The 57,671-nt window shown below is 53.0% G+C and carries 53 protein-coding genes and 1 pseudogene (1 of these 54 cut by a window edge); 18 read left to right on the forward strand and 36 right to left on the reverse strand.

The window, feature by feature from the left end; translation table 11 throughout:
- The 11 genes and pseudogenes from CKX93_RS04655 to dnaA all read right to left on the reverse strand — a co-directional run.
- A partial coding sequence (locus tag CKX93_RS04655) for a BMC domain-containing protein (protein ID WP_240076666.1) occupies positions 1–144 on the reverse strand: 144 nt, incomplete at its 3' end.
- 54 nt (positions 145–198) lie between these two features.
- Positions 199–441, reverse strand: a pseudogene (locus CKX93_RS04660) (carboxysome peptide B); the annotation flags it as partial.
- Entirely contained in the window at positions 441–698 is a 258-nt protein-coding gene (locus CKX93_RS04665) for an alpha-carboxysome shell vertex protein CsoS4 (RefSeq protein WP_076755527.1), read from the reverse strand. The gene CKX93_RS04665 and the pseudogene CKX93_RS04660, both read right to left, overlap by 1 nt.
- A 26-nt stretch (positions 699–724) precedes the next feature.
- On the reverse strand, positions 725–2,245 hold the full coding sequence (locus CKX93_RS04670) for a carboxysome shell carbonic anhydrase (protein WP_076755934.1): 1,521 nt from the start codon (positions 2,243–2,245) through the stop codon (positions 725–727).
- A gap of 13 nt (positions 2,246–2,258) precedes the next feature.
- Complete coding sequence (locus CKX93_RS04675; RefSeq protein ID WP_076755528.1) at positions 2,259–4,226, reverse strand: alpha-carboxysome scaffolding protein CsoS2; 1,968 nt, start codon at positions 4,224–4,226, stop codon at positions 2,259–2,261.
- 62 nt (positions 4,227–4,288) lie between these two features.
- On the reverse strand, positions 4,289–4,612 hold the full coding sequence (locus CKX93_RS04680) for a ribulose bisphosphate carboxylase small subunit (protein WP_076755529.1): 324 nt from the start codon (positions 4,610–4,612) through the stop codon (positions 4,289–4,291).
- A 20-nt stretch (positions 4,613–4,632) separates the two neighbouring features.
- Positions 4,633–6,054 (reverse strand): form I ribulose bisphosphate carboxylase large subunit, encoded by a 1,422-nt coding sequence (locus CKX93_RS04685; protein ID WP_076755530.1) that lies wholly within the window; start codon positions 6,052–6,054, stop codon positions 4,633–4,635.
- 211 nt (positions 6,055–6,265) lie between these two features.
- Positions 6,266–8,689 (reverse strand): DNA topoisomerase (ATP-hydrolyzing) subunit B, encoded by a 2,424-nt coding sequence (gyrB, locus tag CKX93_RS04690; protein WP_076755531.1) that lies wholly within the window; start codon positions 8,687–8,689, stop codon positions 6,266–6,268.
- A gap of 78 nt (positions 8,690–8,767) precedes the next feature.
- Entirely contained in the window at positions 8,768–9,862 is a 1,095-nt protein-coding gene (gene recF / locus CKX93_RS04695) for a DNA replication/repair protein RecF (protein WP_076755532.1), read from the reverse strand.
- Positions 9,863–9,865: 3 nt separating this feature from the next.
- Positions 9,866–10,966, reverse strand: coding sequence for a DNA polymerase III subunit beta (gene dnaN, locus CKX93_RS04700; RefSeq protein ID WP_076755533.1), 1,101 nt, complete (start codon positions 10,964–10,966; stop codon positions 9,866–9,868).
- A gap of 45 nt (positions 10,967–11,011) precedes the next feature.
- Positions 11,012–12,355 (reverse strand): chromosomal replication initiator protein DnaA, encoded by a 1,344-nt coding sequence (gene dnaA / locus CKX93_RS04705; RefSeq protein WP_076755534.1) that lies wholly within the window; start codon positions 12,353–12,355, stop codon positions 11,012–11,014.
- A 204-nt stretch (positions 12,356–12,559) separates the two neighbouring features.
- On the opposite strand from dnaA, the gene rpmH reads away from it, so the two are divergent.
- Genes rpmH through mnmE form a run of 5 tightly spaced genes read left to right on the forward strand, consistent with a single transcriptional unit; the run spans position 12,560 to position 16,352 of the window.
- A complete protein-coding gene (rpmH, locus tag CKX93_RS04710; protein ID WP_076755535.1) occupies positions 12,560–12,694 on the forward strand; it encodes a 50S ribosomal protein L34 in 135 nt (44 codons plus the stop codon).
- Positions 12,633–13,076, forward strand: a complete 444-nt coding sequence (gene rnpA, locus CKX93_RS09570; RefSeq protein WP_420828599.1) for a ribonuclease P protein component — start codon at positions 12,633–12,635, stop codon at positions 13,074–13,076. The genes rpmH and rnpA overlap by 62 nt, the downstream gene beginning before the upstream one ends.
- Entirely contained in the window at positions 13,052–13,291 is a 240-nt protein-coding gene (yidD, locus tag CKX93_RS04715) for a membrane protein insertion efficiency factor YidD (protein WP_076755537.1), read from the forward strand. Before rnpA ends, yidD begins: the two co-directional genes overlap by 25 nt.
- 6 nt (positions 13,292–13,297) lie before the next feature.
- On the forward strand, positions 13,298–15,007 hold the full coding sequence (gene yidC, locus CKX93_RS04720; RefSeq protein WP_076755538.1) for a membrane protein insertase YidC: 1,710 nt from the start codon (positions 13,298–13,300) through the stop codon (positions 15,005–15,007).
- Positions 14,973–16,352: a tRNA uridine-5-carboxymethylaminomethyl(34) synthesis GTPase MnmE gene (gene mnmE, locus CKX93_RS04725; RefSeq protein ID WP_338065997.1), complete on the forward strand. Its 1,380-nt coding sequence runs from the start codon at positions 14,973–14,975 to the stop codon at positions 16,350–16,352. Before yidC ends, mnmE begins: the two co-directional genes overlap by 35 nt.
- A gap of 212 nt (positions 16,353–16,564) precedes the next feature.
- Here mnmE and CKX93_RS04730 read toward each other — a convergent pair whose 3' ends face one another.
- The 16 genes from CKX93_RS04730 to dprA form a co-directional block, all read right to left on the reverse strand.
- Positions 16,565–17,326 carry a sulfite exporter TauE/SafE family protein gene (locus CKX93_RS04730; protein ID WP_076755540.1) on the reverse strand — a complete coding sequence of 254 codons (762 nt, stop codon included), beginning with the start codon at positions 17,324–17,326 and terminating at the stop codon, positions 16,565–16,567.
- Between the two features lie 24 nt (positions 17,327–17,350).
- Positions 17,351–18,796 (reverse strand): DUF294 nucleotidyltransferase-like domain-containing protein, encoded by a 1,446-nt coding sequence (locus CKX93_RS04735; protein WP_076755541.1) that lies wholly within the window; start codon positions 18,794–18,796, stop codon positions 17,351–17,353.
- Positions 18,793–19,770, reverse strand: a complete 978-nt coding sequence (locus CKX93_RS04740; protein WP_076755542.1) for a M14 family metallopeptidase — start codon at positions 19,768–19,770, stop codon at positions 18,793–18,795. Before CKX93_RS04740 ends, CKX93_RS04735 begins: the two co-directional genes overlap by 4 nt.
- Positions 19,767–20,159: a DUF3775 domain-containing protein gene (locus tag CKX93_RS04745; RefSeq protein ID WP_076755543.1), complete on the reverse strand. Its 393-nt coding sequence runs from the start codon at positions 20,157–20,159 to the stop codon at positions 19,767–19,769. The genes CKX93_RS04740 and CKX93_RS04745 overlap by 4 nt, the downstream gene beginning before the upstream one ends.
- A 24-nt stretch (positions 20,160–20,183) precedes the next feature.
- Positions 20,184–20,492, reverse strand: coding sequence for a thioredoxin family protein (locus CKX93_RS04750; RefSeq protein WP_159435527.1), 309 nt, complete (start codon positions 20,490–20,492; stop codon positions 20,184–20,186).
- Positions 20,493–20,645: 153 nt separating this feature from the next.
- The gene (tcuB, locus tag CKX93_RS04755) at positions 20,646–21,704 is read right to left on the reverse strand and encodes a tricarballylate utilization 4Fe-4S protein TcuB (RefSeq protein WP_076755545.1); all 1,059 of its coding nucleotides are present in this window, start codon (positions 21,702–21,704) and stop codon (positions 20,646–20,648) included.
- Positions 21,705–21,707: 3 nt separating this feature from the next.
- Entirely contained in the window at positions 21,708–23,078 is a 1,371-nt protein-coding gene (gene tcuA / locus CKX93_RS04760; RefSeq protein WP_076755546.1) for an FAD-dependent tricarballylate dehydrogenase TcuA, read from the reverse strand.
- Complete coding sequence (locus CKX93_RS04765) at positions 23,075–24,625, reverse strand: cobyric acid synthase (protein ID WP_076755547.1); 1,551 nt, start codon at positions 24,623–24,625, stop codon at positions 23,075–23,077. The genes tcuA and CKX93_RS04765 overlap by 4 nt, the downstream gene beginning before the upstream one ends.
- A 13-nt stretch (positions 24,626–24,638) precedes the next feature.
- Positions 24,639–26,135: a cobyric acid synthase gene (locus CKX93_RS04770; RefSeq protein WP_084178687.1), complete on the reverse strand. Its 1,497-nt coding sequence runs from the start codon at positions 26,133–26,135 to the stop codon at positions 24,639–24,641.
- A gap of 161 nt (positions 26,136–26,296) precedes the next feature.
- On the reverse strand, positions 26,297–27,967 hold the full coding sequence (gene bchE, locus CKX93_RS04775; protein ID WP_076755936.1) for a magnesium-protoporphyrin IX monomethyl ester anaerobic oxidative cyclase: 1,671 nt from the start codon (positions 27,965–27,967) through the stop codon (positions 26,297–26,299).
- A gap of 173 nt (positions 27,968–28,140) precedes the next feature.
- Positions 28,141–28,494 (reverse strand): cysteine-rich small domain-containing protein, encoded by a 354-nt coding sequence (locus tag CKX93_RS04780; protein ID WP_076755937.1) that lies wholly within the window; start codon positions 28,492–28,494, stop codon positions 28,141–28,143.
- A 31-nt stretch (positions 28,495–28,525) separates the two neighbouring features.
- The gene (hemF, locus tag CKX93_RS04785; RefSeq protein WP_076755548.1) at positions 28,526–29,449 is read right to left on the reverse strand and encodes an oxygen-dependent coproporphyrinogen oxidase; all 924 of its coding nucleotides are present in this window, start codon (positions 29,447–29,449) and stop codon (positions 28,526–28,528) included.
- Positions 29,446–30,006 carry an L-threonylcarbamoyladenylate synthase type 1 TsaC gene (gene tsaC / locus CKX93_RS04790; protein WP_076755938.1) on the reverse strand — a complete coding sequence of 187 codons (561 nt, stop codon included), beginning with the start codon at positions 30,004–30,006 and terminating at the stop codon, positions 29,446–29,448. Before tsaC ends, hemF begins: the two co-directional genes overlap by 4 nt.
- Positions 30,007–30,016: 10 nt before the next feature.
- A complete protein-coding gene (locus CKX93_RS04795; protein WP_076755549.1) occupies positions 30,017–32,374 on the reverse strand; it encodes a DNA topoisomerase I in 2,358 nt (785 codons plus the stop codon).
- Between the two features lie 31 nt (positions 32,375–32,405).
- Positions 32,406–32,879, reverse strand: a complete 474-nt coding sequence (locus tag CKX93_RS04800; protein WP_076755550.1) for a Smg family protein — start codon at positions 32,877–32,879, stop codon at positions 32,406–32,408.
- Between the two features lie 2 nt (positions 32,880–32,881).
- On the reverse strand, positions 32,882–34,009 hold the full coding sequence (gene dprA / locus CKX93_RS04805; protein WP_076755939.1) for a DNA-processing protein DprA: 1,128 nt from the start codon (positions 34,007–34,009) through the stop codon (positions 32,882–32,884).
- A 113-nt stretch (positions 34,010–34,122) separates the two neighbouring features.
- Here dprA and def point away from each other — a divergent pair, with 113 nt between their 5' ends.
- The 9 genes from def to CKX93_RS04850 are packed head-to-tail and all read left to right on the forward strand — an operon-like array spanning position 34,123 to position 43,698.
- Positions 34,123–34,683, forward strand: a complete 561-nt coding sequence (def, locus tag CKX93_RS04810; protein WP_076755551.1) for a peptide deformylase — start codon at positions 34,123–34,125, stop codon at positions 34,681–34,683.
- The gene (gene fmt, locus CKX93_RS04815; RefSeq protein ID WP_076755552.1) at positions 34,683–35,621 is read left to right on the forward strand and encodes a methionyl-tRNA formyltransferase; all 939 of its coding nucleotides are present in this window, start codon (positions 34,683–34,685) and stop codon (positions 35,619–35,621) included. Before def ends, fmt begins: the two co-directional genes overlap by 1 nt.
- Positions 35,618–36,916, forward strand: a complete 1,299-nt coding sequence (rsmB, locus tag CKX93_RS04820) for a 16S rRNA (cytosine(967)-C(5))-methyltransferase RsmB (RefSeq protein WP_076755553.1) — start codon at positions 35,618–35,620, stop codon at positions 36,914–36,916. The genes fmt and rsmB overlap by 4 nt, the downstream gene beginning before the upstream one ends.
- Positions 36,913–37,497 (forward strand): DUF4390 domain-containing protein, encoded by a 585-nt coding sequence (locus tag CKX93_RS04825; RefSeq protein WP_234982813.1) that lies wholly within the window; start codon positions 36,913–36,915, stop codon positions 37,495–37,497. Before rsmB ends, CKX93_RS04825 begins: the two co-directional genes overlap by 4 nt.
- The gene (locus CKX93_RS04830; RefSeq protein WP_076755555.1) at positions 37,482–39,686 is read left to right on the forward strand and encodes an ATP-binding protein; all 2,205 of its coding nucleotides are present in this window, start codon (positions 37,482–37,484) and stop codon (positions 39,684–39,686) included. Before CKX93_RS04825 ends, CKX93_RS04830 begins: the two co-directional genes overlap by 16 nt.
- Positions 39,683–41,056 carry a sigma-54-dependent transcriptional regulator gene (locus CKX93_RS04835; protein ID WP_076755556.1) on the forward strand — a complete coding sequence of 458 codons (1,374 nt, stop codon included), beginning with the start codon at positions 39,683–39,685 and terminating at the stop codon, positions 41,054–41,056. The genes CKX93_RS04830 and CKX93_RS04835 overlap by 4 nt, the downstream gene beginning before the upstream one ends.
- A gap of 3 nt (positions 41,057–41,059) precedes the next feature.
- Positions 41,060–42,433, forward strand: coding sequence for a Trk system potassium transporter TrkA (trkA, locus tag CKX93_RS04840; RefSeq protein ID WP_076755557.1), 1,374 nt, complete (start codon positions 41,060–41,062; stop codon positions 42,431–42,433).
- A 13-nt stretch (positions 42,434–42,446) separates the two neighbouring features.
- Positions 42,447–42,788, forward strand: a complete 342-nt coding sequence (locus CKX93_RS04845) for a tetratricopeptide repeat protein (protein ID WP_076755558.1) — start codon at positions 42,447–42,449, stop codon at positions 42,786–42,788.
- Positions 42,781–43,698: an LpxL/LpxP family acyltransferase gene (locus tag CKX93_RS04850; RefSeq protein ID WP_076755559.1), complete on the forward strand. Its 918-nt coding sequence runs from the start codon at positions 42,781–42,783 to the stop codon at positions 43,696–43,698. The genes CKX93_RS04845 and CKX93_RS04850 overlap by 8 nt, the downstream gene beginning before the upstream one ends.
- Positions 43,699–43,707: 9 nt before the next feature.
- Here the strand turns inward: CKX93_RS04850 and nadA are convergent, their stop codons facing one another.
- A complete protein-coding gene (nadA, locus tag CKX93_RS04855) occupies positions 43,708–44,787 on the reverse strand; it encodes a quinolinate synthase NadA (protein ID WP_076755560.1) in 1,080 nt (359 codons plus the stop codon).
- An 89-nt stretch (positions 44,788–44,876) separates the two neighbouring features.
- Here nadA and CKX93_RS04860 point away from each other — a divergent pair, with 89 nt between their 5' ends.
- On the forward strand, positions 44,877–45,401 hold the full coding sequence (locus tag CKX93_RS04860; RefSeq protein ID WP_076755561.1) for a protein disulfide oxidoreductase: 525 nt from the start codon (positions 44,877–44,879) through the stop codon (positions 45,399–45,401).
- 11 nt (positions 45,402–45,412) lie between these two features.
- Positions 45,413–47,224, forward strand: a complete 1,812-nt coding sequence (locus tag CKX93_RS04865; protein ID WP_076755562.1) for an AMP-dependent synthetase/ligase — start codon at positions 45,413–45,415, stop codon at positions 47,222–47,224.
- A gap of 12 nt (positions 47,225–47,236) precedes the next feature.
- On the opposite strand, the gene CKX93_RS04870 is transcribed toward CKX93_RS04865, so the two are convergent.
- Genes CKX93_RS04870 through CKX93_RS04880 form a run of 3 tightly spaced genes read right to left on the reverse strand, consistent with a single transcriptional unit; the run spans position 47,237 to position 50,988 of the window.
- Positions 47,237–47,854: a hypothetical protein gene (locus tag CKX93_RS04870; RefSeq protein ID WP_076755563.1), complete on the reverse strand. Its 618-nt coding sequence runs from the start codon at positions 47,852–47,854 to the stop codon at positions 47,237–47,239.
- A gap of 60 nt (positions 47,855–47,914) precedes the next feature.
- The gene (locus tag CKX93_RS04875) at positions 47,915–48,301 is read right to left on the reverse strand and encodes a hypothetical protein (RefSeq protein ID WP_076755564.1); all 387 of its coding nucleotides are present in this window, start codon (positions 48,299–48,301) and stop codon (positions 47,915–47,917) included.
- Between the two features lie 5 nt (positions 48,302–48,306).
- Entirely contained in the window at positions 48,307–50,988 is a 2,682-nt protein-coding gene (locus CKX93_RS04880) for a bifunctional acetate--CoA ligase family protein/GNAT family N-acetyltransferase (protein WP_076755565.1), read from the reverse strand.
- Positions 50,989–51,101: 113 nt separating this feature from the next.
- On the opposite strand from CKX93_RS04880, the gene CKX93_RS04885 reads away from it, so the two are divergent.
- A complete protein-coding gene (locus tag CKX93_RS04885) occupies positions 51,102–52,031 on the forward strand; it encodes a histone deacetylase family protein (RefSeq protein WP_143339928.1) in 930 nt (309 codons plus the stop codon).
- A 35-nt stretch (positions 52,032–52,066) separates the two neighbouring features.
- On the opposite strand, the gene CKX93_RS04890 is transcribed toward CKX93_RS04885, so the two are convergent.
- The 3 genes from CKX93_RS04890 to CKX93_RS04900 form a co-directional block, all read right to left on the reverse strand.
- Positions 52,067–52,624: a thioredoxin family protein gene (locus CKX93_RS04890; protein ID WP_076755566.1), complete on the reverse strand. Its 558-nt coding sequence runs from the start codon at positions 52,622–52,624 to the stop codon at positions 52,067–52,069.
- Positions 52,625–52,638: 14 nt separating this feature from the next.
- Positions 52,639–53,529 (reverse strand): phosphoribulokinase, encoded by an 891-nt coding sequence (locus CKX93_RS04895; protein WP_076755567.1) that lies wholly within the window; start codon positions 53,527–53,529, stop codon positions 52,639–52,641.
- An 86-nt stretch (positions 53,530–53,615) separates the two neighbouring features.
- Positions 53,616–55,457 carry an SLC13 family permease gene (locus tag CKX93_RS04900; RefSeq protein WP_076755568.1) on the reverse strand — a complete coding sequence of 614 codons (1,842 nt, stop codon included), beginning with the start codon at positions 55,455–55,457 and terminating at the stop codon, positions 53,616–53,618.
- 116 nt (positions 55,458–55,573) lie between these two features.
- Here CKX93_RS04900 and CKX93_RS04905 point away from each other — a divergent pair, with 116 nt between their 5' ends.
- Positions 55,574–56,428, forward strand: coding sequence for a universal stress protein (locus CKX93_RS04905; protein ID WP_076755569.1), 855 nt, complete (start codon positions 55,574–55,576; stop codon positions 56,426–56,428).
- Here CKX93_RS04905 and trmB read toward each other — a convergent pair.
- Positions 56,421–57,095 (reverse strand): tRNA (guanosine(46)-N7)-methyltransferase TrmB, encoded by a 675-nt coding sequence (gene trmB / locus CKX93_RS04910; protein ID WP_076755570.1) that lies wholly within the window; start codon positions 57,093–57,095, stop codon positions 56,421–56,423. The two genes, CKX93_RS04905 and trmB, sit on opposite strands and share 8 nt — an antisense overlap.
- On the reverse strand, positions 57,092–57,671 hold the 3' portion of the coding sequence (locus CKX93_RS04915) for a thiazole synthase (protein WP_076755571.1). 206 nt of this gene lie beyond the right edge of the window; the window shows 580 of its 786 coding nt (coding positions 207–786); its start codon lies beyond the right edge, outside the window; its stop codon occupies positions 57,092–57,094. Before CKX93_RS04915 ends, trmB begins: the two co-directional genes overlap by 4 nt.

A 57,671-nucleotide genomic window follows, 5' to 3' on the forward strand; every position in this document is an offset into this window, starting at 1 on the left:
AACCGTCACATAACCACCACCCACAAACTGGCGACCAATCAGACGAACCTCAGCAGCCTTGGTCATCGCATCGGCGGCTTCAATCGCCGGTACCAGACCGCGGGTTTCAATCATGCCAAGGGCAATACCCATACGCTCAGCCATTTCACTTCTCCTCACTAAAAGACAACAACAGTTAAAACGCTCAAGTGATCAGTTCTCTTCCCATTGATCGATAATTCCGCAAATGGTCAGATCCGTGATCGTTTTCTTATCCGGCATCGCCATGCGAGCCGCTGAACCACTGGTGGTGAACACCCACTTGCCCACAGGCGCGCCCACCGGATCGGTGGCTACAAACACGCCACCGCGTTGATTTTCCAGAACACGCAAAGAAGTGTGGCGAAATCCGGGAGCCCGCCGGGTGCACACCAATTCGTCTGTGACGCGCATGATGTCCATCAGCTGTTTTCCACACTCCAGTGGTCGATAATCCCAACAATGGTTAGATCTGATGGAAACTCTTTGCTACCTGCGGCCTCACGTGCAGCAGACGAACCCACACAAATCACCCAGTCCCCGGGAATACAGCCAACGGCATCCACCGCAACACTACGAGCACCACCTTCTTTTTCCTGTACCACCAACAAAGGACGCCGACCGAAGCCATCGAGGCGATTGGTTGAGACCAAAGTTTTTTCAACGCGCATGATCTTCATGGTGTTCTCTCGCTCTCATCCAAGCCTTAGTGCACCGTGCACTCAGACTCAACATCCTCAACAAAACAGCCCCGCTCGCTGCCATGCACATCACTGATGGCCATTTGGCAAAACAGCTGATGGTTATTCTGCAAATGGGCATAACGGCTAGCCAAAGCGTTTTTGACCCGCTGACATCTCTGTATGGCACGCTCACGCGCTCCAGGCACCCGCGAGGAGTAATGAAAATGAATGAGTACCGGCACACCGAGGCCATGCTGAATATTCAGGCCGGTGAAAATCCGGATACCCACATCCATATCATTAGCGCCTTCCTCTACCGTATCTAAATGCGCAAAATAGAATTTGTTACGCAGTTGCAGCTCGGTCATTGCCTCGCCCACGCAAATGAAACGCTCGTTATGGCCGATAACCTGGTAACGTCCCTCGTGATGCTGGATCACGTATTCGATTTGCGAAAGGTTGGCTTCGAGTAGATGAATAACGAATTCTCGCATTCCAGCGACCATCTCACCTTCACCGCGGCCCCAGCCATCCATATGTTGTGTCTGATCGACCGTTGATGCGATATGTTGCCGAGCCGTGGCGCTATCCATGTTAAGGGTGTCGCGATAAAGCTGGCTGCTATCAACGAAGCGGTGCACATTAAGATGGCCCTGGGCATCCGGCAAGTGCACGCGAATAGCATCAATATCCGTATCCACACCAATCAGCAAGCAATCCGGAGCCGCGCCAAAACCGTAGATGTTGTCGATCGCTGAACGCAATTCTTTTAGGCGATCCAGTGCTGCTTCTGTGGCTTGATGATCGTTGCTTCCGTGAGCAGCACAACCTTGGTGCCCCGGGTTTGATGTACTGAAATGGTAGACGGCTATTTTTAAGTAATTGCCCTCAGCACTACCTGGCGCTAAACCATCACTCAGGCGCAATAACTCGCGATGAGTCCAGTCGGCGATATCGCTCTCAATGTCGAATAAAGCGCCGGCGTAAGCTTTGACGGTGACGGCGCTATTGGGAGCCATGCGAAAAATAAAGGGCACCAGTCCCTGCAAACGCCCATCGGCACAGGGGCTGATGTCAACCGTATGAAAGCCACAGCCGCGGATGAAATCAGGATCTAGTAACGAACGTTCACGCAATGCCTGCTGATCGGACTCAGCGTTCTCCACACAGGCATGGAAACTTTGGAATGTGCAGTAGGCATGAAGTGCGCGCAGATCCAGCCCGGCGATCCAAGCATCTTCCAACAGATGATCAGGCAGGGCATATCCTAGCTGCATAGACGCCAATTGCTGGGCTTTTGCGACAAAGTCTGACTGGTGACGCATGCTCGATAAGACCTTCAGTGTCTCCAAAATTCGGGTGAAACGTTCTCTAACCCGCTGTTCATACTCATACAACCGTTGATTCAATTCCCGGTCTACCAGCGCATGTGCGCACTGCTGTCCCGGACCTGCCACGCAAGCTGGGTTGGGGGGCAAAGCGACATTTGCTGCCGACACCACCCCCGCCCTAAGCATCGCTGCTTGGCGTTTGCGCGTATTCACCAACCGTCCTCACTCAGCCGCGTGCACCACCCGAGAGGGTGACGAGCGGACCATCATGACAACTGCCGGAACTACCTGTGATTCGGCTAGTAGGAGCTGGTGGCAGTTCCACCGTCTCCCGAAAACGTCGCGCATTTGCGCCCTCACCACGCGGCTGGCCGCGCATGGAAGGGTTGCGTACTTGACTGGAGTGACCCTCGGTGCCCGTAATTCGGCCGGAGCCATCCCAAGCATCGCCAGTCACGCGAACGCCTGCTTGGCTACCTTCACCGGTCAGACGCTGGCCGGCACTGGCCGGTACCTGTGCTTGCCCCTGGTGGGTAGAACCGCCGTCGGCATGGCGAAACTCTGGAGTACCAGTAATCAGTCCAGCGGCCTTGTTAATGGGCCCCGTAATCCGCTCGCTATTGTAGGCGGTACCAGTTACCCCGGAAGTCGCAGATTGACCGGTACGAGCCGGAGTTTGCACACTGAAATCACTCGGTGCCGGTGGGCGCGAAGGTTGATCCCACTGCTGAGATTTCGCCAAAAACTGGCTGTCCGTCGCACATTGAGCCGCCATATTATCAGCCCCCAAATAAGGGGTCCCGCTCACTGGCTCACAGGCACCTCGATCATCACCCGTCATAGCGGCACCACCAGCACCTGGCCGGTCACCGGTGACCGCTGTGGCACTAACCAAACCGTGAGACGGCAGGCAAGCCTCCTGAGCGGAAACCTCAGGCGCTTGGCAGAATTGACCAAACTGCTGTCGCCCCACGTAAGGAGTACCGCTGATCGGCGCACAACCACCAGACTCATCGCCAGTCACATGAGACCCTCGGCCCATGGGTGTGCCGGTAATAGACTGCCCTTTAAAAGTGTGATCACTGCTCACTTTTTGCACAGCCTTATCCGCCACAGGTGTCGCGCACACATCTTTTAGTTGGGCGCCACTCACGTAATCAGTGCCCGTGACTGCAGTGCAAGATCCCTGATCTGTGCCCGTGATCTTCGAACTACGAGCTAGATCTGAGCCGGTCACGGTGCGCCCCCCTTGAGTGGGGATAGACCGAACCTTTGGGGCGTTGCTGTCACATGGTGCAGCATCATTCACTCGCAGATACTCGGTACCCGTAACCTGTCGACAACTGCCCGATTCATCACCTGTCACTCGCTTACTGCGACCGACTTGAGTGCCAGTGACCCGCTTAGGGTCAGAATTTCTTTCCGCAGCAGCTGCCCTCGCTTCAGAGCCACTCGGGAGGTACTCGGTTCCCGTGACGCCGGACCGCATAGCTGATTCATCGCCGGTGATTTTTGACGTGCGTGCCAACTCGGTCCCGGTGACACGCGCCTCACGCATGGAACTTACCGAGGCCTTCTTGACTTGGGTGACCGCCTCGGAAGGAGCCGCTGCCGTTTCCGCACCTGGCTTTTCCGCTTTGGGCCGTTGGCGGCCACAAGGGCGCGATGAGCTCGTTTGATGAGTCTTGCCCTGAACTGAACGCTGCTTACGCTGCTGCATCGCCACACGACGGCCATCGCTCACAGGAACAGTGGCTGACGTGACTGAGTTGGCAGCAGGCGGTGGTTGACCAGCTGGGTCGGTGGTTACCTCGTGCTTGACGTTTACAAGACTGCGCTGGGGTTGGGCCGGCGCAGCCAAAGTCGATTTTTTGCCGTTTTTAGACAGCGCCTCGCGGCGCGCCTTGGCTAGCGCTCGGCCGCGCAGTTTGCTTGTGTCCGGTGTGTAACTATTGCCGGTCGAACCACTGGGTGCAGCAGTCACAGCACTACTAGGCTTTGCCTGCACCGAGCTGTGGGTTGCAGCAGCAGCTTTGGCTTTGACTCTTGCCGCAGTAGCGGAGCCAGGAGTGCGGCCTGCAGACGTTTTCTGCACAGCCGTTTTGCCGTGCAAAGCCATCGCCTTACGACGCTTTTGCGCCAGCTCTCGCCCAGATAGGGTAGCGCTCGCGTAGCTGTTGTCAGTTTGTGACATCACACACCTCAAACGGTTAATGGGTGGATTCGGCCCCGCTGGCGGGGCCGAACGGCCGTCGCTTATCGATACACCACAAAGGTCAAACCCTGGCTCTGGGCGTAATTGTCATAGGCGACGAAACGCACCAAATGCGAGGGGAACTCGCGATGGCAGGCTTCCAACTCAGCGAGCACCGCATCAACGGACTGTTCGCCAAAGAAGGGCAGCTTCCACATGTACCAATAATTGGACATCGCCTTTTCTTTCTCGCTGTGCTCAACGGAAGGATTCCACCCCTGATTGATGCAATAAGCGATCTGCTGACGGATCTGCTCTGCACTCATCGGCGGCAGGTAGGAGAATGTCTCGTATTTGGTCGACGACTTATAAACTTGAACGGCCATGACAATATTCCTCTGTGGTTTTAGCGGTTCTGGATATCGAGTTTGTCGACGGTGTCGAATTCAAACTTGATTTCTTTCCAGGTATCCATCGCAATTTTGAGTTCTGGGCTGTGCTGCGCGGCGGCGGTGAGGATCTCCTTACCTTCGCGTTCCACTTGTCGCCCTTCGTTGCGGGCCTGGACACAGGCTTCCAGAGCCACACGGTTGGCTGCGGCACCTGCCGCATTGCCCCAAGGGTGACCCAAGGTACCGCCACCAAACTGCAGAACAGAGTCGTCACCAAAAATCGCAACCAACGCCGGCATGTGCCACACGTGGATGCCACCTGAGGCCACGGCAAACGCGCCCGGCATGGAACCCCAGTCCTGATCGAAGAACAAACCACGTGAGCGATCCTCTGGGATAAATGATTCACGCAGCAGGTCAATCCAACCCAAAGTGGAGGCGCGGTCACCTTCGAGCTTACCCACCACAGTGCCTGTATGCAGATGGTCGCCGCCCGACAGACGCAGGATCTTGGTCAACACACGGAAGTGAATACCATGATGCGGATTACGATCGATTACCGCATGCATAGCGCGGTGAATATGCAACAACATGCCATTGTCACGGCACCAGTTAGCCAGGCCAGTATTGGCACAGAATCCACCGGTAATGTAATCGTGCATGATGATTGGTGCGCCGATCTCTTTGGCGTACTCGGCACGCTTGTACATTTCTTCTGGAGTTGGTGCAGTCACATTGAGGTAATGTCCCTTGCGCTCACCAGTCTCTGCTTCGGACTTCAGAATGGCTTCCATCACAAAGTCAAAACGCTGGCGCCAACGCATGAACGGTTGTGAGTTGACGTTTTCATCGTCCTTGGTGAAGTCCAGACCACCGCGCAGGCATTCGTAGACGGCGCGGCCATAGTTTTTGGCGGACAGCCCCAATTTAGGCTTAATGGTACAACCCAGTAAGGGGCGACCATACTTATTCAACACGTCGCGCTCGACCTGAATCCCCAGCGGCGGGCCGCCACAAGTTTTCACATAGGCAATCGGGAAGCGAACGTCTTCGAGACGCAAAGCGCGAACGGCCTTGAAACCAAACACGTTGCCCACCAGCGAAGTGAAGACATTGACTACAGAACCTTCTTCAAACAGATCGATGGGGTAGGCGATAAAGGCATAAAAGCAGGTGTCGTCACCGGGAACATCTTCGATCTTGTAAGCGCGGCCTTTGTAATAGTCCATGTCCGTAAGCAAATCGGTCCATACGGTGGTCCAGGTGCCAGTGGAGGATTCGGCAGCAACAGCAGCAGCAGCTTCTTCACGATCAACGCCGGGCTGCGGGGTGATTTTAAAGACCGCCAGCAAATCGGTGTCTAAGGGCACGTAATCCGGCATCCAATAGGTTTCGCGGTAATCTTTTACGCCCGCGTCATATTTCTTGACCGCCATTGCTGTCTCCTGCGTGTTATGAAAATTTTTGAGTAAGGCTGATTCTCCAGATTAAGAACTCAGCCAACAAATGACCAATAGATTGTTTAGATATAGTTGATTGAGGTCAGTCTATACTTGGATTGTCGGTCAATCACTTAAGCCAATACCCCCTAATACTACTTGGATACTTGTCAAAGCAGACGGGTCATTTTAAGTTATTGATTTATAATCAAATATCGAGATTTGATGCGGTTAATGCGTTACTCTCAATAAAATCCCGCCGCGGTTCGACCTGGTCACCCATCAGGGTGGTAAAAACCTCATCTGCGCGGATGGCATCCTCGACTTGCACCTGCAATAGGCGCCTTGTCTCAGGATTCATCGTGGTATCCCATAACTGATCGGGATTCATCTCACCTAAACCTTTATAACGTTGAACCGATAGCCCTCGACGCGCCTCGGCCAACAACCAACTCATAACATCTTGAAAATTGGCCACGGGATGCTTGCGCTCCCCGCGTTGGATGTAGGCACCCACATCAATCAGGCCATGCAGGCGCTCGGCTAATTCGCGAAGTAAGCGGAATTCGGAAGATTCAAAGAACTCCGCACCATAGTCATCCCGCTGTTCAGCGCCATGCATTAAGCGCACCACCTGAGCCCGATAGCCACCCATATCATCGGTGGCCAGATCCATTTGATAACGCGTAGCCCCTGCCAATTCACTCTGCAAATCCTGCAAGATTCCATCAAACCAGGCTTGGAACTGCGACCGGTCAGCCCGCGCCACATCACTTAACGGCGGCGCAAAAATCATCCGCTCCAATAAGCGACGATCATGACGTCGCGCCAGGCGATCAACGGCGGCCATAACCGTGTTATAACGCCTCACGAGTTCCTCTAGCGCCGCCCCGCTTACCGGAGGGGCGTCGGGATTTACCACCAACTGCGCATCATCCAGAGCACTGGAGATCAACAAGTTATTCATCTCTGTTTCATCTTTTACATAAGATTCTTGCTTTCCTCGCTTGATTTTGTAGAGGGGCGGCTGTCCGATATAAATATGGCCCCGCTCGACCAGCTCTGACATTTGTCTATAAAAGAAGGTCAGCAGCAAGGTACGGATGTGAGAGCCATCTACATCCGCATCGGTCATGATAATAATCCGGTGATATCTCAGCTTATCAGGATCGAATTCATCCTTCCCGATCCCGCAACCCAGTGCCGTAATTAGGGTGCCAACCTCGGCGGAAGACAACATTTTATCGAAACGGGCTTTTTCCACATTGAGAATCTTGCCCTTCAACGGCAAGATAGCTTGCGTGCGACGATCGCGACCCTGTTTGGCTGAGCCGCCCGCAGAATCACCTTCGACAATAAATAACTCTGACAGGGCTGGGTCTTTTTCTTGGCAGTCTGCTAACTTACCGGGCAAACCGGCTACATCTAGGGCGCCCTTGCGACGCGTCATCTCACGCGCTTTGCGCGCTGCCTCACGAGCTCGAGCAGCGTCAGTGATTTTACCCGTGATTATTTTTGCCTCTGATGGGTTTTCTAAGAGAAACACCTGCATAGCGTCGGCCAACACCGACTCCACGACCGCCTTAACTTCAGAAGAAACCAATTTCTCTTTGGTTTGCGAAGAGAATTTCGGATCAGGAACTTTCACCGATAGGACTGCAGTCAGGCCTTCTCGTGCGTCATCGCCAGTGGGCGACACCTTATTCTTTTTAAGAATCCCTTCGGATTCCATATATTGATTCAGCGTCCTGGTTAGAGCAGCGCGGAAACCTGCCAAATGGGTTCCACCATCACGCTGAGGAATATTATTGGTGTAACAGTAGATGTTCTCCTGGTATGAGTCATTCCACTGCAGAGCGACCTCAACACCCATATCATCGCGCTGTACGTCGACATAAATCACCTGCCCGTGAAGCGGGGTCTTATTACGGTTTAAATGTTCGACGAACGCCCTAATCCCACCCTCATATTCGAATACATCACTTTTGCCACCATCGCGCTCATCCTCCAGCTCAATTCGTACACCAGAATTCAGAAACGACAACTCACGCAGACGTCTAGACAAAATGTCATAGTGGAACTGTGTGTCGGAGAAAATCTCCATACTGGGCTTAAAATGAATCAAAGTGCCGGTTTTCTGAGTCTCGCCAACAGCTTTTAACGCCGCATCGGGTACGCCCATATGATAGGTTTGCCGGTAGGTTTTTCCCCCACGATAAATGGTCAGTTCCAAAAGCTCGGACAGAGCATTGACCACGGAGACGCCCACACCATGCAGGCCACCTGAAACCTTATATGAATTGTCGTCGAATTTTCCGCCGGCGTGCAGAACCGTCATGATGACTTCAGCAGCTGAACGACCTTCTTCTGGATGGATATCAACGGGGATTCCGCGCCCATCGTCGGAGACACTGACAGACCCATCCGCATGAATTTTGACCGAGATAGCTTTGCAATGCCCGGCGAGCGCCTCGTCAATGGAATTGTCGACGACTTCGAAAACCATGTGGTGCAAACCCGTGCCGTCGTCCGTATCACCGATATACATACCCGGTCTTTTACGAACCGCATCCAAGCCCTTAAGCACTTTAATGCTGGATGAGTCGTATGCTTTACTCGGCTGGTCAGTCATGCGTTAGGGCCTCTAAAACGAAACGTGCATTATACCACCAACAGCGGTCACACCTGGTTTCACGTGGAACAATTAGGCCTATGCATCAGCAGAGGCATTCGCCACTAAACCCCCATGTTCCACGTGGAACAACGCAAACTCCTTCCAACAGCCAAGGTCACTAGGGTCAATATCGATGGCGGTCACGAACACCTGGGTTTGCATTTGTGCCAGCAGCTGGCCGATGGCTTGTCGTCTCTGAGCATCTAACTCTGAAGGCAGATCGTCGATAAGAACCATTGCACGTTGCCCACTGGCTCGAAAAAGGGCAGCAACCTGTATCAATCGAAGGCCCAAAACCACCGATTTTTGCTGCCCCCTCGAGGCGTGTGTACTAACCCCAATACCCGATTTCTTGAACGCTATGTCCGCCCTATGGGGCCCTAGGAGGGTGTGGCCAACCTCACGCTCACGATCACGGCCTTGCTCGAATAAAGCCGACAACTCCTCACCATCCCTCCAACCTCGTCGGTAGGACCATTCCAAATCACGCACCTCGGGGAGAACATGCTTAATCTCCTCTAGCTCAGGGAGCAAGCTAGTGAGGTAGTTACCGCGAGCCTCATCAATTTGTTTAGCGAGCCGTTCAAGCTCGATCTCCCACGGTCTCAAAAGTGTATTGGCCAGACCGTGACGCAGGCCGTCATTGCGTTGTGAAAGCACCCGACGATAATCACGCAACAATTCCGCATAGCCGTCTTGGGTGTGAAATAGCCCCCAGTCAACAAAGGCTCTGCGCTCGGATGGGCCACCAGTGAGCATCGAATGGCTATCTGGATGAATCATTTGCACCGGCATAAGCCGCGCAAGGTCGGACTGGGTATGAACGGACCTACCCGCAATTCGGGCCCTGGTACGCGATGGTCCCTTGGAGATACCCACCGTGGTCTCGCTTGAGGTTCCCGGTGTGTTAAGCAACCCCGCAACCATGACCTCTTTTTGCCCTTCACGAACGACCGTATCGACACGAGCACTGCGAAAAGAACGACCGGTTGCCAAGAGTGAAATGGCCTCTAGCAAGCTCGTCTTCCCGCTGGCATTGGGGCCGACGATAAGATTTAGCCCGCTCACAGGCATCATTCGAATGCGGCTTATGATCCGCAAATTAAAGATATCGAGGCGCGTCAGCCCCATAGATCAGAGGCGAATAGGCATAACCACATACAATGCATGTGTGAGTGTGCCATCTCGAACCAACACCGAGGAACCTGAGTCGCGTAAGCGTATGGCCAAATCTTCGCCTTCCAAGTGTGCAACAACATCCATCAGATAATTAACGTTAAAGCCAATCTCCAGATGCGGCCCTTCATAAACCACAGCAAGTTCCTCTTCAGCCTCTTCTTGCTCAGGATTATGCGCCTGTAACTTCAGCAGGTTAGGCGACAACTCCATGCGCACGCCACGATATTTTTCATTCGAAAGAATCGCCGTCCGGCTCAAAGCTTGACGCAAGCCTTCACGACTCACCTGCAACAGTGAACCATCATCACTAGGCACGACGCGCTTGTAATCAGGGAATCGGCCATCAATGAGTTTCGAGGTGTAACGCAGACCAGAAAAACTACAACGAATATGAGTGCCGCCCACCTCAACGGAGACAAGTTCATCGCTGTGCTCGAGCAACCTCGCCAGCTCCATCACACCTTTACGCGGCACGATCACCTGACGAGACTCTTCAGCCCCTGTCACCGCAGCGATTTCACATAAAGACAGGCGGTGACCATCGGTAGCCACGCTGCGCACTACATTGGGCTCCATCTCCACCATCAATCCATTAAGGTAATACCGCACGTCCTGTTGTGCCATAGCAAAGGAGGTACGTTCAATCAACTCCAATAACTCACGCTGTTGCACACTGAAGGCTTGCTCACTCTGCATATCATCAAGGCTAGGGAAATCCTCAACGGGTAAGGTACTCAGGGTAAACTTCGAACGCCCAGAGGACACGACAAACCGCTCTCCGTCTTTGCGCAATTCGATCAAAGCTCCGTCGGGCAGTGCACGACAAATGTCCAGCAATTTTCGCGCCGGTACCGTCACCTGACCAGGAACCTCAACGGCATGCTGTATTTCAGCAACCAGCTCTATTTCTAGATCGGTAGCGACAAGCCGCAACTCACCCAGCTCAGCCCGCAACAACACATTACTCAGAATCTGCATTGTCTGACGCTTTTCAACCGCACCAATGACTTGCTGTAGCGGCTTTAGAAGGACTTCGCGCTCGATGCTGATTTTCATAAAACCGGCTCCCAATACTTTTTATATATATTTTTCAATAGGTTATCAACTTGTTAAGCTGCGCATCAGATTAACAAAATCTTCATTAATTCGGGCATCAGACTCCCTGAGCTCTTGGACTTTTCGGCACCCATGAAGCACGGTTGTATGGTCACGCCCACCGAAAGCTTTGCCAATTTCAGGCAGACTGTGGTTGGTTAATTCCTTCGACAAAGCCATGGCCAACTGTCGCGGCCGAGTGATAGAGCGACTACGTCGATTGGAGTGTAGGTCAGAAACGCGGATTTTATAGTACTCAGCCACGGTTTTCTGAATATTGTCGATAGTAACGAGCTTATCCTGCAGCGCCAGTAAATCACGCAAAGCGTCTTTGGCAAAATCCAGCGTCACTGGTTTACCCATAAAATGAGCGTTTGCCATGACTCGCCGTAACGCCCCTTCGAGCTCGCGAATGTTTGAGCGAATCCGTTTGGCGATGAAAAAAGCCACTTCACTGGGTAAGTCCATCCCAGCTTCCTCGGCTTTACGCTGCAAAATCGCCACGCGTGTCTCAAGCTCAGCTGGCTCAATAGCCACCGTCAGCCCCCAACCAAACCGCGATTTCAGCCGATCATCAAGGCCATCAACTTCCTTAGGATAACGATCACAGGTCAAAATGATTTGCTGCTGACCTTCAAGTAATGCGTTAAAGGTATGAAAAAACTCCTCCTGCGAACGTTCCTTACCGGCGAAAAATTGGATGTCATCGATTAATAATGCATCTAAGGATCGATAGTAGTTCTTGAACTCCTCAATCGAGTTGTGTTGCAAAGCCCGAATCATATCGGCAACAAACCGCTCAGAATGCAAGTAAGCAACTCGGGCAGCCGGTCGATCAGCAATTATGGTGTTGCCGATGGCATGCATTAGATGAGTTTTTCCCAGCCCTGTGCCGCCGTAGAGAAATAGGGGGTTGTAGGCTTTACCCACATTCGAGGCCACCTGAAGGCTGGCAGCCTTGGCTAACTGATTGGATTTGCCTTCAACAAAATTGTTAAAGCTGAAATTGGGATTAAGATTGTTGGTGAACTGCGGCAGTCCAGCAGCTGGTCGTACTTCACTCGGGGTATTCACCGCTGTCTCGACACCACTCAAACTGCTAACAGCAGCATGACTACCAATCTCTAGTTGAACCTGCTTCCCAGCGCCAAGCACAGTGATAACCTGTTGAATACGCTCAAGAAAACGATCACGCACTGAGTCAAGGACGAAACGATTGGGCGCCAGCAGCCTGAGTCTGTTGCCCTCTTCAACGGCCTGCAATGGACGAATCCACGTATTGAGCTCTTGATCAGAGAGCTCACCTTCAAGCTGCAATAGCGTTTCCTTCCAAAGCACACTAACCACCAGCAGTTATAATCTGCGTAAAACGGCAAAGGGATCACTGATCATACTCTCGCCTCGAACGACTTATCCACAACTTTTTTCTTGATTTCATCGCTCGTGAAACCGCTATTACATTGACATCGGCGTCGATCACGGGTACTTTTGCCGGCCCTGAACAATGGAGACCGCTGTATCACTGGCGGCGCCTATCAACATCGGTCACGTGACATGAAAAGAACGTATCAGCCCAGCAATCTGCATCGCAAGCGCACCCATGGCTTCCGCGCCCGCATGGCCACTCGTGGCGGACGCAAGGTCCTCGCTGCCCGTCGCGCCAAAGGTCGAGTTCGTCTCTGCCCCTAAATCATTGGCTCTCGAGGAATCCAAACGGTTCCCCAGATGTCGACGACTTAACCGAGCCGAAGACTACCGCGCCGTCTTTGCTCATGGGCGTAGGTTGCGTGAAGGGCCCTTCACTCTTTTGTGGTGGTCCAATAACCAACAATTCGCCCGACTCGGGCTTGCTGTTTCCAAGCGACATTTGCGCTTCGCTCACGATCGGAACCGAATCAAACGACTGATACGTGAATCTTTTCGTCAACACCAAAATGCGCTTTGTGGAATCGATGTGGTGGTATTGTGTCAGGCGAACATTCACAGATATCCACCACCCGCTTTGCATCAAGCATTAACAGAGGCTTGGAATAGGCTGACCGAGAAATGCGCCGAGTCCTCATCTTCCTGATCAAATCTTATCGCTACGTACTTAGTCCGTTCATCGGTCAACATTGCCGTTTTGAACCCACTTGTTCGTGTTATGGCATTGAAGCTGTCGAGCGTCATGGCGCTTTGTATGGCTCCTGGCTAACCATCAAGCGCATCGCCCGTTGTCACCCTTGGTGTGAAGGGGGATACGATCCCGTTCCAGAAACTACTTCGCAGCGCCAGAAATCCAGGTAAAACCACATGGAAAACCTCCGCCCCATTCTCTATCTTTCCTTGGTCTTTTTGCTCTTCCTGATTTGGCAGGCTTGGCGCGTTGATTATGGGCCAGAACCCCTGGTTCAAGCCCAAGAGGCGGCAGCACAACTCGGACAAGATATTGCCGAACTGCGTGAAGATGTACCTGATTCTCCAGCCGCAGAGGCGAGGCGGGTTCCCACCGAGACACAAACCGTCACTGGGGTCTCCCGCGGAGTCGTTCGTGTGGTCACCGATACATTTGATTTGCTCATCGATACCCGCGGTGGTGACCTGATCCAAGTAGATCTACCTTCGTACCCCGTCAGCTTAAAAACCCCGGACCAAGCCACACGCATCCTGGACGAGCGTCGTCGTTCCTATGTAGCACAATCCGGTTTGGTTCATGATCGTATTACAGATGTTGATACTGAGGATCGCGCCCCTTCACATCATGCTGTGTTCACTGCACAGGCATCGGAATACCGTCTCGCAGAAGGACAAGATGAACTTCGCGTGCCTTTGGTCTGGGAGAGCGATGAAGGTATTCGTGTCACTAAAACGTACACGTTCCGCCGTGGTGACTTTCTGATCGGCTTAGAACATCTTGTTGAAAACAACAGCAATCAAGACTGGATTGGGCGCCAATATCGCCAGCTCCGACATGGACCCACACCTCCTCGAGATTCTTGGTTCCTGTATACCTTTACTGGGGCAGCCTACTTTGACGACAAATATGTCAAAGAATCACTTGAGGGTATCGGTAACAGCATCAGCCAACGGGAGATCATAAATGGCTGGATTGCGATTATTGAGCATTACTTCCTCAGCAGTTGGATCCCTTTTGAGGGGGAAAACAACCTGCTTTATGCGCGCGAGTTATCTGCTCAGGGTCAACCACACCATATCATCGGCCTGCGCTCTGAGGCGATGGTAGTTCCTGCTGGAAATTCGGGCGTGCTGGAATCCAGATTGTGGATTGGTCCCAAGCTGCAGCAACCTCTCTCGGAAATCACCCGCGGGCTCGAATTGACGGTTGATTATGGGATTTTTACCTTTTTAGCCAAACCTTTGTTCTGGCTGCTTCGGGTTATTCATGACTTTGTGGGCAACTGGGGTTGGGCGATCATCGTTCTCACCTTACTGATTAAGCTAGCCTTCTTCCATTTATCCGCCACCAGTTATCGCTCCATGGCGAAAATGCGCGCGGCGCAACCAAAAATGATGGCACTAAAGGAACGCTTTGGAGACGACAAACAGCGTATGAATCAAGCGCTAATGGAGCTATATAAGAAAGAAAAAATTAACCCGCTTGGTGGATGTTTGCCGATTTTAGTGCAAATCCCCGTGTTTATTGCTCTTTACTGGGTGTTGCTGGAAAGCGTTGAATTGCGGCAGGCTCCGTGGATTTTCTGGTTACAGGATCTATCGGTTCGTGATCCCTTCTTTGTGCTGCCACTGCTGATGGGCGCCAGTATGATTGTGCAGTTCAAATTAAATCCTGCTCCCATCGACCCCATACAGGCGAAGATCATGATGGCTTTGCCGGTTGTCTTCACGGTCTTCTTCGCCTTCTTCCCAGCTGGCCTGGTGCTCTATTGGTTAACCAATAATATTCTCTCGATTGCGCAGCAGTACTACATCACGCGCAAAATCGAGGACTCTATGCCCAAACCAGGCAGTGGCAAGAAAGCCAAATCTAGCGCCTCTGATTGAGCGATTGATTAATCGAGATACGATTGTAGCGATTGCCACCCCACCCGGACGCGGTGGGGTTGGCATTATCCGAGTATCTGGACCCCATGTGGGCCACGTTGCCATTACTGTCTTGGGTAAACTGCCAACTCCTCGAATGGCCCTGCTGTCCCATTTTTGGGATCTTCAGGGGGAGACTATTGATATTGGCCTAAGCCTGTTTTTCCCCGGACCCAACTCCTATACGGGTGAAGATGTCCTGGAGTTTCAGACTCACGGCAGCCCAATCATTCTTGACCAATTACTCAAAAGTGTTTTGGATTGTGGCTGTCGGTTAGCCCGTCCCGGGGAATTCACCGAACGAGCATTTCTTAATAGTCGTCTGGATCTAACCCAAGCAGAGGCGGTGGCTGATCTTATTGATGCTGGCTCTGTGGCGGCGGCAAAAAGCGCCTTACGATCGCTGACGGGCGCTTTTGCCGAGCGTATTGAACAGTTACTTGAGCAACTCATTGGTATTCGCACACATCTTGAGGCGAGTATGGATTTTGCGGATGAGGCTCTGGAGCTGAGCTCACAGGCGCAGCTAATTCGTCAATTTGCAACGCTTCGTGAGCACATTGACCTCACTGTGCAAAGAGCCCAACAAGGAGTACAACTCAAAGAAGGCGCCAGACTCGTGATCGCCGGACAACCCAACGCCGGAAAATCGAGCTTATTGAACTGCCTTACCGATTCACAAACGGCCATTGTTACCGATGTAGCGGGCACCACCAGAGACATCTTGTCTCAACCATTGAGCCTAGATGGACTGCCATTGCACTTAATCGATACGGCGGGACTTCGAGAATCAACAGATCCCGTGGAATCTGAGGGTATTCGCCGTGCTTGGCAGGCTATTGCACAGGCTGATGCGGTTTTGCTGGTGATTGATTTAACCAAAGGTGAACAATCTGAAGATCAAAAAATCCGATCCAGATTACCGACCGACGTCCCTGTTATCACTGTTATGAATAAATGTGATCAGATAAGTCCACAAAAGAATACATCGACTGATCCATACTTGGTCTATGTCTCCGCTTTAACTGGAGAGGGCATTGACACGCTTCGTACACGACTTAAGGACTTGCTGCACTACTCGGGTGAGGATGCTGTGTTCATTGCTCGTAGACGTCATCTGGACGCGCTGAAGCGCGCAGCTCATCATGTTGAAAAGGCGCAACAGTTAACACAAGACAATGCTGGCCTGGAATTGGCCGCTGAAGAATGCCGTCAGGCACAATTGGCTTTTGATGAAATTACTGGCCGTTTTACTACGGAAGATTTATTGGGCCGAATTTTTTCCGATTTTTGTATTGGTAAGTGATGTTCTTATTCTTTTTTTAAATTGTTTTAATGGTAGTAATAAGCATCGGATTTTTTTCGGGACAACTCAAAAAAATCCATTAAAAATAAAGCGTTAAAGTCATAAAAGGCTGTTAATTGAGTGGGTGTAAGCTATGCAAAGCCTGTGGATCAAATGTGCATAACCCCGCCAAGCCGTTTTATCCACAGCTTGTACCCAGCTTGTTCCAGCACTTATGTGATGACCGCGTAGGCAAATTGGGAGACGAGTAAGGCAGATAAAAGCCACAGGAGTAAGCGCAGCATTTTTCGGTATTGTGAGGCATCGAAATGCTGGCGTAGTCGCATACCCACCGACAATCCGCCCATGGCCACAATAGCCAAAGGTATGGACCAGAAAATTAAGTCAGTGGTGAGGTATCCCAGGGCGGCAAAGGTGATGATCTGTGTGCTTTTACCAGCTAAAAAACACAAATTGATGGCTTGTACTAGAACCAAAGGTTTCACCCCAAGTTCAAGAAAATAAATCATCAATGGGGGGGCACCCACATTCACGGTTCCACCCAATAGCCCACCACCCAAGCCAATCATGATGCCGCTTTGATGGCGTTTTTTGCTTAGAATTGATAAGTCGAGACGAGATAAACGATCGGAAACCAAATAGAAAACAATAGAGGCTGCTAGCAGTAAGCGAAAAGGATTGGGATCTAAGACGATCAATAACACGGTGCCAATGGCTGATCCTAGCGTCATGACGGCGGCGATATACCAATACTGTTTAATCGTCTGCCAACAGCCCCCGCCGTGCATTAAGCTCCAAAGATTAACCAGAACATTCGGCGCTAATGTCAGTAATATCGCTGTTTTGACGTCGAACATTAGAGCCAAAAGCGGCGTTGCCACCATGGGAAATCCCAAACCAAAGGCGCCATGTATGAGTGCCGCTCCTATGCATACCAATAACGCTAAGAGAAGGACTTCTGGACCCAGGCTCATGATTACGAGATCAAAGAGTGGGGATTAGCGCAACAGATTGAGATTGAAATGACCACTCATAAAGCGTTGGAAGCGTGCGACATCTTCAAGCGCAATCAATAACCGCCCCTGTTCCATTTGTGACAGTTCAGCAAAGTCCACGTTGTTCCCGGGAGATTCAGATTTTTCAATAGCTCTAACTTGCGCTCTTAAGCGCATTTGTACTAAGAAATCAAAAGTTTCGCCGAGGTTTTGCGCTTGATCTTTGGCCAGAACCCCCATTTCAAGAAGATGTTTTATCCGTTGATGCGTCCCACCCTCTAGCGCTTTCGCCTCAATGGCTAAGGCTTTAATGCCATCAGTGATGGCAAAAATTCCGGCTTTTTTTAAATCAATCTGCCCTGGAGGTGCCCCTTGTGTGCCTGTTTTTATTTTTCCGCGCCAATTGAGTGGTGGTGGGAAGCGCACCATGTTTTCAGTCATGCGCATCAAAAACAGTTTGTTTTCACTGACACGGCGATAAATATGGGCTTTGAGTGAGTGTTCCCACTCAGTGGAACCATACAAAGTGCGTATATCGGCAAACATGCTGGCGTTGGGGATATTTTCGGGACTAGGGGTTGTTAGCCAGCGATCCAATTCGCGTTTCCATTGCGCCACCGTGCGTCGCCATGGTTCATTACTGGCCATGATGCCGCCAGGGCAGGCTGGTATACCGATACTGGTGAGGTCATCAATCAATGCTTGAGCAAACTTTTCAACAGAAGCTGTCTGATGGGCATCATAGACATCGGGCAAGATGATGGCATTGTCCTGATCTGTTGAGAGGGTTTGTTCGCCGCGTCCCTCACTACCCATGACCACAAAACTGAATTCACCACCAATATCGGGGAAGCGATCTTGAACCAGTAAAGCCAGAAGGCGAAGGATAATTTGGTCATTGAGATTGGCTATTAGTTTCGATAAATCGCGGATTGATGTTGCCGTGCCGCTGAGATGCACGACCAAATCTTGAATGCGTTCGTGCAGGTCTTTAAGCGTTTCCAGATCGGCCGCGTTTTCAATATCACGCACCAATTGATGGGGTGAGTGACTCTGCATACGCAGAATATCGGTGTCAGTCACAATACCAATCAGGTTACCGCCACCATTGACCACCACCAGACGATGAATATTCAGACTCGACATCCGGTAGAGTGCTTCATAGAGAACGTCGTCTTCGCCAATGGTGGTGAGCGGACTGTTCATGATGTCGCGAACACGAAAACTCGAGGTTTCACGCCCTGAAGGCACAACCTTATTACGTAGATCTCGGTCGGTAATAATCCCAATGGGCCTATCTTCGTGGTCACATACGACGACGCTAGAAATATTGCGCTCTCGCATGATCTCGACGACGCTGACCAGATTATCGTCGGGGAGGCAGGTCACGACTTTTGACTGATAAATGTCCCTGACTGGGCGGAAATAGGGCACGTCACCATTGGTCATGTTCCACACCTCGCTCGATCACTATGGGTCGCCAAATAAAACCATTCATTACCCGGCATGGCATTGGGATTGGGGAACACAATAAAACCGTTCATGGGTGCGGTCACTAAACTATCGTCATGGCGTCGCCCGATCACGTCACCTGTTACCAAAGAATCGAAGCTCCGCCATTCTTGGACGAACTGATCCCCTTCATGGTCTCGATCGATGACATCTATCAGTCTCAAAATTTCGATATTTGCAGTGATTTCCGGCTTGGGTAAGGCCAATAAATTTAAATGCGAGAGTGTTCTACAGATGGCTTCATAGGCGATCTCAGGGGCTTTAGGATCGTCATGTTGGCCACACTCTAGGGTTAGCGCATAGCCCCCATGGGACCGCATGTACTCGGTGGTCCCTACGCCATATCCTGGGTCCGTGGACAGCATTTGTGCACGTAAGCTGGCATTGGGGTTAGCTGTGCGTCGGGCTACACCGCGGGCATAAGTCTCAAGCCAGCCCTCAAGCATGCGCTCTACCCCTAGACGACTTGCCCAGTCCTGTTCTTTATCAGCAAAAGAAAAAGCTTCCAACTCGCCACTATTGTTGCGCGGCCCAAGCATCACAAAGGGCTTGCCCGGCGTATGAAACGAGTGCAAGTCCAACAGCACATCATGGTCTTCAAGCAGCGGAGCTAATTGATTGCACAGCTTATCTTCGTAATCCTGTGGTGCATCATGGCGGCGAAAATTACGATTGAGATTACGCTCACCCATGCGCGAGCGCTTATCCCAGGCCAGGGGGTTGGTAATCGGAATGAGTGTTAATTGGCCTTTTTGTAGTTTTAATTCACCCTGATCTAAAGCTGACATGAGTCGATAAATCGCCTGAGTTCCGCAGGGCTCGTTACCATGCACTGCCCCAAGCACGATGACTTTTGGCCCCTCAGCTGAAGCGTTGTAGCAAACGCTGCGAAAAAGCGAGGAATTATTCATTCATCCTCATCACAGCTATAGCCCATCATCGCTAAACCCTCGTTCAGGTAATCAGCACCCAAGGGGGTAGCCAGTAGGTAGTCGGCAGTGCGAGGAGTCCAATTAGAAAGCGCGTCTTCCAACGCCAAATCCCATTCATCCTCGGAATAATCGCCTCTTCCGAGCCACATCAGGGAAACAAGCTCTGCTTGTATCTGTGGCTCAAGTTCTTCTACCGCATCCTTTAATTCGAGATAAAGCACATTATCTGAGTGCTCTTGCAGGGCCTCATCCACCCAGCCTTCATTTTGTGGATCGGGCTCATCCGGCAACATCACATCTTCTTGGGCATGAAATTGACGGGCATGTCGCACAAACCAGCAAACAAGATTTGGATTAATTTGTAGCATGATACTTTCCTCACCGGATGTTGCTTAATGCGTCACGAAACCGCGCACTGTGTCTTCATCCTTGGCCCCCATCATGACTTGCTTGATCAGTCCTTTTTCGACACGAATCAGTGTCGGTGTGCCCATAACGCGAAATTTTTTAGCCATCTCTGGTTGTTGTCCTACATCGATGAACAACACGTTGTCTTGCTCGGACTGTAGGGATTCTAGAGTGGTCGATATCTGCTGACACATACTGCAGCGAGGGCTGAAAAAGTAGAGGATGAATTTTGCTTGAGGGTCTTGCTGAGCACTGAGTAGCGCTGCAAAATCTGGGGCAGGGCGGCCTTGCATACCCTTGCTTCGATAGAGAAAAGCGAATTGGCCCAGTAGAAACAAGGCAATTAAAATCGCGATAAGCCAGCCCGTAGTTCCCATTAGTGTAAAGCCTTGATCTCTTGGGTGCCGCGCCCCGATAGCGTGATTCTTATATTAGCACGCAAGCTTTCAGTCTGATTTGCTTTCCCCGTCCTCAATGAGAATTTTCGAGCGACGTTGATTTGTCACAAGTTTCTGCACTTTGGCGTCCACAAGGGCAAGAAAGCGATAACCACCATGGGTGAATTTGCTCAGAGGCATGAGTACAAAAAAAGCCAATACACAGCCCAGATGCAATGCCACCAAGATGGGCCCGGCATTGCTTTGCAGTAATAGCTTTGCAGCCAATCCGGTGACGGCGAGCAACCCCAAGAGTGTGAGTAGCAGATATCCCTGTGCTGCAGGAGCACTGGCTTTCAGTGCTATCCGCTCTTGAGTTTTGTGATACGCCAGCAGGAGAACACCCAGCAGGAGTACGAAGCCAAATAAAACGGCGAGGATATCGGGTAACAAAGGATGAATCGGGGCAAAGATCACGCTTATGGGGGTGGCTAAAATGCTCAAGAAAAAACCATAGAAAACGGCGTGATGCGCTAAGCGGCGGTGATCGGGGTGCTGGCTTTGTTGACAACCGCCACCACCGCCATCCAAATGGCGTAAAACTAGAGTATCGATTAGAGCGTCTCGCCAGGCTTGACCAGAGCGAGCATCAACGGTGGTGGCCCGCGTTTCTCGCCAAAACTGCAGCCAGGACATCGACATGCTGAAGATAGCCCACAATAAGCCGAGTGCAAGTAATGTGGGGGTCCACACTGACGGTGCCTGTATTCCCATTAGCAATAGAGGGATCAGGCCAATGATGAGCAGCCATACTGCACCCCAAAGTGGCTTCGTTATGAGCTGATCAGCAAAGCCTTTTGGCCAAGCGAATTGTTCGTAGCTGTTAACACGCGTGCGCGCCAAAGTTGCGGGCACGTCTATAGCAAAGGGGTGGGGCGGTGCGTACTGACACGCCGACCAGCAGGCACCACAGTTGTGGCAGAGGTTGGCCAAATGCACCAAGTCCTCGAGGCGCAGTTCGGAGCGTTGCTGTGCCGAGGGAAATACCGGACAAAGTCCCGTACAAAACCCGCATACATTGCAGAGTTTGAAGACGCGCCTTGCTTCTTGGTTAGATGACGAGTCCATGGGCTAGTGTCTCATCGCCACAGCGGCTTGCTGGCCCGCAATGCGCCCAAATACAGCTCCGACCGCTAAAGCCGCGCCGGCAGTGTAGCCGCCTCCGAGTATCGCCGGCGCCATAATCATACCCGCAGCAAACACCCGCTCACATGGGCCACCTTCTGTTATGCATACACGCGCTTTGCCATCGACTTGTATGCCAAACCCCGTGAAGGTAATGCCTGGACATAAGGCATAGGCGCTAAACGGGGGTTTTTTAAGGGCCATCGCGAATCGGCTTTTACGCGGAGTCGCAGTGCAGTGACAGTTCGCTGACGACGTTTCGGAGACAATATGGTCATGGTATTGGGACACTGTTTTCTGCAACTGCTGGGGGTCTACGTCAATGGCGCTTGCTAACTCGGTGAGGCTATGGGCACGAACGGGTTCATAAATATGGTCAGGGAGCTGAGTTTCACCATCGGCATCCAATAACAAGTAAGAAGGGCCATCTGCGTTTTGCAACAGGGTCTGACCCCAATAAGAATAGCGATGCGGACTGGTCATTTTTGCTTCATCAAAAAACCGCTCACCGCGCTTATTGATGACAATGCCCCAGTGTAGCCCGTCTGCGCGCGTGACAATGCCACCATCGGTCAGAGGTGCATCAGCGTGGACAGCGACCGCATGACATTGATCTCGCCTGCCGACCGGTTTGGCTCCCTGAGCCAATAAGTCCGACAATAATGCACCTGTTACCCAGGGCGAGCCTCGCACACGCAGATGGTCAGCCACGGGCCCTAGGTCTTCTCTGAGCTTATCTAAATTAGCTTGATAGCCGCCGCTACAGATAATCACGCTGGCGGCCCGCAGCGTGCATTGGTCCTGTGGCTGTTGCAGCACTATTTCGAAATTTTCACGGACATGCAGGGGCACATGCGTCACAGTAGTCTCTTGCAGGATTTCAACACCCAGTGTTTCAGCCCGGGTGAACAGTGCATTCATGGCATGTCGACCGCCACCCAAAAAGAAAGCTGTCTTACGTGAGTAGGGTAGATTGGCTTGTTCGATGGTTTCAAACTTCAGCCCTTGGCGCATGAACCAGTCGGGTAGCTCGGCAGACTGCTTGGCCAGGATCTGACACAGCTCAGGGTCACCCGCCCCATGATTGATCGCGTTTAGATCAGCCATATATTCGTCTACGCCATACTGGCCTGGAAAGAGCGGACTGGGTTGATCATGAGCAATGCGCAAATTGCGTGAATGCCGTGCATTGCCGCCACGTTGGAATTTGGGGGCGGAATCTACCAATGTGACCTTAGCACCATGCTCACTGGCACTGATGGCTGAGCAAAGCGCCGCTATGCCACCGCCAATAACCAAAACATCGGTGCTATTCATCGGCCGCCAAAGGGTTTTTCTGCCAAGCTCAGCAGGTGGTCTAGATCCAAATCCGCTTCAAGTTGAGCAGCGAGCTGGTCCAGCGTATTTTCCATGCGTTGCTGGTGCGCTATGCCGGATGCTTTGACGCCCAGAGTATCCAGCCAATGTGCGCGAAATGCATCATTATGAAATAGGCCATGAACATAGCTGCCAAAAACGCGCCCATCAAAGCCACACGCACCTTCTGCATCAACTGTGTCTTGCGTTTGCAGATTCAACCAGGGACTGGACAGCGCTGGGCCCTTTGAGACCCCCATGTGCATTTCATAACCCTGGATACGTGCCTTGGAGTGCTGATCCAGATGGTCCAGGGTACGCAAGGTTTTAGACACATCAATATGTGTTTCCATGTTGAGTAAACCCAGTCCTTGCGTACTGCCGGGCGAACCTTCTAAGCCATCCGGGTCATGGACGGCATTGCCCAACATTTGAAAACCGGCACATAAACCTACGACAACACCTCCACGGCGCACATGCGCTCGGATATCGTGATGCCAGCCTTCGGTATAAAGTGTCTTGAGATCTTCACGGGTAGCTTTTGAACCCGGAAGAATCACCACATCGGTATCTGCAGGAACCGGGGTTCCGGAAGGGAGCCAGAAGAGGTTGACCTCCGGTTCCGCCGCTAACGGATCTAAGTCATCAAAATTCGCTACACGAGGCAGTCGAGGGACTGCGATGTTTAATTTGGCGGATCGGCCAGATCGAGGACGATCCAGCGCTAGGGAATCTTCTTGAGGCAGTTGAGCAGCGGCATCAAACCAAGAGATTAATCCCAGACAGGGCCATCCGGTGATTTGACTCATGAGGTGCATTGCTGGGGCAAACACCTTCGGGTCACCACGGAAACGGTTAACCAGATAGGCCTTAATGCGCCGACGATCTGCTTCTGACCAGAGAGCATGACTACCCACCACAGAAGCCAGCATGCCGCCACGAGCATCCTCGCCCATGAGGACCACGGGTAAATCGGCAGCTTCAGCCAGGCCCATATTGGTAATGTCCTGGGGGCGCAAATACGTTTCTGCACTAGAGCCGGCTCCTTCTACCAAAACCAAGTCTGCCTCACTGGCAAGACGACGCAAGCTATCAAGAACGGCCGGCAGAAGCTGCGGTTTGATGTTTTGATAGTCAGCGGCAGAGATTTGCCCAATCACCCGACCGCGTAAGACGACCTGACTGCAGTCATCAGACTCGGGCTTGAGGAGCACCGGATTCATATGCACAGAAAACGACGATCCACAGGCCATGGCTTGTAATGCCTGAGCTCGGCCGATTTCACCTGCATGATCGGGCACATCAGAATCAACGGTGACTGCAGCATTATTGCTCATGTTTTGTGCTTTAAAGGGGCGTACGATAAGACCCCGGTTGGTGAAAGCCCGACATAGACCGGCAACAACTAGGCTTTTGCCCACATCCGCGTTCGTGCCTTGGAGCATCAGCACTTTGCCGCGTGTTGCGCGGTCAGGGCTTAACTTGGGGAAATCCAGAGTGCGGGCCATAGGCTTTTGGCGTTTAGCGCGCCAGCGACAACAGCGAATCCAAATCAAGATTGGCCTCGCAGTGATCCGCTAAAGCATCCAGCGCTGCTTCAATGCGTGCTTCGTAGGCTAGGTCCGAAGCTTTACCGCCAACTTGTGCCAACCAGTGACGGCGAAAGTCATCATTGCCGAAGATGCCATGGACATAAGCGCCGCTGACCAAACCATCAGCGGTTATTGCCCCCTCGTCGCGAACGGTTCCTGAAGCTTCGCTGAGTCGCAACCAGGGTTTTTCCAGGCCGGGGCCTTGCGTGCGACCCATGTGCATTTCATAGCCCGTGATGCTGCAACCCGAGAATGTTTCTGTTGCATGAAGTTCCAACAGTTGTTTATCGGGTGTCATTTCAGTCTCTAAATCCAGCAAGCCTAAGCCGGGTGTTTCACCGGGCTCACCTTCGATACCAGAAGGATCACGAATCACCTTGCCCAGCATTTGGTAGCCAGCGCACAGGCCCACCACCCGCCCACCTTGGCGCACGTGCGATTGAATATCGATGTCCCAGCCTTCGCGGCGCAGCGTATCTAAGTCGCCCCGGGTGGACTTCGAGCCAGGCAGAATGATCACGTCGGTATCGCGGGGTATGGACTGGCCGGGTTTTACCCAGCGCAAGTGAACGCCCGGTTCGGCAGCCAGCGGATCCATGTCATCAAAGTTGGCAACACGAGACAATTGTGGGATCGAGATATTCAGACTCCCTCCTTGACTCATCGCTGGTCTTTCCAAAGCCAAAGAGTCCTCCGCAGGCAATTGTGCTGCGGCGTCAAACCAACGCAGAACGCCCAGCGAAGGCCAGCCGGTACGCTCTGTCATCAGCTCCATGGCGGGTTCAAACAGAGATAAGTCACCTCTGAATTTATTGATAATATAGCCCACAACCCGAGCTCGCTCATCGGCTTCATACAGGGCATGCGTCCCCACAATCGCCGCCAATGCGCCGCCGCGATCAATATCTCCCAGCAAAACCACAGGTAGATCGACTAGGTTGGCGAGTTTCATATTGGTGATATCGGATTTGCGCAGATAAACTTCGGCGCCACTGCCGGCACCTTCAACCAGGACGAGATCGGCTTGTGCTGCAACACGATGAAAACTATCGACGACTGCTGGCAGTAGCTGAGGCTTCATCTTGTGATACACCTTGGCGCGACAAGTACCCAAGACTCGCCCGCGCAGCACCACCTGCGAACCGGCTGTGGTCTGGGGCTTGAGCAACACCGGGTTCATGTGAATCGACGGCGCTACGCCACAGGCTCGCGCTTGCAAAGCTTGGGCTCGCCCAATTTCACCGCGATGGGGTTGAGTCTCACCCTGTTGGTTTATTTCGGGATCACAGTCGCTGGTAACCGCTGCGTTATTGCTCATGTTTTGGGCTTTGAAAGGTCGCACAGTGAGCCCGCGTCGGGTGTAGGCGCGACAAAGGCCAGCTACCAAAAGACTTTTGCCCACATCGGAGCTGGTGCCCTGAATCATGAGCGCCCGCGAGCGCCGCGGAGCCAATTCAGGACGTGAGGGAAAATCGATGGCTGCTTCAGGATCATTAATCACAATGTTAAAAGTCCGGTTATTTCAAGCCACAAAGACCGAGGGCGCCCGCAGGCGCCCTCGTAAGCATACCTATTTTTCAGCCCAGGTCAGGCGTTTTCGCGGATATCAGTCTTGATTGTTTCACTGTCTAGGCTCTCCGCTAATTGCTGATCACCGCCGCCACAGACTTTCACCTGTACCGCTGCATCGCTGGCTGCTGCTTTGGCAGGCTTGCCGCCACGCTTGCGGATCGGAGCACTTTTCCACTTAATGACCTGTTCCTCAAGCTGCGGCTCAGGTTTCACCAGCGTGCGGCTGGTGTCAAAGTTCCAGTCCACCTTCTTGCGCGACTGTGGGCCCCAATAACCGGCTTTACCCAGGTCGTAGAAGCGTCGTTCAAACGCACTTTTCAAAAACGCTTTGAGGCAGCCGAGCAGGTATTTGCGACGCAAGCGATTGCGCTCCCAGGGATAACCGAGGAAGGCTTTCTTCATGTAAAAGCGTCTGTAGTTATGCATCACCCGATCCAGTAATTCACCACGGGTCATAGCTGCAGGCTTCATAATCGGTGTGACAAAGTTGTATTTTTCAAAGTCGAAAATTTCTACTTTGTCCTTGACGTCGTTGTACAAATCCGAAAATGGCCAGGGAGTGAACATCGCCCAATTCGCCATATCGGGATTCCAGTCCATACACATGCGGAAGGTTTCTTCGAGAGTTTCCGGGGTCTCATTGTCCAGACCAACAATGAACTGAGCTTCGGTGACGATACCGGCATTGCGCAGCAGTTCAATGGCCCGTTTGTTTTGGGCCACGGTGGTCTCTTTCACGAATGTATCGAGATTCATCTGCGCGGCGGCTTCGGTTCCTAGGGAAATGTGGACCAAGCCTGCCTTGCGATAAAATGGCAACAAATCCTCATCACGCATGATGTCGGTGACGCGGGTATTGATACCCCAAAGAATGCCCAAATCACGATCGATCAGTTCCTCACAGAACTCGACGAATTTGGCTTTGTTAATCGTCGGCTCTTCATCGGCCAGGATAAAGAAGCCAACGCCATGATCCTTCATGAGGATTTCGATTTCATCGACGACTTTCTTCGGGTCACGGACTCGGTAATCACGCCAGAACTTCCACTGGGAACAAAAGCTACAGGTGAAAGGGCAACCCCGCGACATGCTGGGCGTGGCAACCGGCACGCCAAGGGGAATGTAGATGTACTTCTTCCACTCCAAAATGCCCCAATCAGGGATAATCGAATCGACATCGCGAATGGTGGGTGCCGCTGGGGTGGCAATGACCTTGTCATCGTCATTAAATGCGATGCCTTTGATTTCGTTGCGGCACTCAGGCCAGCGACCCGCATCAATGGCTTGAACCACTTCAAGCGTGATGGATTCGCCTTCGCCACGAATGATCGCATCAATCCAGGGTGCCTCAGTGAGGACCTGTTGGAACATGAAGGTAGCATGAATACCGCCTAATAGCGTCACCGCATTGGGACAGACCTCTTTAGCGATTTTCAGCGTTTCCTCGGCTTTGTAAATGGCCGGAGTTACCGAGGTGCAGCAAATGACATCAGGATTTTCATGAGCAAAAATCTTGCGCAGATCCTCGTCACTGATTTCATCGGTCATGGCGTCGACAAAAATATAATCGTCATAACCGTTGGATTTGAGATAACCGGCTAGGTAGGCGACCCAGGCAGGAGACCACTTGCCGGCGATTTCAGCTCCGCCGGAATGATAGTTCGGGTGGACGAATAGGATTCGCATATGCATGCTCCGCAAAATAAGAAGCGAGACTTCAGAGGACTGGCGACTCGCAAATACCATAGGCATTAAAATCCTATGGTTTTCAAAATCGATCGTACGCGTGCGTTTTTACGGTTTCAACAATGCCCTAGTTTAGAGGTGTGGATACCTGATCAGGCTCAAGTTACCGCCAATTAGGGAGTGCGAGGTCGATAGTCGGGGATGGCTTCCTCGGGCAAATCCACTTGGAAACGAGTTTGTGGTTTGCCATCCCACAACACAGGCTGCTCTAACCATTTTTGGATGAAGTTCCAGGATTGCTTGATGCCATTATGCGGCAAATTGCAGCCACTGCAGTCTTTGCGCCGCATGCCATTGGCATCAATGAATACCTTATAGGGTCCCGGACACTCATAGGCAATTAGCGGGCAATAACAAAACAGACAATTGAATTCTCGTTTCACGCCTTTGTGGCAGGGCATGAAAGGGCATTCGTGATTGGTAAAGCCTTTGAAGGCTTCGTTGTCGGTGGTGTCTTTGGGCTGCATGGGATCAGCCTTGGGGATTTTGCGCAGTGTGTCAAGCACACCAGTCGCGGGGTTTTAAGAACTTTTCATACAGCTCAGACTCCGGGGAGCCCGGGGTGGCTTGCCAGTCATAAATCCAGCGAACTCGGGGTGGCAAGGACATCAGGATAGACTCGGTGCGTCCACCGGATTGAAGGCCGAACAGCGTGCCGCGGTCATAGAGCAGATTGAATTCGACATAGCGACCCCGGCGGTACAGTTGGAATTCCCGCTGGGCTTTTGTAAATGGAGTATCACAGCGCTGCTTAACGATGGGCAAATAAGCATCGAGATAGCCATCGCCGATGGCGCGCATAAAAGCAAAGCACGACTCAAAACCCCACTCATTCAAATCATCAAAAAACAGCCCGCCGATGCCACGCGGTTCATTTCGGTGCGGCAAATAGAAATACTCATCACACCAGTGTTTCAGACGAGGATAAACGTCATCACCAAAAGGCTGACAGATGGCTTTGGCTGTTTCATGCCAGTGGCGACAGTCAGCTTCAAAACCATAGTAAGGGGTCAGATCAAAGCCGCCACCGAACCACCAAACCGGCTCAGCATTGGGTTTTTCCGCCATAAAAAACCGCACATTGGCATGGGAGGTCGGTACATGGGGATTCTGAGGATGAATAACCAAAGACAGTCCAGCTGCTTGAAAGCTTCGCCCAGCGAGCTCGGGTCGGGTGACGGTTGCTGCGGCTGGCAGTTGTTTGCCGTTGACATGGGAAACATTGACACCAGCCTGTTCAAAAATATCCCCATCTTGAAACACCCTGGAGTCGCCGCCTCCGCCTTCAGGACGCTGCCACTGATCGCGGCGCCACTGACCCTTGCTATCTAAACTAGTCAACTCAGTGCAGATTCGCTGCTGCAGTTCATGCAGGTAGTCCACCACCTGGTTCAGATCCAGTGGCGCGGGCGTTGTAGTCATTGGCGGATAACCTGATCGGTTTTGAGATCGCGGATTTGGCTGGGCTTTTCATGACCACCCAGGGGTCCTTCCAGAATCGTATCCAGAAGCTCGCCAAGGGTTTCCTCTAGCATTTGCGGATCTGTGGCAGGAGGCGCCCCTTCGCGATTGGCGCTGGTGGAGACCAACGCCATACCCAATGCAGAGCATAGGCCCGCAGCCAAGGGGTGGGCGGTAACGCGCACAGCTAACGTGGCATGCTCGCCACACAGCCACTTGGGAGTGTCTGGCCTTACCGGCCATAGCCAAGTCACTGGGCCTGGCCAGGAGTCCATGGCCTTGGCCTTAAGTGCCGCATCGATGGGTTTGAGAAATGGTGCGACTTGAAAGAAATCACTGGCAATCAGGATCAGTCCTTTTTGCGGCAAGCGTTGTTTGACTTGCAAAATGCGATGCACCGCTTCTTCATTGCGTGGGTCACAGCCCAAGCCATAAACCGCTTCCGTAGGATAGGCTATGACTCCGCCTTTTTTGACGGTGGCGGCGGCAACGCTGATATCCGTTGTGCGGGTAGCCATAAGACCGGTTTTAGCTGGATTTGCCGGCAGACCGGGCTGCACTTTTCTTGGCGCGGGGCTTGGTGGCTGTTTTGCCGCGGCCACGACGCTGCGGGGCTGCAGCAAGCAGCTCCTGGCAGGTCTCAAGGTTTAACTCAGCCGGATCTTGATCTTTGGGAATGCGCGCATTTTTGCTGCCATCCGTGATGTACGGACCGTATCGGCCATTAAGTACCTGAATGCCCTCAGCTTCGAAGCTCTTGATAAAGCGTTGCGCATCCAGCTGTTTTTTCTCTTCGATCAGTTCCAAGGCTCTAGGTAATTCAATGGTATAGGGATCGTCATCGGCACCCAGAGAGGCATAACGTTTGCCAAATTTTACATAAGGCCCAAACCGACCAATGTTGGTACTCACTGGCTCGCCATCAGGGGTTTCACCCAGATCTCGTGGCAAGGTGAATAGCGCCAGAGCTTGCTCAAGATCCAAGCTGTCCATTTTTTGACCCGGTTGAAGGCTGGCGAAGCGCGGTTTTTCTTCATCATCTTTGGTGCCGATTTGTACCAGCGGACCATATCGGCCCATGCGCACGGACACTGGTTTGCCAGAGTCCGGGTCTATCCCCAGCTCGCGAGATTGGACCGCCTCGGCGCGGCTGACAGAGGTCTCCTTGTCTTTCACCTGGTCATGAAAATCTTTCCAGAAACCTTCCAGGACCGGGATCCAATCTTTCTCGCCGCGGGAAATTTCATCGAGTTCATCTTCCAAGCGGGCGGTGAAGTCATAGTCCACGTAACGGGTGAAATGCTGGGTGAGGAAACTATTAACGATGCGGCCTATTTCCGTGGGTGTGAAGCGGCGACTTTCCAGTTCGGCGTACTCACGTTGTAATAACGTGCTGATAATCGACGCGTAGGTGGAGGGCCGGCCAATACCGTGTTCTTCCAAAGCTTTGACGAGGCTAGCTTCGGTATAGCGTGGCGGCGGTTCAGTGAAATGCTGGTGGGTCAGTACATCCTGAAGCTGAATGGTTTCCCCCTCAGTGAGCTCGGGGAGCATGCGTTCATCGTTTTCTACCTTGGCATCGTCAAGGTCTTCGCGATAGACCGCCATAAAACCTGGATCTTTGACGGTCGATCCGGTCGCTCGGAATACATGTTTGGCGTCGCCTGCGTGAAGATCGGCGCCTACCGTATCAAGCGTCGCATGAATCATTTGACAGGCCACAGTGCGTTTCCAAATCAGATCGTAGAGTCGATATTGCTCTGGAGATAGATAGGTCTTGATCTCATCAGGCAGACGCATGGCGGATGTGGGCCGAATCGCCTCGTGGGCTTCTTGCGCATTCTTCGACTTGGTCTTGTAATGGCGCGCGCTCTCGGGGAGCTTAGCGTTACCAAAGCGTTTGGCGATGAGATCGCGTAGTTCCGACACTGCATCATTAGCCAACGATAGTGAGTCGGTTCGCATGTAGGTGATCAAGCCGATGGGCCCACCCCCCAGATCAACGCCTTCATAGAGTTGCTGTGCGACTCGCATGGTACGGCTGGCTGAAAATCCCAGTTTGCGAGAAGCCTCTTGTTGCAGAGTCGAGGTGGTAAAGGGCGGAGCGGGATGGCGTTTGCGGTCTTTTTTCTCGAGTTTGGCTACGCGCAAAGAACCTGCCGCCGCCGCGATCAAGGTATCGCGTGCAGACTGCGCCAGAGTCTCATTGTTGATGTCAAATTGATCGAGTTTGTTGCCTTGATAGATTTGTAGCTTCGCGGTGAAGGCTTGTGTGTCCTTCAGCGCCGCAGCGTCCAGCGTCCAGTATTCACGCTGCACAAAAGCTTCTATCTCCAGTTCACGCTCGACAATCATGCGCAAAGCCGGGCTTTGCACTCGGCCAGCTGAGAGACCCCGTTTAATTTTTTTCCACAGTAGCGGCGATAAATTGAAGCCCACTAGGTAATCCAAGGCGCGACGCGCCTGCTGTGCATTAATCAGGTCATTGGACAGATGCCGGGGTTTGGCGATGGCCTCACGTACGGCACCTTTAGTGATTTCATAAAACACCACGCGCTCGGCTTTCTTACCCTCAAGCAGGCCACGCTCGTTGAGCAGTTCATGCAAATGCCAAGAGATAGCTTCACCCTCGCGATCAGGGTCAGTGGCCAAGACGAGGGTATCCGCCTTTTTCAAGGCTTTGGCGATCGCCTCCACATGTTTTTCGTTGCGTTCAATAACCCGATAGTCCATGCGAAACCCGTGGTCGGGATCTACAGCCCCACCTTTGGGAATCAGGTCTCTCACGTGGCCATAGGATGCCAGTACCTCGTAATCGGATCCGAGGTATTTTTTAATGGTTTTGGCCTTAGCGGGCGATTCAACAATGACCAGGTGTTTGCTCATAGCCTGGTGACCTTAGTTTTCATGGCGGATTTCAGTGCAAGTACTCCGGAGGATGCTCGAAAATCATATTCTCTAACCAAGAGCATGCAGCCTCTTGGCCGGGTTCGTTAAACATGACCATTAGTGTAATCCACTTGGTCTCATCCAGACTGACGTTGTCGGCCTCGAGTTCCATGATGCGCGTGATGACGCGTTCTCGCATCGCCGACTCCAACACGCCGTTTTGTTCCAGAAACAATAAAAAACCGCGGCTATCAGCATCAAGCCGACGCATTTCTTGGGTCGAGTAGATGCGCAGTGACGATGCTGTGTTGAGCGTGCCTGGGGCGTGGTCTTCACTGGTGAGGCTCTCCAGCCATGCGAAGGCCTTACTGATCTCTTCGCCGGGGAAGCCTGCGTCCAACAAAGCATCTTGGAGTTGTTCGCGATCGGGTTCGAACTCGATATTGTCATCGATATAGTGTTCGAACAGGTACATCAAGACATCCAGTACGTTCTCTTTCATCCTCAGTTTTCCGACCGTGTCCGTGCGTACATTCCACCAGATAGAGAGGCCACTTGGCCGCGCAGTTCCATGATGAGCAGAATGGAGGAAACCGTCGCAACGGTCAATCCGGTGCGTCGCACGAGCGCATCTATCGAACTGGGGTCGTACCCCAGAGCGTCGAGCACTCGCCGATGTTCCGGGTCTTGTGCGGGCGTTTCTTTAAGATTGCTCGCGGGAAGGGGCTGAGAATCTGGAATGTTCAGCCCGGCGCCGACCAGTTCCTCGAGAATATCATCCGCTGTTTCCACCAGCTTGGCGCCCTCGCGAATGAGTTTGTGACAGCCCTTACTCAGCGGATTATGAATCGATCCTGGTATGGCAAATACTTCTCGACCTTGTTCTGAAGCGAGGCGGGCGGTAATCAATGAGCCACTGCGTGCGGCTGCTTCAATCACCAACGTGCCTAGGCTCATGCCAGCGATAATGCGATTGCGTCGCGGAAACAATGTCGGTTTAACCTCGGTACCTAGCGGCATTTCCGTAATGACCGCGCCTTCAGTGATGATTTGCTGGGCCAATTTCTGATGTTCCCGTGGGTAGATTATGTCCGCCCCTGTTGCGGTAACGGCCACGGTCAAACCTCCCGCTTGCAAAGCCGCTGAGTGAGCACAGGCGTCAATGCCCCGGGCTAGGCCACTGTTGATCACTAGGCCGGAACGGGCCAGCTGTGCGGCAAATTGATTGGCTGTGTCCTTACCACCTGCGCTGGGGTTGCGGGTGCCGATGATCGCAAGCATCGGCCAGTTGAGAATCGTTGGGTCACCGACGACGTAGAGAATGGGGGGCGCGTGGCCAGCAGCCAAGAGTTGTTGCGGATAGTGCGCATCTTGGCAGGTGAGGATGTGATGGTGTTCTTGCTCAGCCCACTCTAGGGCTCGCGCCGTGGCTGGCTCTTCAGCGGCATGGTGTTCCAGCGAACGCAAAGCCTCAGGTTTTAGGTCAAAGTGTTGCCAGGCGGGTGCGCCGGCCTGAATAAACTGAGTGGGCGATCCATAAACATCTAAAATCCTTTGAAAAAGGACTGCGCCCACGCCGGGCAGGCTGGTTAGTTTGAGCCAATCTGAAAGTTCAAGGCTGTCTTTGGGCATAGCAGCGCGCATCCTTTTGGCAAGCAAGCTAGAATAAGGCCCATGAAAGCACAGGCGTCTCTGCTCTGCAGGGGCTTTGTGGGTTACCTAGGTTAATTTTCGGATCAACGGTCATGGCACAGCTTGATATTCTTGTTTTTCCCGACTCGCGCTTACGTCAGCGTGCGCAAGAGGTAGCGACGGTGGATGCCGCTATTCGCCAGCTGGTCGATGACATGTTCGAGACTATGTATGCGGCAGACGGTATCGGTCTGGCAGCAACTCAGGTCAATGATCATCGCCGCGTGGTGGTGATGGATGTGGCTGACCCCGAGACAGAGGAGCGCTCAGGGCAAGGCAGACGCCCGATGGTGTTCATCAATCCTGAAATTATTGACAGTGATGGACGGGTGGATTCCGAGGAAGGTTGCTTATCCATTCCCGGATTTTACGAATCAGTGCCCCGAGCCCAGCGGATTAAGGTAAAAGCACTGGATCGCGACGGTAAGCTATTCGAACTGGATGCTGAGGGCTTGCTGGCCGTGTGTATCCAACACGAGATTGATCATCTTGATGGACGTCTGTTTGTCGACTATCTCTCAACCTTAAAGCGTGATCGTATCCGCAAAAAACTCGAGAAAAAGTCGCGTCAGGATCAGGGTGTTCAGCCGCGAGGGCAACGCGAGGTCGTCTGATGCGAGTGGTTTTTGCCGGTACGCCGGAATTTGCCGTACCGGCGCTACAGGCGCTGATTGATGCGGACAATCGAGTGGTCGCGGTGTATACCCAGCCGGATCGTCCGGCCGGTCGAGGGCGCAAACTTCAGGCCAGCCCGGTCAAACAGACAGCTTTGCGGGCTGGCATACCGGTTGAGCAGCCTCCTCATTTCAAAGATCCAGAAGCATTAGCCCGGCTTGCCGAATATCAGCCTGATTTAATGGTGGTTGCGGCCTACGGGTTATTGCTCCCGCAAACCCTCCTCGATATTCCTCGCTTCGGTTGTATCAATATTCATGCTTCACTGTTGCCCCGTTGGCGGGGAGCGGCTCCCATACAGCGGGCTTTGTTGGCTGGAGACGCGCAAACAGGCATCAGCCTGATGCAAATGGAGGCAGGCTTGGACACCGGTCCGGTTTTAAGGACACAGGCCTGTGCCATAGAAGCTTCGGATACTGCGCAAAGTTTGCATGATCGTCTCGCTGCCATCGGCGCTGACGTTTTATTACAGGGAATTGAGGATTTGCAGCAAGGTCGCTTCCAGGCAAAGCCGCAGGATGAAGCCTTAGCAACCTATGCAAAAAAACTCACCAAAGCGGAAGCTGAAATCGATTGGACGGAGTCGGCGATTCAGCTGGATCGGCGTGTGCGCGCGTACAATCCATGGCCGGTCGCCTACACGACCTGTCAAGGTCATACAGTCAGACTTTGGGAGTCGGCGGTGCAGGATCAGTCAGCGGCGTCACCCGTGTCGCCCGGACTGGTATTGGCGGAGTCAGCCCAAGGTATTGATGTGGCCACAGGGGCCAGTATTCTACGTATCATGCGCCTGCAGTGGGCGGGTAGTAAGGCGCTATCCGCAGCGGAGTTCTTGGCAGGTCGCTCTTTACTGGGTCAACGGCTCGGTCAGCCATGAATGTGCGCCTCGTAGTCGTGCGTTTGCTGCAGCGAGTGCTTGCCGAGGGTGTCTCGCTCAGTGATGCTTTACCGCATGCTCAGTCACAGGTTGTTGAGAAGGACCAGGCGCGTGTCCAAGCGCTGAGTTTTGGGGTGATTCGTTGGCACTATCGACTGCAGGCCATCTTGAATCAATGCCTGCAAAAGCCTTTGAAAAAGAAAGATCAGGACATTATCAGCGCATTGGAGTTGGGCTTGTACGAGTTGCTGGCTGGGCAGTCCCCAGCGTATGCCGTGATTCAACAAACCGCCGAATTGGCCAGAGTGCTTAAAAAACCATGGGCAGTGAAGTTGATCAATGGTGTGTTGCGCCATATACAACGCCATGGTGCAGAGCTGCAGGCGCAAGCAGACCAAGATGAAGCCAGTCGTCATGCGCTACCCGATTGGCTTTATCGGCGTTTAGCCAAGGCTTATGCAGGCAACTTAAACGAAGTTCTTGAGGCGATTAACGCCCATCCGCCCATGACGCTTAGGGTCAATCTCGATCGTTTGAGTCGCCAGGACTATCAGTCAAAACTGACTGAGCTGGGGATGCATTGCTCGGCTCATCCTTGTGTGGCGTCTGCCATCGTTCTATCGCAACCGGTGGATGTGTCTTTACTGCCTGGGTTTGCCGAAGGTTGGGTGTCGGTGCAGGACGCCGCAGCGCAATTGGCCGCCACCTTTTTGGCGCCGAAGCCCGGCCACAGGCTGTTGGACGCCTGCGCCGCGCCTGGAGGTAAAACCCTGCACTTATTGGAGCACACCCATGGCAAATGTGATCTGTTGGCCTTGGACAATGACCCGCAGCGATTGCTGCGGGTCGGCGAAAACTTGAGTCGTGAGCAATATCAGGCCACGCTGCTCGCCGCAGATGCAGGAGATCCTACAAGCTGGTTCAATGGCCAGTGCTTTGATCGTATCTTGTTGGATGCGCCTTGTTCGGGAACCGGCGTTTTGCGTCGCCACCCCGATATCAAAATTTTGCGCCGTGATTCGGATGTTGCTCCGCTCGCGGCGCAACAGCAGCGCCTTTTGGAGGTGCTCTGGCCCCTGCTGGCTCCTGGGGGTATGCTTTTGTACGTCACATGTTCTTTATTACCGGAAGAAAACGTCATGCAGGTAGAACGATTTCTCCGCAGCGAGCCCTCTGCCCAGTTGATGGCTCTTCCCCTTGATTGGCAGCGCCCAAATAGTATCGGGCGACAAATCCAGATAGGTGAGAATGACATGGACGGTTTTTATTATGCTCGGATGCAAAAGTGCCCATGAGCGCAATGTCCTCAAGGCTTTACGTCGCCGAGCTGACAGGCTTGCTGCTGATCATGTTGCTGACTTCGTCAGCGCTACAAACCGTTCGTGCTGAGCCGAGCTTTGATGTGCGTTACGCACAAATCGAGCGGGTCAGTGATGTCTTTTACCTCAATGCAGAACTGCAGTACCAGCTGGGCGAAAATCTGCTGGAGGCATTACATAATGGGGTCAAACTGGGGTTTGAAGTTCAAATAGAGATTTTGCGCGAGCGTCGCTGGCGCTGGGATCGCAGCGAAGCAGAAATTTCGCAACGTTATCGCTTGGAATTCCACGCCCTGAGTCAACTGTACGTTTTGACACACATGAACACCGGCGTGCAGCGCGCTTTCTATCGCTTGGGTTCAGCATTGCAGGCCATGGGCGATATAAAGGCATTACCGCTTTTGGATGCTGCGCTAATTGATGATCAAGAAGCGCACTATTTGCGCATGCGCAGCTTATTAAGAGTTGATGAGTTACCGCTGCCGCTGCGCATGCGTGGCTATATCGCGCGGGAGTGGCGTCCGGGGAGTGATTGGTACCAATGGCCACTGCCCTGATGATTACCAGCAGGGGCTTAGCGCCCATGTTGACGATCTTTCTGATGTTGCTGGCATCGCTGGTCATCATGAGCAATGCCGCTCAGAACTCAGAGCATTTTGAGCGCTTTTATGTTTGGTTGCTGTTGTTCAACGCCTTAGCCTTGATCGCGCTGGCTGGGGTAATCGGCTATCGCTTATTCAAAGTCGTTCGGGCTGTCATGCGGCATGCCCCCGGGTCTCGACTCACGGCCAAGCTGGTGGCCTTGTTCGTGGCGCTGTCGATGGTCCCCGTGCTTATCGTTTTTTACTTTTCCATCACTTTCATAGACCGTGGCATTGATAGCTGGTTTGACGTACGGGTGGAAAAGGCCTTGGAGGATGCTTTGGAATTGGCCCGCACTTCCCTAGATACCCGAGTGCGCCAACATAGTCGCCAGACGGAGAACATGGCTAGTGAGTTAATCGATGTCTCAGAATCCATAGCGGTCCTAAGATTGGGCGATTTACGTGATCAGTCACAGGCGCGGGAGCTCGCTCTGTTTGGCGATAATAATCGCATTGTGGCTTTTAGCAGTGGTGAGTCTTTGCAACGACTGCCACAGTTACCTGCTGGCGAAGTTTTGTTGGTTTTATCTCAAGGCAACACCTATGCGGCGTTGGAGCCTGTGCAAGAAGATGGCTTACATGTGCGGGTCTTAGTGCCAGTGCCCTCGCGAGATCTCGCCGGCTCAAACTACATCCTGCAAGCCATATTTCCCGTGGCACCGAGGCTCGGTTTACTCGCTGATAGCGTGCAAGATGCCTTTGCGGAATACAAAGCTTTCGCTTATTTGCGAGCGCCGTTGAAACAGAGTTTTAGCATCACGCTGGTGCTGGCCATGTTGGTTAGCGTGCTCGCTGCTCTCTGGGCAGCCCTTTATTCCGCTAACAGGCTGGTTCAGCCGATCCAAGAATTAGCGGAAGGTACGCGAGCCGTGGCTGCCGGGGAGTACCACAAAAAGCTGCCCGTGACACAAAATGACGAGCTGGGCTTTCTGGTTCGATCATTCAACACTATGACCGCGACGCTTGCTGCTACCCGTGATGAGGCGGAGCGAAGCCGTTTATTGGCAGAGAGTCAACGTTTGTACCTACAGGCTGTGCTGCAAAATCTCTCTTCCGGGGTGATCACCTTGGACAGGGATTTGAATTTACGCACGGCCAATGCAGCGGCATCACAGATTTTGGATTGCGATCTGCAAGCGGAGTTGGGTCGATCACTGGATGCTGTAGCCACTGATCATCCGATGATGCGCCGCATTTACCAAGCCTTGGAGGCGCAGCCTCAGGGTGCTAAGTCAGACTGGCATGAACAAATCACGGCCTTTGGCAGTGGTGGGCGCCGGGTTTTGATGTGTCATGGTGTTTGGCTTGAGCATCAAGAGGCGTCGGCTGGCGGCCCAGTGTTGGTCTTTGACGACATTACGGCCTTGCTGCAAGCCCAGCGTGATGCCGCCTGGGGTGAAGTGGCGCGGCGCCTAGCTCATGAGATAAAAAACCCATTGACCCCCATACAGTTATCGGCGGAGAGACTAGAGCACAAGTTGCGGGGACATCTGCCCGAGCAGGAAGCCGAGCTTTTGGGGCGCGGGACGCGCACGATTATCCAACAGGTTGAGGCGATGAAAACCATGGTGAATGCTTTTGGCGAGTATGCCCGCTCGCCGCAGCCGGAAATCACAGATCTCGACTTGAACCAATTGGTTCGGGAAGTCGTGGAGCTCTATCGCCACACAGAGCAAAAAGTCCGTTTGGAGGTCGAGCTGTTTTCCGGGTTGCCGGCTATTCGTGCGGATGCTGGTCGACTCCGCCAGGTTCTGCATAATTTGATCAAAAATGGGCTAGAGGCGCTGGATGGTCATGCCGATGCGCGGCTTAAGGTGAGCACCGCTTTTGCTGAGGATTCAGGACGTGGCCAGATCTTAGTTCGGGTCAGCGACAATGGTCCCGGTCTGAATGAGGAAATGCTGATTCATTTATTTGAGCCTTATGTCACCAGTAAGCCGCGTGGCACGGGTTTGGGTTTGGCGATTGTGAAGAAGATCGTGGAAGAACATAACGGTATGGTGTTTGCGGAAAACATTCCGGCTGGCGGTGCCCAAGTCACCTTGATTTTGCCTTTAACAGCCGCGCATGGCATCACCTCAGAGTCTCGGGAGGCTTCATGAGTAACGGCTGGATCTTGGTGGTTGATGATGAACCTGACATCCGCGCCTTAGTCTCAGAAATTTTGGTTGATGAGGGCTTCGAGGTTGAGGTGGCGGGCACCGTGGAAGAGGCCCAGCTCCAGCGTCGCAGACGGCGCTTTGATTTGGTGTTGTTGGATATTTGGATGCCGGATGGAGATGGCATTAGCTTGCTGAAAGATTGGGCTGAACAGGGAATGGCGTATTGCCCGGTGATCATGATGTCTGGTCACGGCACGGTGGAAAGCGCCGTTGAGGCGACCCGCCTGGGTGCTTATGATTTTCTCGAGAAGCCATTATCGATAGCGAAACTCACGCTAACCGTGACGCGAGCTTTGGAAGCAGAACGTTTGTCTCGCGAGAATATTGGCCTGAAACGTAAGCTTGCCAGAGCAGTTTATCCTGAAGGCTCGAGCCTCATGATGGGCCAATTACGCGAGCAGGTCGATCGCATCGCTCAGCATGATACTTGGGTCCTGATACTCGGAGAGCAGGGTGTTGGGAAACAAACCTTTGCCCGATATATCCATGACCACAGCAGTCGCGCTGAGGGGCCATTTATCGAAGTGCCGGTGAGTGCCATGACGGCGGCAGAGGCAGCCGCAGAGATTTTTGGATTGGAGCAAGGCCCGCGGGTGCGCTATGGCCTATTGGAGCAAGCCGATGGTGGCACGCTGTTTTTGGATGAAGTGTCACATATGGACCTGCAAACCCAAGGTCGGCTTTTAACCGCGCTAGAGAGTCAACGCCTGACCCGTGTCGGTGGCACCGAGTCGCTTGGCATCGATGTACGGATTGTTGCCTCCACTCAAGAGGACTTGCGCGTGCGCGTCACCGAGGGCCAGTTTCGCGACGATTTTTACTATCGATTGAGCGTGGTTCCGCTGCGCGTTCCGCCGTTGCGCGAGCATGCTGAGGATATACCGGATTTGCTGCTTCATTATGTGGATCTGCTGAATCAACAGGAAGGGTTGCCTAAACGCAGCTTCAGCCAAGAGGCATGTGAGCGGCTCAGTGTCTATCCATGGCCTGGCAATGTTCACGAGTTGCGCAACTTGGTGCAGCGGTTGCTGATTTTGGGCAATACTCCGGAAGTGACCTTGACCGAAGTGGAGGCTGCTTTGGGCGCGCAACCTTTGGCTTTGATTCAGTCTTCTGGGCAAGCAGCAATGGATCTGACATTACCTTTGCGTGAAGCCAGAGAACAATTTGAGCGCGAGTATTTCAGCCAGCAGCTGGGCCACGTGGATGGCAGCATGACGCGCCTGGCTGAGCGAGTGGGATTAGAGCGCACCCATGTTTATCGGAAGCTACGGGCCTTGGGCCTTGAACCCAAAAAAACTCGGGACTGACGGATGAAAATACTGATTTTGGGAGCGGGCCAGGTTGGCAGTAGCGTGGCTCAGAATTTGGCCAGTGAAGCCAATGACATTACTGTGGTTGACACGCGTGAAGATGTTCTGAGAGCGCTTCAGGATCGCATGGATATCCGCACTATTACGGGTATGGCCTCGCATCCTGAGGTACTGCAGGCAGCAGGTGCCCAAGATGCTGACATGCTGATCGCCGTGACGAACTCGGATGAAACCAACATGGTTGCCTGTCAGGTCGCCTATACCGTATTTAAGACGCCGCTTCGCATCGCCCGTGTGCGTGCACCGGAGTACCTTGGCTACACGGAACTATTCGACAACAAAGCCCTACCTATTCAAGCCTTGATTAGCCCTGAGCGTGTTGTCACTAATTACATCCAGCGATTGATAGAACACCCTGGATCTTTGCAGGTATTGGATTTTGCCGATGGTCGAGTCTCTTTAGTAGCCGTTAAAGCCTATTATGGCGGCCCCTTGGTAGGTCATGAGCTGCGCCAATTGACGGAACATATGCCGGGAATTCAGACACGTGTGGCGGCTATTTTTCGCCGAGATAAGCCCATATATCCTGAGGGACATACGGTGATTGAGGCGGATGATGAGGTGTTCTTCATCGCGGCGCGCAAAAACATTCGCGCTGTCACCAGCGAGTTGCGCAAGGCCGAAAAGCCTTACCGGCGTTTGATTATCGCTGGCGGCGGCAATATTGGTAAAAGGCTGGCCATGGCTTTGGGTCCCCATTTTTCGGTTAAGCTCATCGAGCGCAGTCGAGATCGTGCAGAGAATTTAGCCAGCGAACTGGACCATGTGGTGGTGTTGCACGGCGATGCCGCTGACCATGAGTTGCTCATTGAGGAAAACATCGAGAACACGGATGTCTTTGTTTCCGTGACCAATGATGATGAGGCCAATATCCTCTCTGCTATGTTAGCCAAGCGCCTGGGTGCACGCACGGTGATGTCTTTGATCAACCGCCCCAGCTATGTTGAGCTGGTACAAAGTGGCGTTATCGACATCGCAATCTCCCCACAGCAAGTCACGATTGGTGCTTTGCTCACCCATGTGCGCAGGGGTGATGTGGTTGCCGTTCACAGCTTGCGACGCGGTGCTGCCGAGGCCATCGAAGCGGTGGCTCATGGCGATAACAAGACCTCCAAAGTGGTCGGTCGGCGCGTCGAGGAAATCGCCCTGCCCAAGGGCTGCACGCTAGCCGCGCTGGTGCGGGGTGATGATGTGATCATCGCCCACCGTGATACTTTAGTGGAGGCAGAGGATCATGTGATTCTCTTCCTGACGGATAAACGTCGCGTCAGTGAAATTGAAAAGCTATTTCAGGTGGGCGCGACCTTTTTATAGGAGGTGATCCCCCGTGAATCCAATCGATCGCTTTAAGGCTATGCTGGAAGCGGGCCAAGACAATGCCCTGCTTCGCTTAACCCTCGGCAATGCTTATTTAGCGCAAGGCCAGGCGGCCGATGCGGTCCTGCATTTGCGGGCCGCGGTTACTCAGGATCCCCATTACTCAGCAGCATGGAAAGCCTTGGGTAAAGCCTTGGAGGACACACAGGCCCTTGCGGATGCCAGCGATGCTTATGCTCAGGGGGTGGCGGTTGCTCAACAGCGTGGGGATTTGCAGGCGGCGCGCGAGATGCAAGTGTTTCATAAGCGCGTGTTAAAAAAACTTGAGCAGGAACCGCCCACGAATGCCTGATGCGGAGCCTCTGCCACGCTCATTGCTGCATCCCCGGCACTGGCCAACTTGGCTGGGTGTTGGCTTGTTGCGCGTCAGCTTGTATTTACCGCGCTCGCTGCGCCTACTGATGGGCCGCGGATTGGGCCGATTGCTGTGGCATGCATCATCTCGTCGTCAACACATCGCCGCCACCAATTTGCAATGGTGTTTTCCTGAGTGGAACGAGGCGCAACGGACGCAGGTCTTAAGGGCGCATTTTCGTGTTATGGGGCAATGTTTCATTGATTACCCTTTGCTCTGGTTTGGCAGTGCGCCTGAGCATCAGCGCTGCATAAAGATTATCGATGAGGCTGGGATCTTGCAGAGAGATGTCCCGCGGCCTGTGATTATCTGTGCCGGGCATGCGCCAGCGTTGGATTTCGGTGGTTTGCGTCTCAGCCAGGAATTGGGTGGTGTGTCTTTCGCCAAACCCATGAAAAATCCCGTGGTGGAGTGGATTAATACTCGCAGTCGGTGCCAGTATGGAGCGCTGGTTTATGCCCGCAAGCAAGGCTTGCGTCCTGTTTTGCGGGCGATCCGTGAGGGGCGGGATTTCTATTATTTAGCCGATGAAGATCTGGGCCCACAAAACACGATCTTTGCACCATTTTTTGGGATAAAAAAAGCCACCGTGCCGGCTTTGGGGCGCTTGGCGCAAATGAGTGTCGCCAAGGTGATTCCAGCAATGGGCATTTATGACGTGGATAAAGACCAATATGCATTGGTATTAGCCGAGCCGTTAGCGGACTTCCCTGAGGGCGAAGAAATGACGGATACCATAAAAATGAATCAGGCTTTAGAAGTCTTAATTCGACGCTATCCCGAACAATATCTGTGGACACAGAAACTCTTTAAGACGCGTCCCGAAGGGGAAACACCGCCGTATTAGGTCTCGTTTTCAGGCATCGCCGCAGCCTAAGACCGGTGTTTGATGCGCGCGGGCAAAATCCAGCATGCGTTGGGTGGATTTGAGCGCGCCCAGACGCAAGCTTTCCTCGACATGAATTTCATTAGCACCGGATTCGAGGGTTTGCAAAAGATTATGCAAGGAGTTCATCGCCATCCAGGGACAGTGGGCACAGCTGCGACAGGTGGCGCTGTGCCCACCGGTAGGGGCTTCAATAAACCTTTTTTCGGGCGCGGCTTGGCGCATTTTGTAGAAGATGCCGCTATCGGTTGCGACGATAAACTTAGGATGGGGAAGTGATGCAGCAGCTTTAATCAGTTGGCTGGTGGATCCCACCGCATCGGCGAGATCGATGACGCTGGCAGGTGATTCGGGATGTACCAAGATGCCAGCCTCCGGATGCTGCTGTTTGAGATCCAGTAAGGCTTGGGTACGAAATTCATCATGCACTATACAACTGGCGTCCCAAAGCAGCATGTCGGCGCCGGTTTTTTTGCGGATGTAAGCACCTAGGTGACGATCCGGTGCCCAAAGAACTTTCTCACCGCGACGGTGCAAATGCTCAATGAGATCCACGGCAATACTGGAGGTAACCACATAATCTGCGCGCGCTTTTACCGCCGCTGAGGTATTGGCATAAACCACCACAGTGTAATCAGGATGGGCATCACAAAAGGCAGCAAACTCATCAGCCGGACAGCCCAGATCAAGAGAACATTCGGCTTCAAGAGTGGGCATTAACACGCGTTTTTCCGGGCTAAGAATTTTGGCGGTTTCCCCCATAAAGCGCACCCCAGCCACCACCAGTGTGGATGCTGAGTGCTCTTTGCCAAAGCGTGCCATGTCCAGTGAGTCAGACACGCAGCCACCGGTTTCTTCGGCCAGGCGTTGCAAATCCTCGTGTACGTAGTAGTGTGCAACCAAGGCGGCATCTTCTTGGAGCAAAAGCTGCTTAATGCGTGCCAGCATCTCCTCCCGCTCAGCTTTATCCAGTGACGGGATTTGTGCCTCGACCCACGCGGTGCGCGGGCCCTGTAATGGCCGCAAGGGTGTTTCAGCAGTGACGGTCATGGGCAATGATTCTCGACTATGATCGGATGACTGAGAACTGAATCTGGGGTCAACAAGGCGTAAAACCAAGACCGGAGAAGAAGTACATCATGCAACAGGCTAAGCCTCAAACACCAGCCAAAGCTTGGTGGCGTACCGTGCGCAACCTATTGGTTATTCTGCTGATCTTTTTGGTGATGAAGGCATTTTTGCAGCGGCAGATGGTCTCGGGTGAGGCTCCGGAGTTCTATGGCTTGCTCCTGGATGGTGCACCCGTGACGCTGGTTGATTATCAAGGACAACCGGTACTTCTGCATTTTTGGGCCACGTGGTGTCGTATTTGCCGCCTTGAGCAAAATAGTATTGAGGCCATTAGTCAGGATTGGCCTGTGCTCACGGTGGCGATGCAATCGGGGAATGCCCAAGAGCTACAGTTTTATATGGATGAGCACGGACTCACGCACTCGGTTGTTGTAGATCCAACAGGGGCCTTGGCGGCGCAGTTTGGGGTTTTTGCCGTACCGGCGACGTTTATTATCGATGCCGAGGGGAATATTCGTTTTCGGGAGCGTGGTTATACGACAGCTTGGGGGCTGCGCGCGCGGCTACTGGCGGCCCGATGGTTATCTGGTTAAGGAGTGAAGCAATGACAGCACACGCACAAGTCATACCGCCTCATACCTGTCAGACGTTGGCTGGACTATTTCATCTGCGGGTACAGCAAAGCCCTGACAGCCAAGCGTATTTGCAGTTTGATAGCGAAAAACAAGAATGGTGTAGTTACCCATGGAGCGAAGTGGCTGGGCAAGTGGCTCGCTGGCAGGCCGCCCTCAAACGGGAGGGATTTGTCCCTGGGGATCGAGTGGCTGTGATGCTACGCAATTGCATGGAATGGGTGATCTTTGATCAGGCCTGCTTGGGCTTGGGGTTAGTGACCGTTCCCCTTTACACCGATGATCGGCCTGACAATATCGCTTACATCGTGGCTGATTGCGGTGCCCGTTTGTTACTGATCGGCGGGCCCGCTCAGTGGCGACGTTTGGCGGGCGTGGCTGAACAGATGCCCAGCTTAAAGCGTATCGTATCCCTGAATACATTTGACGAAGTCCAGCCTCAGAACGATGAACGTTTGACTGATTTTGATCATTGGGCTGTCGATGCAGAAGCGGAGGTACAAAGTGATGTTAGTAAGCCCGAAGATTTGGCCACTATCGTTTACACCTCAGGCACTACCGGTCGACCTAAGGGTGTAATGCTAAGCCACGATAATATTTTGCAAAATGCGTTTGCCGCTCAGCAGTGCGCACCCATGGGGTCTGATGATTTGTTTCTCTCATTTTTGCCTTTGTCACATACCTTGGAGCGGACAGCAGGTTGTTATATGCCCATGATGGTGGGTGCGCGCGTGGCTTTCGCGCGGTCTATTCAGGGACTGGCAGAAGATTTACTGTACCTGCGACCGACTATCCTGATATCAGTGCCGCGCATCTATGAGCGCATCTACGGGCGCATTAAGGCGGGACTCAAAGAAAAATCGGCTTTTGCGCGTTTTTTGTTTCAGTCGACGGTGCGTGTGGGCTGGCGGCGTTTTGAATATCAGCAAAAGCGTGCCTCATGGCATCCCCAGTTACTTTTATGGCCATTGCTGGAACGCCTAGTGGCCACCAAGGTGAAGCAGCGTCTGGGTGGGCGACTGCGTATTGCCGTCTGCGGTGGAGCGCCCCTGCCGCCTGCCATTGCTGAGTTTTTTATCGGCCTAGGTTTGCCGGTGTACCACGGCTTTGGCATGACGGAAGCCAGCCCGGTGGTCAGCGTCAACCGCCCCGAGGACAATCTTCCCGCCAGTGTTGGCACTGTGTTGTCCGGGGTTGAGGTGCGCATTGGTGAGAATGATGAGTTGTTGGTGCGCGGACCCACTGTGATGCAGGGCTACTGGAATAATGAGGAAGCCACAGCAGCGGCCATCGATGCAGAGGGTTGGCTGCACAGTGGAGATCAGGCCCGTATTGATGATCAGGGCCATATTTTTATTATCGGACGTATCAAAGAAATTCTCGTGCTAGCCAATGGTGAAAAAGTCCCGCCCAACGACATGGAGATGGCCATTGCCATGGATCCGTTGTTTGATCAGGCATTGGTCTTAGGTGAGGGCAAGGCCTATCTTTCAGCATTGCTGGTTCTTAATCTTGAGGAGTGGAGAAGTTTGGCCTCCAGTTTGGATATAAGCCCCAATGATGCCGCTGAATTGCATCAGAGTGCTGTCGAAAAGGCCCTGAGAAAGCGCGTTGCTGCGCAATTGGGGGCCTTCCCCGGATATGCTCAGATACGACGTTTGCGGGCCACGCTGGAGCCTTGGGATGTGGAGAATGGCATGCTTACCCCAACGATGAAGCTTAAGCGCTCAGTGATTTTGGATCACCACAAAAATCTTGTTGAGGAGCTCTACGAGTCGGATTGAGAGGTTACTCAGCTAGACGCTTTGGCTGGCACTTTGAAAGTATTTCAACGCCTTTTCAATGGCATAAAACGGTGCTTGTTCAGCGGCGGTTGCACTATGGCCGGGTTCCACATCCGCATGATATTTGCGGAAAGCTAATACATGAATAGGCAGCTCTCGGGCAAAGAGTGGGTTTTCTTGGATAAAGTGTTGGGCTACTGCCAGTACCAACCAAAACCGTGTTGTAGCGGGCAGTATATCCGGGTTGACCGTGATGCGCGGCAGCTCACCCGACTGGCCGTGGATACTGACACAGATTTTTTCCTCGTGGCCTGGCGCATCGGAAGGCGCTGCATCGGCAAGCAGTTTCAGGTCAAGCTGCGCGTGCAAGCGATCATGCCCTTTGCGACTGACATGATCGCGGGGTTGGAAGACCTTGCTGGACATGTTGACCGCCCAGAGTTCCAGAGTTTCTGATAGCTCCGCCGCGGTATCACATTCGCCTAGAGCGTACAGCTGTTGGGCATAGAGCATGTCCCACACCCAAATTTGGCCGTACTCCGGTAGTTCACCCTCTTGATGTACAGTGATGAGTTGTTCGCTTGTGTCATCTGCTGGTGGCGCGATGCTCAGGATAATATCGACCGACATAGGGACCTCGGCAATTCATGAGTCAATAACTCAGGATTATCCGCCCCATCGGTTGTGGCATCAAGGCTCGCCAATGCCGGATAAAATTCCTTCTGGCATGATCACCTCGCGCATTACCCGACTTTCACTGTGACGACCGCCACAGACGCCTAGGCTGAGTCCGTCACTGAAATGGGCCTCAATGGTGTACCCCAGTCCAGGTTCATGATTCAGTACAACGCTGCGAGTTTCGCCGGGCTGCAGTTGCAAGATGGTGGTTTTCTGCTGTGTATCGACATTGGCATAGCCAATGTCTACAGAAGGTAAGGTTTCGGCTGTGCGATTTTGCACATGTACAATCAGCGTGCGCTCGGGGAGAGCCAAGCTTGGAGTTTGCCAAAATAGAGTCAGTAGGCTTCCCGCGACTATACCCAAACCAGCTGCAATGATAAGAGCATATTGACGCATTGGACTCACAGGCGTTTGAAGACTTTTTTGATCCCCTCATCTTCGGGGCTATTCTGGATTTTAAATCCCAGACGACGTATCAAGGCTAGCATATTGGTGTTTTGCACGAGCACTTCGCCTTCGATGGTGCGCAAGCCACGTGAGCGGGCTACGTCCATCAGCTCATTCATTAAATAGCTGCCAATGCCTTTTTGTGTCCAATCATCCGCCACTGTGATTGCAAATTCACAGCTGAGTTGGTCGGGATTGGCGGTATATCGGGCGACCGCCACTTGTAACTCACCGCCATCAGGTTGTTCACGCACGGCGATTAAGGCCATCTCGCGGTCGTAATCGATTTGCGTAAAGCGCACCAGCATATGCGGGGTTAACTCATGTACTGCTTGCATGAATCGGAAATAGCGCGATTCGGCGGATAAGTGGCGCACAAACTGCTGTTCGATCTCGGCATCCTCAGGACGGATCGGGCGAATGGTCAGATTCGTGCCGTCCGCCAGCTGCCATTGTTTGACCAAATGCGCGGGATAGGGGTGAATCGCCATATGTGCGTAGCGATCCGGCATGCTGGGTGGGTAATCCACACTGATACGGGCATCGACTGCCGCCAGACCGTTTTCATCAGCAATCAGCGGATTGATATCTAATTCCTGGATTTCCGGAAGCTCACAGACCATTTCTGAAACGCGCAGCAAAACGCGTTCCAAGGCTTCTTTATCGACCGCAGGCATATTGCGGAATTGTTTGAGCATGGCTGCCACTCGGGTGCGGGCAATCATCCCTTCGATAATGACCTCATTAAGTGGCGGTAAGGCCACAGCACGATCTTTGAGAATTTCCACCGAGGTACCCCCCGAGCCAAAACTGATCACGGGACCAAAAGCCGGGTCGCGTATCACGCCGACCATGAGTTCACGACCATGGGTGCTTTTGTGCATGCTTTCTATAGTGACGCCAGTGATGCGCGCGTCGGGCCTTATGCGTTGGGCGGTTTCCACCATCGACTGAAATGCACTGCGCACAGATTCAGCACTACTGATGTTTAAGCGTACGCCCTGGACGTCAGATTTATGACTGATATCGGGGGAATCAATCTTCATGGCTACCGGATAGCCTACAGTGCCGGCCGCAACCAATGCCTCTCCGGCTGTCGTGGCTCTGGCAGTTTGGGTAACCGGAATACGAAAGGCATTGAGCACCGCTTTGGACTCCATGGTGCTCAGCACTTTGCGGCCATCACTTAGGGCACCCTCGATGATCAGCCGAGCGCTCTTGATATCTGTGCCATTGCGGTCTGTTAATGGGCCAGGTACCTGCAGCAGTAAGCGTTGGTTGCGTTGGTGTGCGGCCAGATAGGAAAAAGCCTCGACACCCGCCTCGGGGGTGGTGAACTGAGGCAGATGTTCCCGCGTAAAATGCTCGCGGGCTGTGGCCACTTGGCCTTTCCCCATCCAACAAGCAATCACCGGCTTTTCGGCACTGGCAGTAGCCTGGGTCACCACTTGGGCAGCACCGAGAGGATCAGTCATGGCCTGAGGCGTGAGCAGCACAATCGTGGCATCTACGCCTTCATCGGCGAGACAGACTTCAATGGCTTTTTCATAGCGGGCCGGTTCAGCATCTCCCAAGATGTCGATAGGATTGCCATGCGACCAATGCTCAGGCAAAACACCATCCAGAGCATCGAGACTTTGCTCCGAGAGATGCGCGATGGCTAGGTCCAATTCCACTGCCCGATCTGTGGCCATGACCCCGGGGCCGCCTGCATTGGTGATAATGGCCAAGCGATTGCCACTGACTCGGTAGCCGCTGGAGAGAATGCGTGCCGCGGAGAACAATTGCTGAATGGTGGTGGCGCGCACAGCACCAGCTCGCTCCAGCGCTGCATCAAACACATCATCGGCACCAACCAAGGCGCCGGTATGGGACATCGCCGCTTTGGACCCTTCGGCATGGCGCCCGGCCTTGATCACGATCACCGGTTTCATGCGAGCTGCGGCGCGCAGGCCACTCATGAAACGTCGGGCATTTTGGATGCCTTCGACATACAACAAGATACTGCGCGTCTCACGATCTAAAGCCAGATAATCCAAGACATCCCCGAAGTCGACATCACAGGCATCCCCCAAGGAAGCCACGGCAGAAAAGCCGATTTGTTCGCTTTCGGCCCAATCTAAAATAGCCGTACAAATGGCCCCTGACTGCGACACCAGGGCCAGTTTTCCGGGTGTCGCTCGGTTCTTGCTGAAGGTGGCATTGATGCCGCGACTGGGGCGCATCACGCCAAGGCAATTGGGACCGATGATGCGCAGATCAAACTCGCGGGATAGCTCCACGACTTCTTCCTGCAAGCGTTTGCCACCGGGGCCGCTCTCACCAAAGCCGGCGGAGAGAATGACCGCGGCGCGGACACCATTTTCACCACAGTGACGCAGCAGGGCAGGGATAGTTTTGGCCGGCGTGGTAATAACCGCGAGCTCGACGGGTTTGCCTATAGTTTCAATATCCGGAAACGCGCTAAGGCCTTGGATGGTTTTGTGTTTGGGATTAACGGGGTAAATGGGTGCTTTAAAACCCGCGTCAAGCAGGTTTGCCAAGACAATCTGGCCCAATGCATTCTCGCGCTCGCTGGCACCAATAACGGCAATGCTTTGGGGAGTGAAAATGCGATTCAGATAATGCGGACCCATACTACCCTCGTAAAAAATACTTCTAACAGGGTTTTATTATACGACGATTGCTGCGCTGCAACGTGGGTCGTTTGGGTTAAACTTTTGTGAAACCCACTGGAGTCAAGAAAACCGTGAGCATCGCATTCATTACCCATCATGATTGCACCCGCCATGAGATGACCCCTGAGCATCCAGAGGCACCCGAACGTTTGGGTGCTATCGATGATCGCCTGTTGGCCTCGGGCATTGGCATCTTATTGCGTCATTACGACGCACCTTTGGCAACCAATGAGGCCATACTCAGGGCCCACGCCCCGGCCTATTTGGCTTGGCTGGAACAGCAAGTTCCCGAAAAGGGTTCTTTGGCATTGTTGGATCAGGGTGATACCGCGATCAATGCCTACTCATTGACCGCCGCACGCCGCGCGGCAGGCGCTGCTGTGCTGGCGGTAGATTTGGTCATGTCGGGGGAAGCCAGTAGTGCATTTTGCAGCGTTAGGCCCCCAGGGCATCATGCTGAGCGCGCGCGAGCTATGGGTTTTTGCATCTTTAATAACGTTGCTGTGGCGGCGATGCATGCCCTCGAACATCATCACTTATCGCGCGTGGCGATTGTGGATTTCGATGTGCATCACGGCAATGGCACAGAGGAAATCTGTAGCGATAAACCTCAGATTCTTTTTTGTTCAACGTTCCAGCACCCATTTTACCCTTTTGTCGGTGAGGCATCAGATACAGACACTTTAGTGAATGTGCCGTTACCGGCTGGAACCGGGAGTGCCGCATTTCGCCAAGCCATACGTGACCATTGGTTGCCGGCGCTGGAGCGGGTCAAGCCTGAACTCATCATCATTTCTGCGGGGTTTGATGCGCATCGCGAGGAAGATATGGGGGGTATGTCATTGGTTGAGGATGACTTTGCCTGGGTGACCCAAGAATTGAAGGCTATTGCCAAACGCCATTCGCAGGGGAGGTTGGTTTCCTGTTTAGAGGGCGGCTACAACCTGTCGTCACTGGGGCGCTCAGTGACCGTACATCTGGATGCCCTCATCGGCCATTAGTCAATCGGTGGCAGCGCCACCGAAGACTCAGGCTTTCAGGCTTTCCACTTGATGTTACAACCCAGACTGGGTTTTTGCTCTGCGGGAGCTGGCTTGCCAGCAAGTAAGTCATCCAGAGCGGCCCGCATATCTTCTCCGGTCACGGGGATATCACTACCGGGCCGAGCACCATCAAACTGGCCTCGGTAATAGAGTTTGCGGTCGGCATCAAACACGAAAAAATCCGGTGTGCAGGCTGCATCATAGGCCTTGGCGACTTCCTGAGTTTCATCGAATAAATAGGGGAAGGTATAGCCAAATCGCCGCGCCTCATCCTGCATTTTCTCCGGGCTATCTTCCGGATAATTCTCGACATCATTTGAGTTGATGGCGATAACGGCTATCCCCTTCGCAGAGTAAGCCCGACCCAAGCGGGCAAACTCGTGACGCAGCAATTGCACAAACGGGCAATGGTTACAAATAAAGGCGATCAGGTACCCCTTGGCTTCGGGAAAATCACTTAATGAGACGTGTTTTCCACTGCTTGGGTCCAGCAGGCGGAACTCGGGAGCCGAAGTTCCCAAGGCGATCATGGTGGATTCAGTGCGTACCAAGTTGCGTTCTCCCGTTACCGACGTCGCTCAAGAAGATCATGAATGATCGGTGCCAAAATAATTTCCATGGCCAGACCCAGTTTTCCGCCTGGGATCACGATCGTGTTACGCCGCGACATGAATGAGTCCTTCAGCATATTCAATAGATATGGAAAATCTACCCCGAATTTTTTGGGGTTGCTGAAACGAATCACAATTAAACTCTCGTCGGGAGTTGGGATGTCGCGGGCGATGAACGGGTTGGACGTATCCACCGTAGGAACACGTTGGAAGTTAACATCCGTGCGCGAGAACTGCGGAGTGATGTAATTCACGTAATCGGGCATGCGCCGCAAGATCGTGTCAACAATGGCCTCAGCAGAATAACCTCTTTCGGCATTATCGCGAAAAATCTTTTGAATCCACTCAAGATTAACAATGGGCACGACACCGATGCCTAAATCGACATGCTGCGCACAGTTGGTATCACCATCGGCAACTAAACCATGCAAGCCCTCATAAAACATCAGATCTGAGCCTGTTGGGATATCTTCCCAAGGCGTGAATTCGCCTGGCTTGAGGCTGGTGCCAAGCCGACCATTGTGTGCTTCAGCTTCTTCGTCACTGTGCAGGTAATAACGTTTTTTACCGCCGCCGGTGGCGCCGTAGGTCTTAAACAGGTCTTCAAGCTTGTCGAACAGGTTTGATTCTGGTCCGAAATGGCTGAAGTGATCATTGCCGTGGGAGGCAGCCTCTTGCATCGCCTGTTTCATTTCCACGCGATTAAAGCGATGAAAGCTGTCGCCCTCAATGATGACCGGATTGATCTGCTCACGGCGAAAAATATGTTCGAAGGCATTCTTAATGGTAGAAGTTCCAGCTCCCGAAGAACCAGTAACCGCAACAATCGGATGTTTCGTGGACATATCAGACTCCCCAAAGGCTTAAAATAATTGGTCGCTGCCATCATGCTTAGATAGCAGCGTTTCCCCATAGTGTGTATGGAATTGCCTCAGAAAACCAGATTTAGCATGGTCAGCGAGACGACGAGGAACAATATCGTCATGATGCCGCCGGCTTTCATGAAGTCAATCACCCGATAGCCACCAGGGCCCATGATGAGAGCGTTGACTTGATGTGTGGGGATGAGGAACGAATTTGAAGTGGCAATGGCGACGGTCAATGCAAAGACCCGAGGATCTGCATCCATTCCCATGGTTTGAGCAGCCATAGCAAAGCTCACAGCCAGCGGTACTAACAGGACAGTGGCTCCAACATTCGACATTACCAAGGTAAAAAAGGTGGCGAGAATGGCCATAGTCGCTTGCAAGACCCAAGGTGAGACAACCCCGAGGAAATTGAGCGTTTCCTGAGCAATCCATGCCGCAGTGCCGGTTTGTTCTACCGCGGCGCCTAAGGGGATGAGACTGGCCAGCAGGAATACAGTTTTCCAGCTCACGGCTTTATAGGCTTCGTCAATGCTCAAGACACCAGTGAGAATCATGCCCAAGGCACCGGTCAGTAGGGCAACTGATAGGCGTAGATCAGTGAAGAGAATCAGGCCTAAGGTGATGGCAAAAAACACCAGTGCATAGGGTACTTTTTTGGGGCGTAGATCCTCATGCGGGTAATCGCTGGTGATGACTACGAAATCGCGATCTTTATCGACGCGCGCCAAAGAGTCCCAACGGCAATGGCAGACCAAGGTGTCGCCCGCCTGCAAAGCGACGTCGCGCACATTGTCGCGGATCGTGTCCTGATTGCGATGAATGCCTAGAACCGAGAGGCCATAGGTTTTACGCATGGCGATATCAGTGACCCGTTTGCCCAGCAGCCCAGAGCCGGGGGGCAGCACCACCTCAGCAACACCCGATTGGGTCGCAGCCATGGCGTCTAAAAAGACATCAAGCCGATCTTTAAGTGGCTGGCCTGCGCGTGCGGCGAAGGCTTCTAAAGCCTCGCTGCGACCCATGATGGCAAGGTGGGCATTGGCTTCAATGACTAAGCCTCCCCATGGGCCTACGCGCAACTCGCCATTCATGAAAGTGCCAATGATGAAGATGGGAAACTCCGCCTCGATGTCGCGAATGGTTTGTCCAGCTAGCGGGCTTTTCTCACCCAGACGCAGTTCACGAATAACAAAATCCATCCCGTAGACCCGCTGGAAATATTCCTCGGTGCTCTCGATGCCAGCCGTCGCATCGGCTTTTTTTGCCGGCAGGACAAAGCGCCCTAGCAATACGAAATAAAGGATGCCAGTGATCACCAGGGCGATACCGATAGGCGTCACATCAAATAGCTGAAAAGGTTCCATCCCTGCAGGCAGCAGATCATTGAGCAAAATCAGCGGGCTTGAACCCACCATGGTCATGGTGCCACCTAAGATCGCACAAAAGCCCATAGGCATGAGCAAGCGTGACATATTGAGCCCCGTGCGGGCGCTGATGCGCGATACCACAGGAAGGAACAGTGCTGCCGCACCCACATTTTGCATGAAGCTGGAGATAACTCCGACTGTGCCCGAGACCATGGGGATGATCCGTTTTTCTGTGGTACCACCGGTACGCAGAATAAACGACGCGACACTCGACATAATCCCCGTTTTATCCAGGCCAGCGCCGATGATCATCACGGCGATAATGGAGATCACCGCATTACTGGCAAATCCGTCAAAAAGCCGTTGGGGATCGCTGATAGATTCTAGGCCTGGGACCAGGCTTAGTAAGCCCAGCAAAACCATGACCGCGACGGCCGCAACATCGATTCTAACGACTTCGGTGACAAAGAGAACGATGGTGAGAGCCAACAACCCTAAGACGACCGCCATTTGCGGTGTGAAAATGATTTCTTGCACTTTTGTTATAAAGGTATGAGTGAAGGGAATATAGAGTGTAAGTTTTTTCGCGGTGCGATTAAAGGTGGCTGGCGTTTCCGTTATGCTTCAATGATCAAGAAACGAGGTGTTTTTTTATGGAAAATGTGCTTCAGCCTGTCGGGCGATTCGAGTCAATTGTTCTGGCCAGTGATGGGACAGAACACAGTGAGGGCGCCAAGACTCTGGCTTTCTCCATTGCCAAAGCTTGCTCTGCCGAGCTACTGATCATTCGTATCGTGCTGACCAATCCGGAATATGAGTACATGGCTCCTGACCGTGTCGAACAAGAGACACAAGCGGCGCAAGAGTCACTGGAGGCCATGCAAGCTGAGGCTCAGGCCATGGGTATTTCATGCCGTATCGCCGTAAGGCATGGGGTAGATCCTTACATGGGGGTGGTCAATATAGCGGAGGAATCTCATGCCGATTGCGTGGTTGTTGGCCGCCGCCACCGCAGCGACTTAGCGCGTTTGTTGGTGGGTGATTCCACAGCGAAAATGATTGGCCACGCTGCCTGCAATGTTTTGGTTACCTCTGCGGATGCATTGGCGCCCCAGCAAGGCATTTTGGTGGCCACCGATGGCTCGCGTCAGGCTGATGCCGCCTGTATGGCGGCAGCGCGATTAGCCACTGAATATCGCTTACCCCTCAAAGTGGTCTCAGTTGCTCAAGAGGCTTCAGGTAGTCAGGGTCAAACCGATGCAGGGTATTGCGTCGAGCGCGTGATCACTGCCTTAGCGCCAGCTCTTGCTGATGTGGGCGTTGCCATTGAAGGTTTGGTAGAGGTGGGGCGCGCTGATGAGGCCATCAATGAGGCCGCCAGAAGACACGGTGCTGATCTTGTGGTGGTTGGCAGTCACGGCCGCACAGGCTTGCAGCGATTGATCATGGGTAGTGTGTCCGAGCGGGTTGTGGCCCACGCCAGCAGTCCTGTGCTCGTGGTTAAGTAAGCGCTGCTCGCGTGTACATTAAATCCCAAACGCCATGCCCCAGGCGTTGCCCACGTTGTTCAAACTTGGTGAGCGGCCGATACTCAGGTCTGGGGCTGAAACAGCCGCGCCCCGCATCATTCTTCAAACCGGGCTCCGCATCCAGTACCGCGAGCATCTGCTGTGCATAGTCTTGCCAATCCGTAGCCAAATGGATCTGACCTTCGGGCCGCAAACGCGCACATACCAACTGGATAAATTCGGATTGGATTAAGCGCCGCTTGTGGTGCCGCTTTTTGGGCCAAGGGTCAGGGAAAAAAATCTGCACCCCATCGAGGCTGTTTTCTGGTATCGATTCCCGCAGTACTTCTACAGCGTCATGACACAGAATATGTATATTCGTGAGTGACAATTGTTCGATTTGTTGCAGCAATTGGCCCACGCCCGGACGATGTACCTCGATACCAATGAACCGCCGGTCGGGACGAGCGGCGGCCATGGCAGCTAGGCTTGCACCGTTGCCAAAGCCAATCTCCAGTGTCACGGGTGCAGGCTCAGCGAGTAGTTCGGATAGGCGGGGATCGGCGAAGTCTAAACCCCAGAGCGGCCACAAGGTCTCAAGGGCGTTAGCCTGCCCGGTGGTGAGTCTGCCCTCGCGGCGGACGAAACTGCGAATTTGTCGAATCAGAAAAAAGTCCCATCAAGCGGTGATGAGGCAGAGGCATAGCGCTTGCGCGGCATGCGTCCGGCGAGAAAAGCCTCGCGACCTGCCTGAATGGCCTTTTTCATGGCTGAGGCCATGAGAACAGGATCTTTCGCCGCGGCAATAGCGGTATTCATCAATACGCCATCACACCCCAACTCCATGGCGATCGCTGCATCCGAAGCAGTGCCCACGCCCGCATCCACTAAGACAGGCACCTGAGCATTCTCCACAATCTCCAAGACGTTATAACGGTTTTGAATACCCAAGCCCGAACCGATCGGGGCAGCCAATGGCATCACCGCGATGCAGCCAATAGTCTCAAGCTCGCGGGCGATGATAGGGTCATCGCTGGTATAAACCATGACTTTGAAACCCTCGGCAACCAGTGTTTCGGCAGCTTTCAAGGTTTGTACGACGTCGGGATACAAGGTTTTTTCATCACCCAGAACTTCCAGTTTGACCAAGTCATGGCCGTCCAGTAACTCCCTGGCCAGGCGACACGTGCGCACCGCATCTTCGGCGGTGTAACACCCTGCGGTATTTGGCAGGATGGTGTAT

Origin of the sequence: Ectothiorhodosinus mongolicus (assembly GCF_022406875.1) — a bacterium.
Taxonomy (GTDB): Bacteria; Pseudomonadota; Gammaproteobacteria; order Ectothiorhodospirales; family Ectothiorhodospiraceae; genus Ectothiorhodospira; species Ectothiorhodospira mongolica.

Bases quoted from the DNA above. Each gene is read 5' to 3' on its own strand.
- CKX93_RS04665 (WP_076755527.1), bottom strand. From the start codon at position 698: ATGAAGATCATGCGCGTTGAAAAAACTTTGGTCTCAACCAATCGCCTC.
- CKX93_RS04675 (WP_076755528.1), bottom strand. From the start codon at position 4,226: ATGTCACAAACTGACAACAGCTACGCGAGCGCTACCCTATCTGGGCGA.
- CKX93_RS04680 (WP_076755529.1), bottom strand. From the start codon at position 4,612: ATGGCCGTTCAAGTTTATAAGTCGTCGACCAAATACGAGACATTCTCC.
- CKX93_RS04685 (WP_076755530.1), bottom strand. From the start codon at position 6,054: ATGGCGGTCAAGAAATATGACGCGGGCGTAAAAGATTACCGCGAAACC.
- gyrB (WP_076755531.1), bottom strand. From the start codon at position 8,689: ATGACTGACCAGCCGAGTAAAGCATACGACTCATCCAGCATTAAAGTG.
- recF (WP_076755532.1), bottom strand. From the start codon at position 9,862: ATGGGGCTGACGCGCCTCGATATCTTTAATTTGCGGATCATAAGCCGC.
- dnaN (WP_076755533.1), bottom strand. From the start codon at position 10,966: ATGAAAATCAGCATCGAGCGCGAAGTCCTTCTAAAGCCGCTACAGCAA.
- rpmH (WP_076755535.1), top strand. From the start codon at position 12,560: ATGAAAAGAACGTATCAGCCCAGCAATCTGCATCGCAAGCGCACCCAT.
- yidD (WP_076755537.1), top strand. From the start codon at position 13,052: ATGCGCCGAGTCCTCATCTTCCTGATCAAATCTTATCGCTACGTACTT.
- yidC (WP_076755538.1), top strand. From the start codon at position 13,298: ATGGAAAACCTCCGCCCCATTCTCTATCTTTCCTTGGTCTTTTTGCTC.
- CKX93_RS04730 (WP_076755540.1), bottom strand. From the start codon at position 17,326: ATGAGCCTGGGTCCAGAAGTCCTTCTCTTAGCGTTATTGGTATGCATA.
- CKX93_RS04735 (WP_076755541.1), bottom strand. From the start codon at position 18,796: ATGACCAATGGTGACGTGCCCTATTTCCGCCCAGTCAGGGACATTTAT.
- CKX93_RS04740 (WP_076755542.1), bottom strand. From the start codon at position 19,770: ATGAATAATTCCTCGCTTTTTCGCAGCGTTTGCTACAACGCTTCAGCT.
- CKX93_RS04745 (WP_076755543.1), bottom strand. From the start codon at position 20,159: ATGCTACAAATTAATCCAAATCTTGTTTGCTGGTTTGTGCGACATGCC.
- CKX93_RS04750 (WP_159435527.1), bottom strand. From the start codon at position 20,492: ATGCAAGGCCGCCCTGCCCCAGATTTTGCAGCGCTACTCAGTGCTCAG.
- tcuB (WP_076755545.1), bottom strand. From the start codon at position 21,704: ATGGACTCGTCATCTAACCAAGAAGCAAGGCGCGTCTTCAAACTCTGC.
- tcuA (WP_076755546.1), bottom strand. From the start codon at position 23,078: ATGAATAGCACCGATGTTTTGGTTATTGGCGGTGGCATAGCGGCGCTT.
- CKX93_RS04765 (WP_076755547.1), bottom strand. From the start codon at position 24,625: ATGGCCCGCACTCTGGATTTCCCCAAGTTAAGCCCTGACCGCGCAACA.
- CKX93_RS04770 (WP_084178687.1), bottom strand. From the start codon at position 26,135: ATGATTCAGGGCACCAGCTCCGATGTGGGCAAAAGTCTTTTGGTAGCT.
- bchE (WP_076755936.1), bottom strand. From the start codon at position 27,967: ATGCGAATCCTATTCGTCCACCCGAACTATCATTCCGGCGGAGCTGAA.
- CKX93_RS04780 (WP_076755937.1), bottom strand. From the start codon at position 28,494: ATGCAGCCCAAAGACACCACCGACAACGAAGCCTTCAAAGGCTTTACC.
- hemF (WP_076755548.1), bottom strand. From the start codon at position 29,449: ATGACTACAACGCCCGCGCCACTGGATCTGAACCAGGTGGTGGACTAC.
- tsaC (WP_076755938.1), bottom strand. From the start codon at position 30,006: ATGGCTACCCGCACAACGGATATCAGCGTTGCCGCCGCCACCGTCAAA.
- CKX93_RS04795 (WP_076755549.1), bottom strand. From the start codon at position 32,374: ATGAGCAAACACCTGGTCATTGTTGAATCGCCCGCTAAGGCCAAAACC.
- CKX93_RS04800 (WP_076755550.1), bottom strand. From the start codon at position 32,879: ATGAAAGAGAACGTACTGGATGTCTTGATGTACCTGTTCGAACACTAT.
- dprA (WP_076755939.1), bottom strand. From the start codon at position 34,009: ATGCCCAAAGACAGCCTTGAACTTTCAGATTGGCTCAAACTAACCAGC.
- def (WP_076755551.1), top strand. From the start codon at position 34,123: ATGGCACAGCTTGATATTCTTGTTTTTCCCGACTCGCGCTTACGTCAG.
- fmt (WP_076755552.1), top strand. From the start codon at position 34,683: ATGCGAGTGGTTTTTGCCGGTACGCCGGAATTTGCCGTACCGGCGCTA.
- rsmB (WP_076755553.1), top strand. From the start codon at position 35,618: ATGAATGTGCGCCTCGTAGTCGTGCGTTTGCTGCAGCGAGTGCTTGCC.
- CKX93_RS04825 (WP_234982813.1), top strand. From the start codon at position 36,913: ATGAGCGCAATGTCCTCAAGGCTTTACGTCGCCGAGCTGACAGGCTTG.
- CKX93_RS04830 (WP_076755555.1), top strand. From the start codon at position 37,482: ATGGCCACTGCCCTGATGATTACCAGCAGGGGCTTAGCGCCCATGTTG.
- CKX93_RS04835 (WP_076755556.1), top strand. From the start codon at position 39,683: ATGAGTAACGGCTGGATCTTGGTGGTTGATGATGAACCTGACATCCGC.
- trkA (WP_076755557.1), top strand. From the start codon at position 41,060: ATGAAAATACTGATTTTGGGAGCGGGCCAGGTTGGCAGTAGCGTGGCT.
- CKX93_RS04850 (WP_076755559.1), top strand. From the start codon at position 42,781: ATGCCTGATGCGGAGCCTCTGCCACGCTCATTGCTGCATCCCCGGCAC.
- nadA (WP_076755560.1), bottom strand. From the start codon at position 44,787: ATGACCGTCACTGCTGAAACACCCTTGCGGCCATTACAGGGCCCGCGC.
- CKX93_RS04860 (WP_076755561.1), top strand. From the start codon at position 44,877: ATGCAACAGGCTAAGCCTCAAACACCAGCCAAAGCTTGGTGGCGTACC.
- CKX93_RS04865 (WP_076755562.1), top strand. From the start codon at position 45,413: ATGACAGCACACGCACAAGTCATACCGCCTCATACCTGTCAGACGTTG.
- CKX93_RS04870 (WP_076755563.1), bottom strand. From the start codon at position 47,854: ATGTCGGTCGATATTATCCTGAGCATCGCGCCACCAGCAGATGACACA.
- CKX93_RS04875 (WP_076755564.1), bottom strand. From the start codon at position 48,301: ATGCGTCAATATGCTCTTATCATTGCAGCTGGTTTGGGTATAGTCGCG.
- CKX93_RS04880 (WP_076755565.1), bottom strand. From the start codon at position 50,988: ATGGGTCCGCATTATCTGAATCGCATTTTCACTCCCCAAAGCATTGCC.
- CKX93_RS04895 (WP_076755567.1), bottom strand. From the start codon at position 53,529: ATGTCCACGAAACATCCGATTGTTGCGGTTACTGGTTCTTCGGGAGCT.
- CKX93_RS04905 (WP_076755569.1), top strand. From the start codon at position 55,574: ATGGAAAATGTGCTTCAGCCTGTCGGGCGATTCGAGTCAATTGTTCTG.